Annotated in this window: 43 protein-coding genes (1 of these 43 running past the window's edge); 17 read left to right on the top strand and 26 right to left on the bottom strand. The window is 53.2% G+C overall.

The features are described from left to right. The 5 genes in view from A6X21_RS09935 to csb2 are tightly spaced (at most 46 nt apart) and all read left to right on the top strand, a layout consistent with a single transcriptional unit that may run on beyond the window. Nucleotides 1–282: the end of a helix-turn-helix transcriptional regulator gene (locus A6X21_RS09935; protein ID WP_068847615.1), read on the top strand. The gene continues 768 nt to the left of window position 1, outside the view; 282 of the gene's 1,050 nt are visible here — the last part of the coding sequence; its start codon lies off the left edge, out of view; the stop codon is at nt 280–282. A gap of 29 nt (nt 283–311) precedes the next feature. Further along, entirely contained in the window at nt 312–2,735 is a 2,424-nt protein-coding gene (cas3g, locus tag A6X21_RS09930) for a type I-G CRISPR-associated helicase/endonuclease Cas3g (RefSeq protein WP_068847686.1), read from the top strand. Further along, the gene (gene cas8g1 / locus A6X21_RS09925; RefSeq protein ID WP_068847614.1) at nt 2,725–4,881 is read left to right on the top strand and encodes a type I-G CRISPR-associated protein Cas8g1/Csx17; all 2,157 of its coding nucleotides are present in this window, start codon (nt 2,725–2,727) and stop codon (nt 4,879–4,881) included. Before cas3g ends, cas8g1 begins: the two co-directional genes overlap by 11 nt. 46 nt (nt 4,882–4,927) lie before the next feature. Beyond that, entirely contained in the window at nt 4,928–5,878 is a 951-nt protein-coding gene (cas7g, locus tag A6X21_RS09920; RefSeq protein ID WP_068847613.1) for a type I-G CRISPR-associated RAMP protein Csb1/Cas7g, read from the top strand. Between the two features lie 4 nt (nt 5,879–5,882). Then, complete coding sequence (gene csb2, locus A6X21_RS09915) at nt 5,883–7,583, top strand: type I-G CRISPR-associated protein Csb2 (RefSeq protein WP_068847612.1); 1,701 nt, start codon at nt 5,883–5,885, stop codon at nt 7,581–7,583. Nucleotides 7,584–8,020: 437 nt separating this feature from the next. On the opposite strand, the gene A6X21_RS23670 is transcribed toward csb2, so the two are convergent. From A6X21_RS23670 to A6X21_RS09900, 3 genes are all read right to left on the bottom strand, one after another. Further along, a complete protein-coding gene (locus A6X21_RS23670; RefSeq protein WP_083233516.1) occupies nt 8,021–11,254 on the bottom strand; it encodes a DUF6288 domain-containing protein in 3,234 nt (1,077 codons plus the stop codon). 737 nt (nt 11,255–11,991) lie between these two features. Next, complete coding sequence (locus tag A6X21_RS09905) at nt 11,992–12,738, bottom strand: hypothetical protein (RefSeq protein ID WP_131818273.1); 747 nt, start codon at nt 12,736–12,738, stop codon at nt 11,992–11,994. 342 nt (nt 12,739–13,080) lie between these two features. Next, complete coding sequence (locus A6X21_RS09900) at nt 13,081–13,875, bottom strand: HpcH/HpaI aldolase family protein (protein WP_068847610.1); 795 nt, start codon at nt 13,873–13,875, stop codon at nt 13,081–13,083. 26 nt (nt 13,876–13,901) lie between these two features. Between A6X21_RS09900 and A6X21_RS09895 the strand changes: the two genes are divergently transcribed. After that, nucleotides 13,902–14,432 (top strand): Rieske (2Fe-2S) protein, encoded by a 531-nt coding sequence (locus A6X21_RS09895; protein WP_240490225.1) that lies wholly within the window; start codon nt 13,902–13,904, stop codon nt 14,430–14,432. A gap of 23 nt (nt 14,433–14,455) precedes the next feature. Next, a complete protein-coding gene (locus tag A6X21_RS09890) occupies nt 14,456–14,884 on the top strand; it encodes a hypothetical protein (RefSeq protein WP_068847608.1) in 429 nt (142 codons plus the stop codon). 12 nt (nt 14,885–14,896) lie between these two features. Here A6X21_RS09890 and A6X21_RS09885 read toward each other — a convergent pair whose 3' ends face one another. The 4 genes from A6X21_RS09885 to A6X21_RS09870 form a co-directional block, all read right to left on the bottom strand. Next, the gene (locus A6X21_RS09885) at nt 14,897–16,201 is read right to left on the bottom strand and encodes a PP2C family protein-serine/threonine phosphatase (RefSeq protein WP_165603747.1); all 1,305 of its coding nucleotides are present in this window, start codon (nt 16,199–16,201) and stop codon (nt 14,897–14,899) included. 182 nt (nt 16,202–16,383) lie between these two features. After that, entirely contained in the window at nt 16,384–18,099 is a 1,716-nt protein-coding gene (locus A6X21_RS09880; protein ID WP_068847605.1) for an alkaline phosphatase, read from the bottom strand. 278 nt (nt 18,100–18,377) lie between these two features. Then, nucleotides 18,378–18,569, bottom strand: a complete 192-nt coding sequence (locus A6X21_RS09875) for a hypothetical protein (protein WP_013111406.1) — start codon at nt 18,567–18,569, stop codon at nt 18,378–18,380. Nucleotides 18,570–18,704: 135 nt separating this feature from the next. Beyond that, on the bottom strand, nt 18,705–19,676 hold the full coding sequence (locus A6X21_RS09870) for a TM2 domain-containing protein (protein ID WP_131818272.1): 972 nt from the start codon (nt 19,674–19,676) through the stop codon (nt 18,705–18,707). Nucleotides 19,677–19,986: 310 nt separating this feature from the next. Between A6X21_RS09870 and A6X21_RS09865 the strand changes: the two genes are divergently transcribed. Further along, on the top strand, nt 19,987–21,012 hold the full coding sequence (locus tag A6X21_RS09865) for a DUF6263 family protein (protein ID WP_131818271.1): 1,026 nt from the start codon (nt 19,987–19,989) through the stop codon (nt 21,010–21,012). A 564-nt stretch (nt 21,013–21,576) separates the two neighbouring features. Here the strand turns inward: A6X21_RS09865 and A6X21_RS09860 are convergent. From A6X21_RS09860 to A6X21_RS09845, 4 genes are all read right to left on the bottom strand, one after another. Beyond that, on the bottom strand, nt 21,577–21,795 hold the full coding sequence (locus tag A6X21_RS09860) for a SlyX family protein (RefSeq protein ID WP_068847600.1): 219 nt from the start codon (nt 21,793–21,795) through the stop codon (nt 21,577–21,579). Nucleotides 21,796–21,887: 92 nt separating this feature from the next. Further along, entirely contained in the window at nt 21,888–23,252 is a 1,365-nt protein-coding gene (locus A6X21_RS09855) for an ABC transporter permease (RefSeq protein ID WP_068847683.1), read from the bottom strand. 102 nt (nt 23,253–23,354) lie between these two features. Further along, nucleotides 23,355–24,623, bottom strand: coding sequence for an ABC transporter permease (locus A6X21_RS09850; RefSeq protein ID WP_068847598.1), 1,269 nt, complete (start codon nt 24,621–24,623; stop codon nt 23,355–23,357). Between the two features lie 157 nt (nt 24,624–24,780). Next, on the bottom strand, nt 24,781–25,503 hold the full coding sequence (locus A6X21_RS09845) for an ABC transporter ATP-binding protein (RefSeq protein WP_068847596.1): 723 nt from the start codon (nt 25,501–25,503) through the stop codon (nt 24,781–24,783). Between the two features lie 474 nt (nt 25,504–25,977). Here A6X21_RS09845 and A6X21_RS09840 point away from each other — a divergent pair, with 474 nt between their 5' ends. From A6X21_RS09840 to A6X21_RS09820, 5 genes are all read left to right on the top strand, one after another. After that, nucleotides 25,978–28,998, top strand: coding sequence for a 3-keto-alpha-glucoside-1,2-lyase-like domain-containing protein (locus A6X21_RS09840; RefSeq protein ID WP_068847594.1), 3,021 nt, complete (start codon nt 25,978–25,980; stop codon nt 28,996–28,998). 283 nt (nt 28,999–29,281) lie between these two features. After that, nucleotides 29,282–31,252 carry a CotH kinase family protein gene (locus tag A6X21_RS09835; RefSeq protein ID WP_083233514.1) on the top strand — a complete coding sequence of 657 codons (1,971 nt, stop codon included), beginning with the start codon at nt 29,282–29,284 and terminating at the stop codon, nt 31,250–31,252. 87 nt (nt 31,253–31,339) lie between these two features. Further along, nucleotides 31,340–32,203, top strand: coding sequence for a polyphosphate polymerase domain-containing protein (locus A6X21_RS09830; RefSeq protein ID WP_083233513.1), 864 nt, complete (start codon nt 31,340–31,342; stop codon nt 32,201–32,203). Continuing rightward, a complete protein-coding gene (locus A6X21_RS09825; RefSeq protein WP_068847589.1) occupies nt 32,188–32,877 on the top strand; it encodes a DUF4956 domain-containing protein in 690 nt (229 codons plus the stop codon). The genes A6X21_RS09830 and A6X21_RS09825 overlap by 16 nt, the downstream gene beginning before the upstream one ends. 156 nt (nt 32,878–33,033) lie before the next feature. Continuing rightward, entirely contained in the window at nt 33,034–34,113 is a 1,080-nt protein-coding gene (locus A6X21_RS09820; RefSeq protein WP_068847682.1) for an alpha/beta hydrolase, read from the top strand. A gap of 174 nt (nt 34,114–34,287) precedes the next feature. On the opposite strand, the gene A6X21_RS09815 is transcribed toward A6X21_RS09820, so the two are convergent. Continuing rightward, nucleotides 34,288–34,716, bottom strand: a complete 429-nt coding sequence (locus A6X21_RS09815; RefSeq protein WP_131818270.1) for a hypothetical protein — start codon at nt 34,714–34,716, stop codon at nt 34,288–34,290. Between the two features lie 246 nt (nt 34,717–34,962). Here A6X21_RS09815 and A6X21_RS09810 point away from each other — a divergent pair, with 246 nt between their 5' ends. Beyond that, nucleotides 34,963–35,748, top strand: a complete 786-nt coding sequence (locus tag A6X21_RS09810) for an MBL fold metallo-hydrolase (protein ID WP_068847586.1) — start codon at nt 34,963–34,965, stop codon at nt 35,746–35,748. A gap of 134 nt (nt 35,749–35,882) precedes the next feature. Here the strand turns inward: A6X21_RS09810 and A6X21_RS09805 are convergent, their stop codons facing one another. Continuing rightward, entirely contained in the window at nt 35,883–36,704 is an 822-nt protein-coding gene (locus A6X21_RS09805) for a hypothetical protein (RefSeq protein WP_068847584.1), read from the bottom strand. Between the two features lie 336 nt (nt 36,705–37,040). After that, nucleotides 37,041–40,052 (bottom strand): vitamin B12-dependent ribonucleotide reductase, encoded by a 3,012-nt coding sequence (locus A6X21_RS09800; RefSeq protein WP_369009489.1) that lies wholly within the window; start codon nt 40,050–40,052, stop codon nt 37,041–37,043. Nucleotides 40,053–41,243: 1,191 nt separating this feature from the next. On the opposite strand from A6X21_RS09800, the gene A6X21_RS09795 reads away from it, so the two are divergent. Together A6X21_RS09795 and A6X21_RS09790 are read left to right on the top strand one after the other, a co-directional pair. Next, nucleotides 41,244–42,245 carry a hypothetical protein gene (locus A6X21_RS09795; protein WP_131818269.1) on the top strand — a complete coding sequence of 334 codons (1,002 nt, stop codon included), beginning with the start codon at nt 41,244–41,246 and terminating at the stop codon, nt 42,243–42,245. A gap of 100 nt (nt 42,246–42,345) precedes the next feature. Continuing rightward, nucleotides 42,346–43,080: a DUF6655 family protein gene (locus A6X21_RS09790; protein ID WP_068847579.1), complete on the top strand. Its 735-nt coding sequence runs from the start codon at nt 42,346–42,348 to the stop codon at nt 43,078–43,080. Nucleotides 43,081–43,989: 909 nt separating this feature from the next. Here A6X21_RS09790 and A6X21_RS09780 read toward each other — a convergent pair. Beyond that, complete coding sequence (locus A6X21_RS09780) at nt 43,990–44,772, bottom strand: SDR family NAD(P)-dependent oxidoreductase (protein ID WP_068847575.1); 783 nt, start codon at nt 44,770–44,772, stop codon at nt 43,990–43,992. Nucleotides 44,773–44,905: 133 nt separating this feature from the next. Between A6X21_RS09780 and A6X21_RS09775 the strand changes: the two genes are divergently transcribed. Next, the gene (locus A6X21_RS09775) at nt 44,906–45,181 is read left to right on the top strand and encodes a hypothetical protein (protein WP_068847574.1); all 276 of its coding nucleotides are present in this window, start codon (nt 44,906–44,908) and stop codon (nt 45,179–45,181) included. Nucleotides 45,182–45,259: 78 nt separating this feature from the next. Here the strand turns inward: A6X21_RS09775 and A6X21_RS09770 are convergent, their stop codons facing one another. From A6X21_RS09770 to pyrH, 11 genes are all read right to left on the bottom strand, one after another. Continuing rightward, on the bottom strand, nt 45,260–46,321 hold the full coding sequence (locus tag A6X21_RS09770; protein ID WP_068847572.1) for a sulfate/molybdate ABC transporter ATP-binding protein: 1,062 nt from the start codon (nt 46,319–46,321) through the stop codon (nt 45,260–45,262). Between the two features lie 74 nt (nt 46,322–46,395). After that, on the bottom strand, nt 46,396–47,265 hold the full coding sequence (gene cysW / locus A6X21_RS09765) for a sulfate ABC transporter permease subunit CysW (protein WP_013111429.1): 870 nt from the start codon (nt 47,263–47,265) through the stop codon (nt 46,396–46,398). Further along, a complete protein-coding gene (gene cysT / locus A6X21_RS09760) occupies nt 47,258–48,109 on the bottom strand; it encodes a sulfate ABC transporter permease subunit CysT (protein WP_068847570.1) in 852 nt (283 codons plus the stop codon). Before cysT ends, cysW begins: the two co-directional genes overlap by 8 nt. A 130-nt stretch (nt 48,110–48,239) precedes the next feature. Continuing rightward, nucleotides 48,240–49,298 carry a sulfate ABC transporter substrate-binding protein gene (locus A6X21_RS09755; RefSeq protein WP_205847448.1) on the bottom strand — a complete coding sequence of 353 codons (1,059 nt, stop codon included), beginning with the start codon at nt 49,296–49,298 and terminating at the stop codon, nt 48,240–48,242. A gap of 66 nt (nt 49,299–49,364) precedes the next feature. Then, entirely contained in the window at nt 49,365–49,835 is a 471-nt protein-coding gene (locus tag A6X21_RS09750) for an RrF2 family transcriptional regulator (protein WP_068847567.1), read from the bottom strand. A 178-nt stretch (nt 49,836–50,013) separates the two neighbouring features. After that, on the bottom strand, nt 50,014–51,834 hold the full coding sequence (locus tag A6X21_RS24635) for an amidohydrolase family protein (protein ID WP_068847565.1): 1,821 nt from the start codon (nt 51,832–51,834) through the stop codon (nt 50,014–50,016). A 290-nt stretch (nt 51,835–52,124) separates the two neighbouring features. After that, a complete protein-coding gene (locus tag A6X21_RS09735; protein WP_083233512.1) occupies nt 52,125–52,709 on the bottom strand; it encodes a phosphatase domain-containing putative toxin in 585 nt (194 codons plus the stop codon). Nucleotides 52,710–53,253: 544 nt separating this feature from the next. Then, complete coding sequence (locus tag A6X21_RS09725; protein WP_068847560.1) at nt 53,254–53,625, bottom strand: GxxExxY protein; 372 nt, start codon at nt 53,623–53,625, stop codon at nt 53,254–53,256. 775 nt (nt 53,626–54,400) lie between these two features. Then, on the bottom strand, nt 54,401–55,216 hold the full coding sequence (gene trpA, locus A6X21_RS09715) for a tryptophan synthase subunit alpha (protein ID WP_068847556.1): 816 nt from the start codon (nt 55,214–55,216) through the stop codon (nt 54,401–54,403). A 100-nt stretch (nt 55,217–55,316) separates the two neighbouring features. After that, nucleotides 55,317–56,534 (bottom strand): tryptophan synthase subunit beta, encoded by a 1,218-nt coding sequence (gene trpB, locus A6X21_RS09710; RefSeq protein WP_068847555.1) that lies wholly within the window; start codon nt 56,532–56,534, stop codon nt 55,317–55,319. Nucleotides 56,535–56,748: 214 nt separating this feature from the next. Then, nucleotides 56,749–57,528, bottom strand: a complete 780-nt coding sequence (gene pyrH / locus A6X21_RS09705) for a UMP kinase (RefSeq protein WP_068847553.1) — start codon at nt 57,526–57,528, stop codon at nt 56,749–56,751. Between the last annotated feature and the right edge of the window lie 143 nt (nt 57,529–57,671).

The following is a 57,671-nucleotide window of genomic DNA, read 5'->3' as shown; positions in this document are numbered from 1 at the left end:
GGTGTCAGCCGCATTTTAGAGGAAAAAAACTTCCACCCCAGCCAGAAACTCACCACTCAATGGGATGGGAGCATTCTCGCGGAATATCAACTCGGCCCCCTGGAAGAATTCACCTCCTGGCTCCTCAGCTTCGGCCCCCAGGTCGAGGTATTAGAACCCGAACACCTGAAAAAGCGAATCATCGACTCCCTCAAACAGACACTCCATCACTACGAAAAACCCGATTCACCGCCACACAAACTCTCTGAAAAACGAACTCCTGCAAAACCTCGGGCAAAATAACTGATTCTCTCCGTAATATGGGCAACTTCATGAAGTTCGATTCAATCTTTCATATAGCAACTGGCCAGAAGCCATATCCTTACCAGGAACGGTTCGCTACTGCAGATTCGTTGCCAGAACTCCTCAATGTTCCTACGGGTGTTGGCAAGACCGCAACTGCGATTCTGGGATGGCTCTATCGTCGGCAAGACAAAAAACTCTCGACAAGCACCCCGCGTCGACTGATTTACTGCCTTCCGATGCGAGTCCTTGTCGAGCAGACGATCAAATGCGCGAAGGAATGGCGAGAAAAACTTGGTCTGGTAGACAGCCTGGGGATCCATGTCCTCATGGGGGGCGCCAACAGTGATGATTGGGATACCCAGCCCGACGAAGAGGCAATCATCGTTGGTACACAGGATATGCTGCTCTCTCGGGCGCTCAATCGTGGCTATGGCATGTCCCGCTACCGCTGGCCTGTCCATTTTGGCCTGCTTAACAACGATTGCCTCTGGATCATGGATGAAACCCAGCTTATGGGAGTTGGTCTGACGACAACCGCCCAGCTTCAAGGTCTGCGGAGCAAACTCAAGACTTTTGGCATCACCCACTCCGTCTGGATGTCTGCCACTCTCGACAGCTCGCCGCTCAATACCGTAGATCATCCAGAGCCCGTCGCAGGTTACAGCAGAATTCAACTTGAAGAGGACGACGTCTCTCATCCAGAGGTCAGCAAGCGCTTACAATCTGTCAAAAGCCTTAAGAAGGTCTCGCTCACGTTAAACGCAGCTTCTGAGAAAGGCTATGCAAAAGAACTCGCGGCTGTTGTCACAAAAAGCCATCAACGAAACAGCTTGACGCTCGTTGTCGTGAATCGCGTGCCACGCGCTCAAAGTCTCTTCGAGGAAATTACAAAACTGGCGGGCAAAAACAAGGATCTTCCCCAACCGGCTCTGATCCATTCCCGCTTTCGTCCGGTCGATCGAAAAGAACACGAACAGAAGTTATTTGCATCCGAAATCCCAGCGAGCGGCACCATCGTTGTCGCCACGCAGGCGGTTGAAGCCGGTGTCGATGTCTCCTCGAAAACACTGTTTACGGAGCTCGCACCCTGGCCTTCTCTGGTTCAGCGGTTTGGCCGCTGCAATCGCAAAGGGGAATATTCCGATGCTCAGGTTTTCTGGATCGGCATTGAGCCAAAATCGGAGGGAGATAAGTTCGCTCTGCCCTACCTGTTCAATGAATACGAGAAAAGTCGTGGCTACCTCAAGAGCCTGAAGGATGTCGGGCCGGAATCATTGAAAGTCATTCAGGATCAGCGGCCCCAGGTGGTAGCCCACACACTCCGCAGAAAGGATCTGCTGGATCTCTGGGATACCACGACCGATCTGGCGGGGAACGATCTCGATGTTTCCCGCTACATTCGAGAAGGGGACGACACGGATATCCAATTCTATTGGCGGGCCTTCGAGGGAAACCTGCCTGAGCCGACGCAACCAGCCCCTCTGCGAGAAGAACTCTGCTCGGTAGCAATTGATCGTGCCAAGGAGTTCTTGAAGAAGTCTGAGACGAAGGCCTTACTTTGGAACCCTCTGGACCGTGAATGGGGACAGATAGAATCGAACAGTATCAGGCCAGGACAGGTTCTGCTCTTGAAGCTTGAACAGGGTGGGTACTCTAAAGAACTCGGCTGGACGGGTAACCCGAAAGATCAGCCGACTGTCGTCCCACTTCCCGAAAATCCCATTCCGCTCGATGCCAACGACGCAGATGAATTGGGCAGCGGCCCTGTGACGCTGACCAAGCACCTCCAGGATGTCGAAGAATCGATGGTCTCGTTGGCCGGGCAACTCGCCTCCATTGACGACTCAGTTCCCTGGAACTCCCTCCAGACGGCCGCCCGCTGGCACGATGTGGGCAAGGCTCATCCTGCATTTCAATCAGCTCTAAAGCTAGACGAGAGTGAGCCAGGTTTATGGGCCAAATCTGGCCGAAAAGGATTGATCCAGTACGAGATCCCCAATGAAGGGCCGCGTCCCGGATTCCGGCATGAACTGGCCAGTGCTCTCGTTTGGCTTAAGCATCACCCCGAAGCTCTCGACACAAATCTCGTCGCCTTTCTGATTGCGGCCCATCATGGCAAAGTTCGCGGGAGTATTCGCAGCCTGCCCAACGAAAAGCCTCCGGCTGATCGAACAAAGCGATTTGCTCGCGGATTGCATGAAGGAGATGTGGTTCCTCCCGTGAACCTGGGTAACGGCGAGACAACCTCAGAAACCGCGATTGACCTCTCGTTGATGGAACTCGGAGAAAGCGAGTCACAGGGGGAAAGCTGGTTATCAAGAGTGCTTGCCCTGCGAGATGAATTCGGCCCCTTCCGCCTGAGTTATCTGGAAAGCCTGATTCGCATCGCCGACTGGCATGGCTCGGCCCTGCCTCAACCAAAGATCGGAGCACCGCACCATGAAAACTAACCTGCAAACGCATCAACTGACAGGTTGCGGCCCCACACCACTGGCCAGCTATCTCAAGGCTCTCGGCGTCCTCCGGCTGGTGGGTGAACAAATCGATCCTCAAGTCAAAGGCTGGTGGAGCGGCGATATTTTTCATCTGAAGACCAAGCTCACAAAAGAAGAACTCTGTGAGTTTTTTGTTAATGAGTATCAGCCAACCCCGATTATTGCTCCCTGGAATGGCGGAAGCGGCTTTTTTCCGAAAGACAACCGAACAGCAATTACCGCAATTCGGAATAGTCAAACCGATCGTCTTGCCAATTATCGTGAGACAATTGAATCTGCTTTTTCTGTTCTCAGAGACTGCGGACTCTCGGAGAAGCCAGATGGTGATGCGAAGGCTAAGGTCCTCATGGCCTGTCGCAATCGACTTTCAGAAGAAGCTATCGAGAGCCTCGATGCAGCTTTTGTTTTAACGGATGGTGGGCCCAAATATCCTCCATTATTAGGAACAGGATTTAACGATGGGCGGTTGGAATTCTCGAATAACTTCATGCAGCGAATGCTCGATTTGATTGATGTCGATACTGGCAGACCAACTCGGCAGGCCAGAGGCTGGTGGGAAGAAGCCTTTTTTGCTCAACCTCAAGATGGACTGCAAAAAGATTCGATCCTCGGGCAATTTGATCCAGGTGCTGTCGATCGATCAGTCAATCCGTGGGATTTTGTTCTCATGTTAGAAGGGGCGTTAACATTCTCGACGGCTGCCGTCAAAAGACTGGAATCCATCGATAAAGGACTTCTAAGTTACCCGTTTTGTGTAAGAGCAACGGGAGTTGGTTACGGCAGCGCGACGACTTCTGACGAGGATTCCTGTCGGGCTGAAATGTGGCTCCCCTTATGGACACAGCCATGTACACGCCGAGAAGTGACGGTATTGTTTTCTGAGGGGCGTGCCCAGGTCAGTCGCCGAGCAGCAAAAAATGGTGTTGATTTTGCCCGAGCTGTCTCGACTCTCGGTGTTGATCGTGGAATCACTGAATTTAGCCGTGTCGGATTTCATTCTCGAAATGGGTTAGCCTATTTCGCCGTCCCCTTGGGGCGATTTATTGCTGAACGGAATCCACAGGTTGACCTGCTGGCAGAACCACAACTGGATCGATGGCTCGATAGTTTTCGTCGTGGGGCTTCTTCAGATACAGCCCCGGGAAGTGCTGGTCGCGCATCCCGCGTCTTGGATTCAGCAATTATCGAACTCTGCAAAACTTCACGAACCACAAATTTTCAAGCGGTCCTTGTTGCTCTTGGCGAAGCTGAGGAAGTACTTGCTAAATCTTCCAAATGGCGTGAAGAAGCATTCCAGAAACCAGTCCCACTTCTTTCACCGCAATGGCTGCAAGAAGCGCACGATGGCACACCGGAGTTCCGACTCGCTGCCAGTCTTGCCGGGATCTACAGCCCGTCGATTGGGAACTTCCGTCAGTATCTCGAACCGGTGAAAGTCGAGAATGAAGGTAGTTCGATTCGAAAGCGTTGGCCAGTCTGGATGAGTGAGAGTGAAGATGAAGGGCATGTCGTCTGGAACGCTGGATCTCTTGAGATCAACCTTGTCGCAATTATGCAACGACGCATGATCCAGGCGATTCGCAGAGGAGAAACGCCGGGGTCGAACCTGCCAATCGTGCTGCCACTGGACACGACATTTCATGCCAGTCTGGATGATGTCATGGCCTTCCTTTCGAACCAACTCGATGACAACAGAATCAGCTCGCTCGTCTCGGGATTGATCCTGGTCGATTGGACGGCCGTTCGCTCACAAAATCGGCGCGACGAATACGACTCCCGTGAAGTGACCTCACCCATCAACGCTGCTTATGGTTTGTTAAAGCTTTGCCATACCCCTTATCAAGTCAACGAAACTTATGTGCGGTTAGATCCCACCATCGCGCGGTTACTGGCAGCGGACCAATTGGAATCGGCTACGGCTTTGGCGATTCGCCGCCTGCGCGGTTCTTCGCTCGAACCGGCAGTTGATGAAATCACCGAATCGACCATAAGCCCCCGCAGACTGGCGGCTGCCCTTCTGTTCCCTCTCTCTCTTTCCAGCAACCAGACGTTGGCGCAGCGTGTGTTGAAGCGACCAAAGAAAGATCTGACACCATCGTGATTCTGTAACCTTCCCCTTCCCTTTGATTTAATTGGAGCCGATTCTTATGTCTCTGGATTTTTCTGCACTCAAGAACCAGCCTCGACTTCTGCTCGATGTCGCCCTGCAACCTGTGCAAGGCAAACGTTTCCAACCAACTGGCTTCCCCGATCTCGGCGCAGCCACTTACAAGCACGACGGAGTCGATTTGCTACTGGTAGAGTCGGCTCAATCCATGGCCAATCGCCTCGAAGCCGTCTGCTGGGACGAAGCCAGCGACGAACTCGTTGAACCCCTAAAAGGTCTGCCTTACGTCAAGGTTGTTTCAGATGGCCAGATCGCAACTAACTCGATCCTTGAATCGCATCGCATCAACAGCCCATATATTCTTGAAGGGACTGACAAGAATTTTTTTAACTCGCTGAAAAGCGAACTGGGAGCGATGGAGAAAGGTCGGGTTGATCTGAAACTCCTTGCGAAAGTCCTGTTGAAATATGATGCCAACGCATTGATTCATGGCGTATTTCTAGCCAAGAGCGAACTTGCCGGAGGACGATTGCGACTTCCCCGATTACTCTCATCATTCATTGAGGCTGAAGAAACCGGAGTCGTTACCAGTGGCGGTGTCAAAAAAGATGAAGTGGATCCGAGCGGAGACACCAAAAAGGGCTTTGGACACGTTCCCTTCCACCGTGAGGAATTCGTTGCCAAGTCCATCACTGCATACTTTAATCTCGATCTCGCTCAGCTACGCGGATACGGTTTGCCTCTCGAAGCCGAATCACTGTTGATTGCCATTTCTCTCTATAAAATTCGCAAGTTCCTCCACGAAGGCCTGCGTTTGCGAACCGCCTGCGACCTCGAACCAGTCAGCGACATTCATGTCCGCCGGCCAAAAGAAGGCTTCCAGATTCCTTCGCTTGAAGAACTCGAAAAAGCTCTCCCCGGATTGATCAAGTCTGCGGCCAAGCTCTTCGTGTCTCCAGCGGTCACCGAGGTCAAGTATTCGAAGGCATAGAATCATGATCGTTGTTTCCTTGAAGTTTCCGACCCGTAAATTCCATGCCACTCCCTGGGGGCGACAAGTCAACGAAGGAGTGGTCGAATGGCCCCCTTCTCCGTGGAGATTACTGCGCGCTCTGGTGGCAGTCTGGCATCACAAGTTCCCGGATGTCCCAGAGTCTGAGATGGAAGATTTAGTCACGCTGCTCGCCTCGTCGCCGCCGCGTTTCCATCTTCCTCCCGCCTCTCAAGGACACACACGGCACTACATGCCCATCAACGAAGGCTCAAATGAGAAGCGTACAAAAGTCTTTGATACTTTTGTGGCACTCTGTGAGGACGATCCAGTGATTGTCACATGGCCTGAGTTGGAGTTGACCTCTGAACAGAAAAAACTGCTGGAGAATCTTCTATCGGCGATGTCCTACTTCGGACGAGCAGAATCCTGGGTCGAAGCAGAGCTACTCAACGAATGTTCTATCGAAACAGATATCTATCACCTTAAACTGGGTGAACCTGCACCAGAAGGTTTCGAACTGATCAAGACATTGCTTCCTACACCTGCCGAAGAACTCGCTGCGTGGCATGCGACGACCTTGAATCAGCTACGGGAAAGAAAACTGAACGACCTGATCCAGGCAGCTTACGCCAAAGGAAAACCGACGGAAGGTATCAAACTCTCGAAGAAAGACGAGCTTGTTATTCAAGAGGCGATTCCAGCTTCGGTTCTGGGAGCGTTGCACGCCGACACATCGGAATTGCGGAAAGCCGGTTGGAACCAACCACCCGGGAGCCAGTCGTTGAATTACATCAGACCATTTCACGCATTTGCTTCATTCACGAATCGTCGAAAACCAGATTCATCAAGGAAAAAACGCCCCACAGTTGCACAGTTTCTCGTAAGCAGCCCGGTCAGACCTCGTCTGACAGATACTCTCACACTCGGCAACCGCATTCGTAAAGCTCTCATGTGCTGTTCCAAGAAGATTCGACAGGATGATAACACGTCGATCGTCTTCTCAGGAAAAGGCGAGGACGGTAAGCGACTGAAAGAAAGCCACGCCCATGCCCACATCCTATGCGAAAGTAACGACAAATTTGGCCGCATCACCCACGCCACCATTTTTGCTCCAAAAGGGTTCGACCACGAAGACGAACTTGCCTTCGCACGACTCGCCAAAAGAGGTCTCATTTCCAATGAAGATCCTCACGACATTCAGATGATCCTCGTTGGCATTGGCCAGCCAACAGATTTCCAGCGAGGCTCATTACAACTGCCCAGCTCCCGCACTCTGGCCACCTCCCGCCACTGGATCAGCCGCACACCCTACGTCCCTACCAGGCATATGAAATTCAAACAGGCTGATCGGGAAAACGCTGTGACTCGTCATCGATCCCTTGTTCGGGAACTACAGAAGTTGATTCGCTGGGAACTCAAACAGCGTGATCATCTGGCCCACCTCGCAGACGAAGTCATGATCCATTTACTCATCGATCAACCTTTATCAGGTCTTAAGGAGGCAGGTACCTACCTCGGTGGGCAATGGACGCCCTGGCTCAAATTTCAGCTTTACAGAAGGTCAGGGGGCGGACAACGTTCCTCTGGAGCATGCTACGGATTCCGACTGACATTCCCTGAACCGGTAACCGGGCCCATTGCTCTTGGCTACGGCTGCCACTATGGCTTGGGATTGTTTTCTGCGGAGAGAGTGGGTGAGTGAGGTGGATCGGGTGAGATTTTGTTTGTGGGTGCTTCTCATTGGATGACAGGACGCAATGATTTAGATTCTTTCCCGCGGGAGGTCGTCATGGCTTGAGTGACGAGAGAACTGATTTGACTCTCTGCTCCATACGATAAAGATCGCAGACTTCCGGCCGAAACTCGATGGGTCATCGTCCGTTCCTGAAGTTCATTCACGAGCCGGAAGCGTCAGCGACGGGCCTATTCAAATTTATCCTTCGGTCATCACCAGTTCCCCTTCACCCCTTTGCAACCCAGATCACTTTTCTTCAATCGATTTCGCTAACGAACTGCGAAATCATCTATGTAAATGCCAGCTTGCGAATGCCCGTCGCTGACGCTTCCGGCTCGTTCCGTCGTTGACCGTTGGTGGCCATTCGACGGCATCGACCGCGGCACTCGCGGCAGGACGCGGAGTTACCGGTTCGGAGCGGATTCTTTCAGTAGTTGTTTCATCCCTTCGCCCAGTGCTTCGCCAATCAGGAAGTAGCTTTCGGCATTGCCGAACCAGTGGTGTCCGTGAGTGGTGTTGGGGGAGAGTTCGGCTGGGCGAGCGAAATCCGTGGTCTTGATGAAGAGGGCATTCTTGATTTGTCGGGTGCCCTGCTCCTGCGCTTTTCGGAATTCGAACATATCACCGCTGGTGACAGGTCCACCATTGCCCAGTTCCCCGACGACGACTGGCAGATTGGGGGAATCGAACTCCTTGCGGAGATCTTTGACAAGGTTGACGAGATTCTGTGCGTACTCGGCAATCGCTGGTTTTTCGCACATATCGTTCCATCCCTGTTGCCAGACAAATCCAGCGATTTCATATTTTTGATCGCCGAGTTCCGCAAGAGCGGCGCGGACTTCTTCAACCATCCTGGTGTAGTAGGGCCCGACCTCGCCGCCGGAACTGGGCGGCCTGAAATCAACAAAGAGACTTTTGCCTCCCCACGCCGTTTTGATCAGCAGGACGGGTTCGTCAAGGTAGTCACCCATCACAAAACCAAACCCCAACTCTGGCCCGATGTGACTGCTGCCGCCATAGCCGGTATAGCCGACTGTCAGACCCCCTTTGCGGACCTTATCGTCGACCTTGAAGGAGATCTGCACATCATCGCGGACGACCCATTCGCCCTGCTCGTCTTTGAGGCGTTTGAGTTTTTCCGCGCTCTGGGAGTGTTTCATCGACCAGACGAGATTCCCCTTGCCGCCGTTGTAGTCTCTCTTTCCATTCATGGAGACCACGCCATGCCCTTCCATGTTGGATTGACCGGCGAGGATGAAGACCTTGAGAGGCTTTGCTTCGGAGTTGGAGACAATGCGGACAAGTTGCGGGGATGACTGGGAGGCTTCAATCGCGGTGATCGTTTCGCGGACACACTTCGCCTTCATGCGCATGAGATGCCTGGGAAAGTCTTTTTCGTCCTTTTCGAAGTAGTTTGCGATTTGGGTCAGTTCGGGAATAACGGCTTTCGCATGGGAACCATAGGTAAGGAGGATCTCCATGAGTTCCGGAGTACGTTGTTCACTGGCCCAGGGATTTTGATCGCGAGTATAGGTGACAAGAGCGTGCATGCCTTCTTCGATGTGGTGCTGTGAGAGGAGACGCAGACCTTCGACTCGAATACCATCGGCGAACATTTCGCCGCTGGGTGCGGGCTGAATAATGGCCTCGTAGATAGCCGGGAGAAGAGGCTTGATTTCCTCAAACGAGAGATGGCGATAGACGGAACCAATGCTGCCGCGAGCACGACCATCTTCGTTCTTCAACCCGGCCCGCACGGCTTTGTAGAGTGCCGGACGATCGACACCTTCCAGCGAGCGACCCAACAAACCGTCATTATCAAACAGAGCAAACGAGAGATATCTCTGCTGCATGCCGCGAGGGTCATTTTTGAGATCGACCTGAGCCAGCAGTTCCAGCAGTTGAGGGATCGCCTTGGTGGCCGGTGTGCCGATCGCAGTCAAGGCTTCTGCCGCTTTGATACGCAGCCAGAGGTCTGGATGCTGCAAGGTCTGCTGGAGGGTATCGACGGCAGGTGCTCCGCGTTTGCGGAGGAAAAACAATGCCTGGCAGGCACCATAGCGACTATCAAGATTCTGAGAATCGAGCATCTCGATTAAACGCTGGACAGGAGGATTCTTGCGGCGTCCCAGAGCCATCGCAGCACGTTCACGAACGACGGGCGACCAGCTTTCCAGACGCTCTGTCAATTGTTCATTGCTCAGTGAATCGTAGAAACTTTTGCGATCTTTGTTATCCCAGCCCCGCCCATCGACAATCAACGATTGAGCGGCTGTCGCATCAAGTGGGGGCACAATGCCCGGCTTTTTGCCAGTGAGGTAAATCTTCTTGAGCGGCATCGCGTAGGCCAGTAGATAGCTGCCAGTGCTATCCCAGTCGGCGTAGCTGTCACTTGCAGGTTCCGGTGGGCCTTGATGCAAGTAGCTGTGATCCCAGCGGCGTGCGAGGTCGAAGTACCAGCTTCCATACTCCTTCATCCAGGCACCCGTCGCCTGCGGTCCGGCTTGAGCAACGCCGGGCATGGCCCAGAGAATGTTGAAGAAATTTCCGGTGTGTCCGGTATCTCGCTCCGATCCATGAGACGCAATGCTCATGTGCGAGAAGAACTCGGCCCCTTTCGATTCACCCAGAACGTTAAACAGGACTGCGGCCATCCCGCATTTGCCGTTATCCTCGTGAGTCTCAATCCAGGGATGATGGTCACCATAGGGAATCGCCCCTTTGCCAACATAAAAGCGGAGCAGTTTCATACTGCGCTCAATCGCAAGATCGAGCGCGGGATCTTTGACACCTGCCTCGCGAGCCAATACCAGAGAGATTGTCAGCGGCAGACCTGGAGAATTCATCATTCCATAGCCGCCGAGACGACCATCGGGCTTAGCGAAACCATGACCCCATGAGCCGACCGCGCTTTGGCCTTGGGCGGCTTCGAGTGCGAGTCGCTTTAAGTCAGGCATCACGGAATCATCGCCCGTGGCAATCTTGTATTCGGCAAGGAACATGATGACATAGCCATAATACCATGTCGCCATCCCTTCGTTGCGATAGCTGGCGGCCCATTGAGCCTCTCGCTGAAGGAGTGGAAGGTAGCTCGGGTCTCCGCTGGCCAATAGAGCGAGGGCATTGAGGGATCGGGGAATGGGATCGAGGTTTTCAGAGTAATCGGGAGTGGCCATTCGCCGGGCGAGTTCTCGACACCCTTGTTCGAGAATGAGCTTCGATTTCGGGCAATCGTAGGGAGCGGTGCTGCTGTAGGTGCCGAGGATGGGGAGTTGGACCACAACCTCGTCTTTGCGACCATCGCGTGAACGGGTGAGAGACAGGTGGCCCTCACCTGCCTCTGATTCGGCCAGAGTGAGTGCCTGGCCCATTTCGGTGCGTGGGTCATAGGAAAACGGCTTGCCGCCCACCCCGAGAATCACGTCGCCAACTTTAAGAACACCTTCAGCGGGAGCCCCTTTCGCCACCCTGGTGATCCTGATCTCGCGGGCATCGGAAGTGACCATTTTGTCACAACGGATCCAGCCACGCAGGCCCGTGGCACCGAGATTCCAGTCGTGTTTTTGGTCGGCAGCCACGCACGAGCCAGCCACTGCAAATAAGACTGTGAGTACGAGGAGATTGAGTCGGATTTGCATGCGTATGACTTCTCAATAAGTGGGGAAAGTCGATTCTGGCTGCCAATTCAACGAAGCCCACAGGGGCCGGGATTCAATCGATCATGCCGCAGTTTGACGATCTGACTGGCAGCACAACCTGTGATTGTACGCAACAACAGGATTGGTTACGCGAGAAATCAGGGAAATCCGCAACAGCCTGCCCTGTGGACCAATTTCAACGAGTGTTGGCAGGAGTCGTTTCCAGCGACAGGCCGACGCCTGCGTTCGCATCCAAGGCGACATGACATGGCTAGCTGGCCACGATTATTGATCAAGAGGTGGTTCAGATCCGCGATGGAAAAGCCGCCTCTTGAGAATGCCGAAAACGCCAGAGGCACAGGCGCACCTGTTGCCAATTCGTATCTTGACCCTGCAAATTGAGAGAAACCTGTATTCGACCTTACCAGTTCACAACTAAACTTTGCTTGCAATGTCAGCTGACAAATAAATGAGACCACACGCGGCAACACTTAAACACAACGAGAGAAGACACACCTTGAACCAAGAGATGCCGTTAAAGCAAACACACTTTAATATCGGCAAGAGAACCGCTATTGCTAGAAGCATAACAGCACTCATTGTTAACGTCGAAATAATGGAAAGCCAAGACATTCCTTATCATTCTCGCTAAAATTCAATAGATAGACAGTCAAGCAAATCCGCGTTAATACCATATCGCAAAGCGAAAAGAACACCTCGGCCATGTAAGTGGCCACTCATGATTCTCCTTCACGCACGTTGTTGCTTACAGGCATCTTCAGCGCATTCAATATTTCTTTTAATATTTCCTCTTCTAAGTAAGGCTCCTTCAGCAAGGCATTAGTTAGTGAGTCTGCGAGTTTCCCGGTCCACAGAACAAAACTCACTCTATTCTTACGAAAAGAGATAAAGCCGATATGCACTTCTAGACTCATTGAGTTGCCCTTGATTTCTCCAATGGGAAGAGAGCGGCTAAGCAACTGGCTATCGGAATCAAATGGTTTAGATTTAATTAATAACGTAATGTTCTTGGACATCTCTTCCGTCAAGGGGATAGAAACCATTGGGGAACCATCTGACGGCTCGAATTCAAATGAAGTAAATGTCACTTTATCAGGGTCAAAAGTGTATTCCACCAGAGGATGCAAGGACTCACCTTCAGCACGCTGATCTCTGGTCATGGGACCAGAACCTTGTTGAATCTGGAATTCAGAAACAACAGTTTCTTCATTTCCGATATCAGACGCGGTTATAGAGATTTTATCAGCCTTGTTCGGCGGTTTCTCAACATTGGGCTTTTCAGTCGAAACACCCGTACCGCATCCAAGTAATGACAAGGCTGCCACTAAACAAACAGTCACAGCGATAAGTCGTGGGCTGAAACACACGCACATAAATCTATTCAGCCCGAATTGCTGTAAATATGCGGAGTCGATAGTGCTGCAGGTTTTTGATTTTCGACTCATCAAGGGTGTGCTTTTCATTAGATGCGTATCCTTCCATGAGTCGTATTGCTCGGAAGCTGGCAGCTCCCGTATGGCGTATGCATTTCAGGCCTGTATGAAGCTGAAGCGGGATTCATTCATTTGTCTGTGGATACTTGTCATATTGTCGATGGAGCTGAACGCGGAGTTGGCAATATGACCCCGGTCGAGATTCTGATATCATCCGGTGCCGTGAACCCGCATAAGGTTTATCCCGCAGTCAACAATGGTTTCGCACCGTACGGTTTTAGGGCATGAAACTAAGCGGACAAGCTGCTTAGAAACGTGATCTCCTTTGTCCGTGTCTGCAGACAAACAACTACACTTGCCGTCATAAAAGTATTAATACCGGGCGAGGTCGCCGGCGGCTTGGAGGCCGAGGTTGGCGACGACTTCCTGCGCGCCGGTCACCATGAATTTGAGCTCGCTGCCCACAGCAATGAATTGCCAGCCAGCATCAATCCGCTTTTGAGCCTGCTCGACTGATTGAGTGTGAATGCCCACAGGCACGCCATGTTTTTGACCAGCGGCCAGTATCCGGCCGAGCATGGCTTCAAACTCTTCTTGAGTCGCTTCGGTACCATCGGGAGCACGCATCTGTGCAGCGAGGTCGTTGGGGCCGACGAAAATCGCATCGACTCCCGGCAACGAATAGATCGCGTCAGCATTGGCCACCCCTTCGGGGGATTCTGTCTGCAGGACGACGAGAATCTCATCATTGGCATGCTGGTAGTATTCGCCAGCACTGGTGCCGAAGTTCAGAGCATGCATCGAACCACCCACCGAACGATTTCCGGCAGGCGGATACTTGGCAGCAGCAATGGCAATTTTGGCTTCTTCCACCGTGTTGATCATGGGGACGACAATGCCATGTGCCCCCGCATCGAGCACCCGTTTGATGTAATCGTGATCGCCACGGGGAACTCGCGCCAGACAGACGCCACCGGCATCGGCGATCGCACCAAACAAAAGTCCGGCACTATCCCATCCGATGGGCGAATGTTCCAGATCGACCGTCAACCAGTTAAAGCCACTGCGGGCCATTAAACGAGCGGCGAAGACATTCCCTAAAGAAAGCCATGTGCCAATTTGTGGCTCGCCATTGGCCAAAGCACGTTTGACAGGGTTCTTCCACATCGGGTTACCTTCGTTACAGGGGATCAATGATGATCGTCACAGTGAGATTCGTAAGCCTGCAGGATACATTGCCGACAGGGATGATCAAAGCCGCCCGTTGGGCTATCATCACGATTGAAAGTGCGATTCTCCAGCATGATGGATGGGAAATGACGGAAGCAAGTGGTTTGCCTTTTGAAGAAACTCCACCATCTTCCACGGATTCGGAAGCGATAAGTGGCTTTGTGGCCGTTACCAAAGTGGGAACGGTTCCAGAGGGCCAGGGGCGTTCGTTTGTAGTGGCTGGCCGGCAGATTGCGATTTTTTGCCGGGCTGGCGAATACTTCGCCACTAGTGACTTTTGCCCCCACATGGGAGCACCGATTGCGGACGGCTATGTGGATGTCGATGGCGGCGTGGTTTGCCCCTGGCATGCCTGGAAGTTCCGCCTGAGCGATGGCTGCTGGCTCGATAATCCCAAGTCCAAAACCCGGCTTGAATGCTTCCCCGTGCGGATACACGAAGGAAATATTGAAATCGCCATTCCCCAGACGGCAACCACTCCTCACGATGAGTGAACCAATACTGTAAAGGATCACTTTTGATTTCAACAGAATTTGGAGAATCAGGAAGTCGATTCTGGTGCCAGATTGTGATCGATGAGATCCGCGGGCAGATGACATGCCACGAATGCTGCTATTTAAAAACATATCTCAGGTGGAAACGCCAGCCCAAGTACTGTCTCCCGGTGCAGGATATCCGTGGAACATACTGGGATGCGGGGTATTGGGGTCAAACATGGCACAAGGAACCGTTTCTGGTCATTGTCACACAACAAGGCCGAATCCATATGCCTGCTCGAGCACGCGGCTTTAGTGAGCTTAATAACTATCTACAGCAACTTCCTGTTTCAGAATCCGCTCTGCGCTGGTACGAACATCCATTCGCACAAACGATACTTCTGTTGCTGCTGATATTCCCGTTAGGGCTGATCATAGCCATACTTATTGCCAGCCGGTTGGGTCGTTGATTCCAATCGAGGCTACGTCAGTTGATCTATCACGAGCAAAGTGCGGTCATCAGAAGCCGGTGCGTGATGCGTGAACACATCGACCGCAGTCAGGATGGCATTGCGAAGTTCTTCGGGTGTCCCCTGCACCTGACGGATGAGGTCGTCCAGCCGCTCCATGCCAAAGAGTTCAAATTGCGGATCAGCGGCTTCGACAATACCGTCGGTATAGATGACGAGTCGATCTCCTTCCTGCAGTTCTAAACTGGCGTTCGGCCATGTTAAATCGGGAGCAATTCCCAAGGGTAGCGAGGTGGCATTCTCGAGAGAGATGATTTCTCCAGTTCGCGCCCGCCACAGCCGGGGCGGATTATGCCCTGCCGATGAATACTCAATGCACCTGGTGCGCGGATGATAGATGCCGAAGAAAGCGGTAATAAAGTGATTGGATTCGAGTGTGTACCGGCTCGTCAGATGGTCATTGAGATGAGCCAGAAGTTCACTGGGCTCTGTTGGAGGGCCGGCAAGCATATGGGCAATGCAATGGGTCAAGGCCATCATCACAGCCGAGGGAGTGCCGTGACCACTGACATCGGCCACAAGGATGCCCATTGAGTCATCTGGATAATTGAAGAAATCGTAGTAATCCCCCCCAGCCTGACGGGATGTCTGGTAGTGAGCGGAGACTTCGAGGCCAGCCCTGCGTGGAAGTTCTTTGGGGAGCATGGATCGTTGAATATCGGCGACAACCTGAAGTTCGCGTTCGACCTGCTGATAGGCCGCCTCAAGTTGCTCGGCCAAGACCAGATTTTGTGTCGCCTGCCCGAAGAGATTGGCCATCCAGACACGTTCGGGAAGTTCATCGGGCGAGAAGCCATGGGGCTCGCCATTCGAGAGCACCACCATATTCTGAGCGGTTCCTTTATCGAACAGGGGAATCGCCATGATGCTGCGCTGGCCACTCAGGAATTCATAAGAGGGGTCATCCGGTGAGATATGACAATCATTGAGAATTTGCGGCTCATCGGCCCAGATGAGTTCTGCCAGGAGACCGCCTTTCAAATGTGGCAGCTTTTCAGGCTCCTTCCACGGATTGACTTCATGCTGCCAACCACTGAAGCGAGTGACACGTACCTGGCCTGGCGGCAGATCTCGTCTCGAAAGAGAAATACGCCGCATGCTGGGCATGAGTTCAACCATCCGGCGACCGTAGGCGCGAACCATGGCCTGGGGATCGTGTTGCAGACTCATCTCGCGCATCATGTCGACGATCGTGCGCAAACGTTCCTGCCACTCCTGAGGAGCACCAGGAAAAATCTGATTCAAAGGAGTCGCCACAACACACCTTTCCCGCACGCTGGCCATTCATTTCTGAGTGGCCGGCAGTGATCCTTCACGAATGACTATTGCCCAATGAATAGCATGCGCAATTTTGTGGCGAGCGTCATGGGAAGACGCCAGAAATGTCTGAAATCGCAGGCACAAAGCCGTTCGGTAGGCATGGGCAACAGCCTTGAAACTCAAGGCTTGGCGACTTTATTGGGTGCAATCAGCGCCTCTGGCTGAAGCAGGTGGAAGTAATGCCCATGGTCGGCGGTGACGATGACCAGCGACTCTTCCCAGTTACTGTGTTTTTCCACCCAGTCGGTAATCACGCGGACTGCGTTATCGCCACTTTCGATGGCTCCAATCGAGTTGTCGAGATTGTTGTCGTGATTGGCCCAATCGACATCTCCCGCTTCGACCATTAACCAGAAAGGTTTCTTCTTCGCTTCGAGCACCACGAGAGCGGCTTCAGTCATCTGTGCGAGCGTGGGGTTCTCGGAGAGATCGGCCCGTGTGTACTTTTCGGCCGAGCCGGAACGTCCCGGGGCCGGTTTGAAATCTCCATTGGCTGTGGCAAAGGGGAGATGCCCTTTGTAAGCACCGACACCATAAAAACCAAACAGGCGTTCGTTCTTTTCTGCCGCCAGTCGAGCCATTTCCATCAGGTGACTGGCGCCATCGATGCCTGGCAGACGTTCGGCCACTCGGTACTTTCCACCATGAGTGACATCGATGGTTTGTTTGTCGGCATCAGTCAGATAGAGGTTTCCGGGAACAAAGTTCTTCCCCTGTGCAGAAGCTTCTTTGGCATCTGTCCCGGCTCCACCACCAATGACGACATCCATCCCGGGTAATGGTGCCTGAGGATGTGCAATCGAAGGTAAACCGACCAGATCGCGTGTGAGATCCTGATAGTCGTCGCGGTCAACGTTATGAGCGTAAGCACAGGCAGGTGTGGCATGTGGGACGGGAACGCTGGTGACGACACCGACATTCCAGCCGAGCCTCTGTTGCTGATGGGCGATCGTTTCGAACTGGCTGCCATCGGGATAGACGTTGACGGCGTTGTTATAGGTTTTTTTACCGGCAATCATACTCGATGCTGAGCTGGAAGAATCCGTGTAGGCATGTTTGACTCGTTTATCAGAAGCACTGGCAATGGGATACTTCGGGTCTGCAGCAATCGACCAGGGAAATTCGCCGCCACGGGTGACGTCGTAGCCTCCCAGCATTTTTCCGCCGGGGTTTTTGACCGTTTGCAGATCGACATCGACCTGAGTCCCCTCGTTATGAGGGCTGGTGACCATGTAGCCGAATTCGGTTGTTCCGCCGGCTGTGTAATCCTGGAAATGAAAGCCTGTTCCGCGACCCTCTTTGTAGGCCACCTTTTGATTGCGATCGATGGACGCATTCCACGTCGATTGCCAATCCATGCCATCGAAGACAACGAGAAAGATATACTTTTTCCCGGCTTGTGCAGCGGCCTTCTGGAGATCGTAAAGATTGGTCTGATCGCAATAGCTGGCCTGGGGATTCACTGTCGCTTCAGGAAGAAAACCATAGATCTTCCGCAAAGCGTCGGCTGATCGATAAAGGCTGTTCTTCCCTGTGTAGGCAGCGAGTTCTGTCGGGGCCGGCTTCTGCCCAGCCTGAGTTTGAAGTGGACGCGTGCCGAACGTGTAGATCGGGATCAACCGATTCGAGTGGCTGCCCCACTGTGTGTATTCTTCAGGATTGTAGCCCCAATGACCAAAATCGGCCTGATTGCGGCCAATCGCCATGGTTTGCAGTTCGCGAATATGATCATTTCGGGTTGGTTCTTCACCGGCTGCCCAAAGAAAGGTTCCCGTCATCAGCAGCATCAACAGGCACAGCTTGGAAAGATTATGGATCGAATACGGTCTGGTCATGAGGCTATTCCAACTTCTTCCAGAATTTTTCATCGCGAATGGTTGCCACCGCCGATTGACGCTGCTCGATGTCCCTGCATCGCAGAGGGAACCTGCAGGATCAAATACGCTGGTTTTCACCTCTGGGCAAACCATTAGTGGATTTGATCGTTTGCGACAAATCCTGAGGTGCTATTGAGAGTGACAAGGTCTCTGGCAGGCCGCAAGTGAAAGGGCCGGAACAGACCCGGCGATATCAAATTTTCGCCGAGTCAGTGTTTCATCATACAGCCCGAAAACTACAGCTTATACGACAGGATCCACAGGACAGCAAAAGCCAGGAGCATGGCTGTCAGAATGGTCACGCACAAACGAAAAGCCCGGCGGAGAATGACATCGGGGAGCTCATAACGGCTCGCGCTATAAACGAGGCTGATGACCATCGCCAGAGGGAGCAGATACCAGGTGGGAACAATTTCGGCGAGCAGCATAAGTCTACCTCGTTCAACCAACAGCACGACAAAGCGTTCAAAGATTTCCTACCAGACGAAAAATCGAAACATTCCAGAGCTTTATGTCGAGATCACATCTCGTCTGGTCGTCCTGAGAACCAGTTGTCAGGCTAGTCAGGTCTTGAGAACTGCTTGAGCTGGTTTGGCAGCTCGACTTTCGGAATTTGTTGCTGAGTTCGCACTGGTCGCCTCAGTCGCAATTGTCGCTGCTGCATTCTCTGACGATGGAGCAGTTCGTGGCTGTTCATCGCCAAATCCATAAGCGGGCCCTTCGACACAATCCCAGATTGCGAAGAGATTGAGTAAACCGGCAATCAATGTGAACACAACTGCCATATCGTATCTCGCACCCAGACGCCGATAGACATCATTCAGACTTTGCTGATCAGGTGGTGCTTCGAACGAATCCATGAACGATCTGGGAGTGCTGCCGATCAGTAGCCTCTGCAGGTCGGGATGATCGTTCGGATTGCGACCAATGCTGACTTCAATCGCTCTGCCAGAACCACCTCCAATCTGGGGAGCCAATAGAAACCGGCTGCCACCCAGAGGCAGATCGACCTCGCGATCTCCCACCGTTCCCACAAAGCGGCCACCCAGTTCATAGCTGAAGGCCGTTCGCTCGGACGTAATGGTTAAAGTTCCTTTGGCAGGGCCACCGACACCTTCTCTGCCTGGGCCAATGGCTTTCAACTCACCTTCGAAAGGAAGATTAAGTGTGCCGGAAATCGATGAAAGTTCGAGTGGTCGATTGGCCGGCTGTGCAGCACGCAGCCCCTGAAAGTATGCGGGAAGAGCCACAGCACCTGTCAGCAGTTGCGTGGCATACCAGACTGTGGGGAGACGAGTGTCGGCTTTGTGGTACACGACCATACCGTCGCCGAGCTTCATGCCACCCAGAAACGTGCCCAGAATACAGAAAAAGTAAATCGTCCCCTTGAACCACCGCCCCTGATAGAAATGACCAGCTCCGGGGATGAGAAAGGCCAGCACACCGGCAATCCACGGGTTGGCCTCTAACCAGAGCGCGCGATGCGGCTCCATGGCCAATTCGGGCGATGTGGCATTTGTTTTCGATTCGGTCATCTCTTCCCTGCCAGCAGAACAGCGGAACATGAGCACAGTTTGAACACGGGCGAGGCCCGGGCTTGTGCCAAGCGCAGTTTAAACATCCACTGACGATCTGACCAGCAGAGTCTGAAACTTGGCTCGACTGTCAGGCCAACCTCGCTTTCGTTCAAGGGCATTTCCCTGAAGGATCACCGCCGATAAGAATCATCCATCAAGGCTCAATTTCCAATTTCCCGATTGTCGGTTTCCCCTGCGTGTATTAGCTTTTTCGAGAATCGTCCCGTCACGGGACTTCGACCATTTCTGTACCCTCTGGATTCAACTGATGTGGATGGGCCACTTCGGTCTCAGGCCTTCACCCACCAGAAAGACCTTGATCATGCTCCAGCTTTTGAGAACTCTCTGCTCAGCTAACGGGTGCACCTCGACAGATCTGAGACACTCCCGACTTGTGACAGGGTGCCTGACTTCGTTACTGGCGTGCTGTCTCAGCCTTGTTTCCAGCAGTGCGGCCATCGCTCAAACAGAATTGATCCTGAAGTTCAAAGCCGGTGATGTGTATCAGCAGAAGGTGACCACGAGCACAATCACTGGCGGAGTCGTCGCCGAAAAGCCTGTGAAGACGACGCTTCAACAGGAAATGCTGATCACGACAAAAGTCGAAGCTGTTACGGAAGGCGGAGCTGGCAAGCTGACTCAGGTGATTGACCAGATCACCCTGGACATCGACCTTCCGAATGGAAAATCCGTCGCTTACGATTCGAATCAGAAAGAGTTTTCTGATCCACTTCTGACGGCATTACATAAGACACTGGGATTACTGGATGGCGCCAAGTTTCAGTTTACGGTCTCACCTCGGGGAGAATTCAGCGAGTTTGTCATCCCGCCCGAGTTAGCTCAAATTGCCAAGGCTCAACCGCAGGGGTTGATGGGCGACAGCCTGTCGGAAGCGAGTCTACGACGGATGTTTGAAGATACGAGTGTCTCCCTTCCCCAGGGGCCCATTACCAAGGGGGCCACATGGAATCGCAAAACCAATGTCAAACTTCCGATTGGCGAGATTGTCAGTCATCTCACATTCACTTACGAAGGGCCGGAAACCGAGACTTTGGAGCGAATTGGTGTGGGTGGCGATATCGAGATGACACCGGCAGAAAAGTCACCTTTGGCAGTGACGTTGAACTCGAAGAAGCTTTCGGGAGTGGTGCTGTTCGACAAAGTGGCGGGGCGGGTTGAATCGAATCAGATCAAACAAGTGCTGGAAGTGACTGTCGCCGCTGGTGGTCAGACGAATGACATTACGATCGAGAGTGAAGTGAAAACCAAGCTGCTCCCGGCCGCCAAAGAGTAGCATTCACCAAGTCGTTTTTGGGGTGACACGCTTCGATCGGGCAGCCACGAGCCAGTCAATACGCCATTCAAGGTGTTGATGTGCCGTCCCATACGAACAACTGCCACCTTAGGGTGGCCCGGCCAACTCGTGGCCGGGTTGTCGTGATTTCTCACGACAACAGGAAGCCGCGCCATGCGCATGTCCTGCCACCACTTTAGACTTTGTCTTGGGGGTAGCACGACCCTGAAGCCCCTAAAAACTAAAACAGTGCGAAAGGGCGTGATCGCAAGCCGTGTTGTATGTATCGACCATGTGGCAGGGGACGGATGTCTTTATCCGCCTCCGGATCAATCGGTTTCACCAGCACGAATACACCTGTAAACAGGCTTCATGAGAGTTGAGAAAGTTCGCCACGGACAATCAAAGTCCAATGACCTGGGGGCAAACGAGGACGTTTGACCCCAGCCACCCCGTATTAAGCCACGCAGCCTCCTGCCACACCGTAGATAAACATCGATACAAAGTTGTGTATCAAAGACAGGTGTTGATCTGCCTGGTTGATGCATCTACTGATTGAAATCTCTAATAGTGAGGCGGCTTTTCGTCGACAGGCGAGTCTGCATCGGGGAATTCCAGCGCACGAACTTTGCCTTCGAGCAGAGTGACCTGCCGATGGGCCGCTTTCAGTTCGCGTTGCATGGCAATGAGGACTTCATGCATCTGTTCGACATCATGTTGCAGATGGGCCAGTGCCATTTCGACAGCCATAAGTCGATCTTCGGGAGATGGTCCATCAGCCATAACAGTGGTCTCGCGTTGAGGGCAGGCTCAAGAGTCTCTCAGTCAGGCAGCCTCATGCATGCCGCTTTGAGAAATGAACTCTACAAAAAACTTTAGCGGAGAGCATCGAGTGCCCGCAGCCTCAGTGCTGAAATCGCGGGAAGAAACCCGCCAATAAAGCCCATCACCATGGCCAGCATCAGTCCGGAAATCAACGTGGCACCATCGACTGTCAGTTCCAGAACGACCGATTTTCCACCGCCACCACTCCCTGAGACGACACTATTGGCTGTCCAGCCATCGGCGAACAAGCCAATCAAACAACCCAGCAGCCCTCCGAACAGTGCCAGGAGCAGAGATTCAAGCACAAACGAGACAAGGATGTGTCTACGTTTGAAGCCCATGAGTTGCAGGACACCGATGTCTTTGATTCGCTGAGAGACAGCCGCATACATGGTGTTCATCACGCCAAAGCTGCCACCAATCGCCATGATGCACGCCACAATAATAATGGCATACAGAAACTGCTCATTTGTCTGCGATAGCTTCTTGTAATACTCGGATTCCACTTCGGCACTTAATTGTGCTTTGGTATATTCGGTATTAAAGAATTCCTTGAGCTTCTGAGCACTGGCGTTGTCAGCCGTCCGCGCGACCATGGTCGTGTAGCGTTCTTTACCGAACATCGGGCCGACGACACTCTGTTTACTCCAGATCTCTGAATCGAATGATGAACCAGTCCGCTTTAGAATCCCGGTGACGTACCACACACGGTTATTCAGTTCGAAACGGTCACCGACCACAAATTCTTTGCGGGAACGGCCATCAATCGCGCCTCGATCTCGCCCCATTTCCGTCGCCATACCAGCTCCCATCACCACCTCGACGAGTGGAGCCGCATTCACATCATCAGGGTCAGGACGAATCCCGGCTTCCGAAAACCATTCACCAGAATCGAGAGTCATCCCATGCACTCGACCAGCCATGACAGGATCGACAAGGCCACGGATCTGTAGAAAGCGGCGTTTCGTTTTCCCTTCAGGCTGCGGAACACTCTGAGCGGCGAGAAGATACGTTTCGCAACTGACCAAAGGCTGTTCGCCATCCTTCAAGATCCCCGGTTGGTTGGCAATATCGTTGGAATCGGCCATGGCGAGACTGCTGAAGGCTTCATCCAGGGCACCTTCAGCCAGAATCAGCACGTTGCCGGGCTGACCACTGGTCTCTGTCAGGCGGTACATGCCATTCACAAAAGCCTGCATGACCGTTAACAGGCCAATAACCATCGTAAAGGCCATGGCCGAGAGGAGCGTATTTCTCCAGCGGACGACCATATTGAGCACGTTGTACATCACCGGAACGCGATTGATTACCAGCAGAATCGCCAGGAATGAACCCATGCCCCAGACAGTAAAGGCCAGCCAGGCGGGCAGCCTCCAGGAATCGACGATTGCGAATGTCAGTCCAGTATTGATCATGATGATCTGCAGGCAATCACTTTTTTCTAGAACAGGTTCTTCAGAAGCCACGGGTTGGTGTCATAGCGTTTCATGTCAAAGGGTTTCATGTCATGGAGTTTATCAAGTGACTCGACTGAAGATCTCTGAAACTTTGACACTACAGGCCGACCAGGCCGGAATCAGGCTCCCCAACAAAGCTGTCCCGGCACCCATGAACGTACCGACAAGTATGGCACTGACAGGGACATCAAAAGTGGGTAAGAACCCGATTTTAAAAGGCAGACCACCCAGCCCGAAGTTGATAAAGGCGTAAGTTGCGGTGGCACTGAAGAAGCCTGCCACGACACCGACAAACAACGCTTCACCTAATACAAGCAGGAGAATCTGATAAGGTTGAAAACCGAGCACTTTCATGACAGCAAACTCCTGCTGCCGCTCGCGCACGCTGATGCTGATCGAGTTCGCAATCACTAACGCCAGGGTCGCCATACAGGCTGGGGCCAGGAGGAAGCGGGCACCCCATAACAGATCGCGATAACCTTCGAGAAAGTTGCCGATGCCAGAGGAGGCAGTCTCGACTTTGACTGCTGGTGCAGAAAATTCAGGAGCCTCGGCAATTTGGTTAGCGACCTCATTAAAGGCATCGCGAGTCGGGACACGCAGCCAGACGAGATTTAACGACTTATCTGCCAGAGGATGAGCCTTACCCTTATCCCGTTGATACTGATCGAGTGCCGAGTTCAGGTAATCACGCCGGAAGGTGGTGGATTCATCGTATCGACCTTGAGGGAATGTTCCCACGATCTCAAACTCGAGAGAAATGTCCTTATAGTTACGGCTATAGAGTTTAAAGCGGTCACCGACCTTTTTATTCAACTTCTTCATCCGGCTCTGGCCAAGAATGATCCCCTGCTTATTCTGCTTGAGCTTCTCGACGGCAGCCGCGAGATTCTTATAGTCACTGGAATCAGGCGAAAGCTCATCGAGTTCATCCATCATGGTAAGAACCTTTTCTGGTTCCATGACGAAGGCAAAGATGAAAGAGTTGAAATCTCGACTCGATTGATCGGCTTCGAGTGAACCAAGAAAGAAGGCCCAGGACATATAATCGGTCGGTCGAGTATCTGTCTCACTTTTGGCGGCCCCCTGGGCCAGGCCAGCGACATATCGGTACGGCAACTGGCTGGGAATCTGCCACTTTTCGGTCGCAATCAGCTTGAGATTCGCACTTTTTTCCGTCGTGATTCGATCAAGATTATCGAGGACTGTGTAAACGAGCGTGACAACCAGTACGAGGGCGACGGTCCCCAGTGCGGTTAATAGAGTGCGCAAGGGATTCCGGAACGTATTGTCCAGCACCAGCCATGCCAGCCGTAGTGTTAAACCCATATTGTTATTCGCTTGATCCGGTCATTTTCATCCGCGTCATCGGGAGCAAGTTTCAAACCCCAGCGATGAAAACACGATCCTTGTTTTCCAGTTATCTATCGAGCAGTTGCCAAAATATCTTATTCTGAAGCCTGAAGCCTGAAATGATCCACAGGGCTTAATGAACACCAGAAAAGGTGTGGGCTCCATAGACTTCATCGACGAGCTTCCCCTTTTCGAGATGTAAAGTGCGATCGGCCCGGGCAGCAGCTTTCGGGTCGTGTGTCACCATGACAATCGTTTTGTTTAATGAGCTTTTTAAGGCCACGAGTAAGGCAAGAATTTCTTCAGCAGCTTTGCTGTCGAGATCGCCCGTCGGTTCGTCCGCCACAATCAGGGCCGGATCAGTAACGAGGGCCCGGGCAATCCCCACGCGTTGTTGTTGACCGCCGGAGAGTTGACCAGGGCGGTGATGCATACGATCTGACAGATTCACAATGTTCAGCGCCATTTCGACCTGCTGGCGACGCTGGGCGGCTGTCATCGGGAGCAGCAAAAGTGGCAACTCCACATTGCGATACGCGGAGAGAACAGGGAGCAGGTGATAGAACTGGAACACGAAGCCGATGTTCCGTGTACGCCACAGGGCGAGCTTGCCTTCAGAGAGCCGGGAGATCGGTTCGCCACGTACAGTCACTTCACCCGATGTCGGTCGATCCAGACCGGCAATCAGGTTAAGAAGTGTCGTTTTGCCTGAGCCTGAGGGGCCCATTAAGGCCAGAAACTCACCTTCCGGGACGCGCAAAGAAAGTTCATCAAGCACATGAACTTCTTCACTTCCGCGACGAAACGATTTGGCGACATGATCAACGATGACACAATCTGTCGGGGAAGCCACCACGCTTATGTTCCTGCAGCAGAATCTGTTTTAATATCCGGATGATTTGAGGACGCTTTGATTCGCGACGTTCTCTGTCAGAAAGCTCCCAATGACAGGCAAAGTCCTCACTCAGCTTGTGCAAAGACAGAGTACCGATCGGACATCATGGGTTACGAGAATTCTCCGAAAATTGATACCAAATCAAAGGGAGAAGTTCTGCGGTGCCATTGAAAGTCATCACGAAGACGTTTGGGGATTTGCGACACTGATGGACATTTGTGTTGGTTTTTGGGTTTTTCTTGCGAAATTGATGACCATACGCCCAGCGCGAGGAATTCCAGGAACTTTTTCCACGAAATGGTCTTCCCTAGGGAATCAGTGGTTGAGACAGAGGGGCAGAATCAGGTTTATTCGGACAATCCAGTCCTGGCCTGCCTCAGGTTCGGGGCCTGTGTCATATCAATTATTCTCGATTTGTACCGCAAAAGGTGTTTCATGAGATTCTGGATCAGACCTCGCGGTCCGCACTATCCAGGCCCCGTGGGCCACAAGCCCCCAGTCGGCCGCAAGTCAGGCGTAGGCATCCACTGGATGATGCTGTGCTCTTTAACGCTCTCGATCCTTTCGGGATGTGGGCAAAGCCCATCCACCAGCCAGAATTCCCAACAGGTGATATCGAAGGCAAGCACTGCTGCAACTGAACCCGCCGCAAATCCCTCCACAACCACACAGCCTCAGATCGCCGCCAATTGGCTCGAAAATCCTCAGGCCATCGACTTGTCTGGGCGATATGGGCGACGACTGCAGATCGTCTGGAAAGACACCACTCGCGATCCCATGGAGGCTGATGACGACGACGACTCGATGGCAGATCGCGATGTGACTTCCCCAAGTGATCCAGCGGACGCAAACAATCCCCTGATGGCCGAGAATCTTCCTGCGGGCTCGTCACAGGTCACCGCAGGCAACGATGAGGCATTTGGGGGCGTCCTTGATCAGAAACCTGACGATGCCAGTGTGAGCCAATCGTCTCAGGCCGACTGGTATGCGCTGATTGATGGTGAGCCCGTGCGAGATGAATCCGGGATCCTGTTGTCGATCCCTTGTGAAGTGCGTGTCCCTCCTGGTCCTCATGAAGTGACTTTGGCACAGCCGGGAATGGCTGATCTATCGAAAAAAGTGGAGATCCGGCAGGATCGCAAACTCAGTTTCGAACGACCCGAAAAGCCGGAACGAGGAGCCTCGTCACTTTCGGGCCCACTCTTTGATTTGGCAAAAGGCGAGTTTCTCCCACTGGATGAACTCAACACTGCCGGGAAAGAGTACGACCCCTGGCTTTCTACTGATGGACTCACACTGGTCTTTGCCGGTGATCGAGCGGAGGGTCGAGGCGTCTATCTGGCGACACGTCCGACAAGGTACCATGAATTTTCGCCTGCCAGGTTGATTGAAATCACACGGTCGGGTGAATTCGTCTCTACGCCTGTCCTCTCACCGGATGGTTTGAGTTTGATCTATGTGCATCCTGCCCGCACGCGGATCTGGCTGCTGGAACGAAACTCTGTCGATGAACCCTTTATCAAACGTGAGGCTCTAAGAAGCATCGACCAACCGGGGTTCGAGTGGATCGGGGCCCAACTGATGTTCCCTGAGGCCATTTCACAGACACCGCAATTCAAAGCTTCGGCGAACTTCCAGTTAGCATGGATCGAACGGAACGCCGCAGGTCAACAGCAGGTCTTCGTCGCTGAAGGGCCGAGCCTGGGGAGTTTGTCCAAAGCCCAGGGGAAAGCTGTCATTTTACCCGGAGACCGACCCTGGTTTACCGCTTCGACGGATCGTCAATTCAGTCTCGATGGCCCGATTCTGCAGAGATGGATTCGTGAACAATCTCTTGGGCCGGTCGCCTCGGCGCTCTATGGAAATCCATCTCCGATCGGAGAGTTTCCCGATGGATTTCCTCCTCCACTCGCCAACGAACGATCGCTGTTTATTACCGATGATGAGCAGTGGGCTGTCGCTGCCGTCACATCCGCAGCGAGCGAAGCCACCCTACAACAACAGCCGGGCGATCTCATGCTGCTTCGCCTCTCGGATGGCCCGCAATGGGGTTGGAAATTCCAGGGGCGCAGTCTGAAGCCAACCCCCTCCACCGAGACCACACCGCCGACATTAGTCGCTGATCAGTCAGCAACGAAAGTCATGGATGGACAAGCCCCTTCTTCACCAGCCACGACGAATCCACCAACCGCCGTTCGTGAGGAAATGGATCCCTCCACGAAGACGAACGCCGATCCCGCAGCGACCGTAATGAACCAGCCTGCACAACCGGTGGAAACTCAAACGGCCTATACGACCTATGAGAAATCGCTGGCTGAGTTTCGCAAGGCTTTGGAAGCTCGCGATTACGAACAGGCAGCACAAATCCTCCAGCAGCGGCAACAAACTTCCTTCGCGACGGCATGGAACCAATTGACAGAACTCGACCTCGCCTGGCTGCAAAAACTCAATGAGTTTCAGGCCATGGTGAACGATGGTGTTCGCCAGTTGGAGCCGGGAGCCACAGTTCGCGTTGGTTCAGCCAAACTGGAGTTGATTGGTCTCAAAGAAGGTGTCCTGAGTTTGAAATCGCGACTGAAGACCATTGAAAAACCCCTGTGGGAAATGTCGACGGGCGATCTGCTGGCACTGGCTGAATCTCTGCCGGGAGGGACGAATCAGGCATCAGCCCTGAAGACGCTCGCTTTCGTCAAGGCAGATCCTCTTCTGCCAGCACGAGTCATCGAATTGTGGCTGGGTCGTGCCGGCCCTGGCGGACAGGATTTTCTGGAAGCCTTCAGCACGCGCGAACTTGAAGAGGGCCGCCTGGCACTGGCCGAAAATCGCCTCAGCAGTGCCATTGAACATTTTGGCAAGACGATTGCCGCTGGTCCGGAAAAACCCGCCGCACAAGCCGCCGAACAGGAAAAAGCCCGTCTTTACGATCGCACCCACTGGAAGATTGTCGGCAAGCGTGACTGGGCTCGCGGCCCTGAGGGTGAATGGAGTGCGGATGCGAGGCGGATCGACGGGGCTTATCTCGTTTCTGAAAGTGATTACGAGAACTTCGTGTGCGAGTTTGAATGGAAAGCCGATCAACCCGGTGCACAGGGCGGCCTTTACTTCCATTATGCGGGTGAAGGAAACCCCTTTGAATTTGGCTATAAAATCCATCTTGCTGGCGATATGGATCAGCAGGGAATGGATCAATATTCGACGGGTGCCCTCTTTGGATCGGATGCGCCAAAAAAGAAAGTCGCCAAAAAGAATGCGTGGAATCGCTTCCGCTTGACGGTCGTCGGCCCCAAGACGACTGTGCAGATCAACGATGAAGTAGTGCTCGAAACCGATGTCCCTGTTTCTAAAAGCGAACCGCGTGGTTTTCTGGCAATCGACGGGGTGGGTGGCGCCTTCCGCTACCGCAAGATTCTGGTTTATGAACCGAGTCCCACTCCAGCCACCAAGGCTCAAAACTAGTTCCGTTTTGAAGTCCGGCACTGGCCGAGGTGAACTGGCAATCTTCCGTTTAAACCCAACGCGCTGACGCGAGAAGCTCTGCTACCACGTTCCTTACACTCCAAGTACCCGCAGCGGAGATCGCTTCATCTTCCATTCAGGTTCTTGTGATACACCTTGGCGAGAAACCTGTTACCTGCCGAGCCTGAGCATCCACAGAAAAGATGCTCGGTCCCTGATCAGTAGCCGGTTCCAGCGTGAATCGAGAGCCAGTCCTCCGGGAAGATGAATAGCGGGGAATAAGATGCGGACAATGCTTGTGGGAAGCGTGCTGTTACTGGTCATTGCAGTGGCCCTCGAATCGGTCTGGCCACAGACGGGTGATGGCCCGCCACAAAATGGTCCCAGAGAAAATGGTCCAGGGGGCGGCTTTTCACCCTTCGGTCCACCCGGCGGATTCCCTGGCTTTGGCGGACCACCGGGCTTCGGCGGCCCGCCCGGTGGTGGACAGGAACGCAAGCTGCTCTCGAAATTCGATGCTGATAAAGACGGCAAGCTGAATCTCGCAGAGCGACAACTGGCTCGAAAAGAATCCGCTCAGGGAGGTGCTGGATTCGGCGGCCCCAGAGGGCCTCGCGGCGGTATGCCTGGCATGGGAGCCAATCGTACACCACAAGCCGGGAAGAAAATCCTGCCCGAGAATGTGACGCCTGCCGGTGATACTGATCTGTACGATCCGTCGATCGTCCGCACAATTTTTTTGAACTTTGAAAGCAAAGACTGGGAAACAGAACTCTCGGACTTTCACAACACGGATGTCGAGGTTCCAGCCTTAATGCAGGTTGATGGTCAAGATTACCCCGATGTCGGCGTCAGCTTCCGGGGAATGTCATCCTACGGCATGGTACCAGCCGGCTTTAAGCGGTCATTCAATGTTTCTATCGATGCCTTTAACGACCAGCAGAAGCTCGGCGGCTACAAAACGTTGAATTTACTTAACTGTAATGGCGATACTTCGTTCTTGAGAGGTTTTGTCTACTCTCAGATCGCTACGGAGATGATCCCCGTCCCTCGTGTGAACTTTGTTCGTGTCGTTGTGAATCACGAAGACTGGGGTGTCTTTGCCAACGTCGAGCAATTCAACAAAGATTTTATCAAAAGACACTTTGAGAACAGCAACGGCTATCGGTGGAAGGTTCCCGGAAGTCCTATGGGCCGCGGTGGGCTGGAATTTTTAGGGGACGATGCCAATTCCTATAAGCGAATTTACGAGATCAAAAGTAAAGACACCCCTGAGGCCTGGGAGCGATTGATTTCTTTGTGCCGCATTTTGAATGAGACACCTGCTGAGCAGTTGGTCGAAAAGCTGGAGCCAGTCCTCGATATTGATGAGACCCTGAAGTTTCTGGCGCTGGATGTCGCGCTCTGCAATAGTGATGGCTACTGGACTCGCGCGAGTGATTACAGTCTCTACTGCACACCTGAAGGAGAATTTACACTCGTTCCACACGACTTTAATGAGATTTTTCAATCGGGTGGCCCCGGCGGTCCTGGTGGCCCACCGCGTGGCGGCCCGGGTGGATTTGGACCACCACAAGCAGGTCAGCCACCATTCGGACCACCGCCAGAAGGCCAGCCGCCATTCGGGCCACCAGGTGGTGCACCCAATGGATTCGGACCACCTCCCAATGGGAATAGCAATCCTCCTCAGGGACGAGTGGCAGGTGATCCCAATGGTCCTCCTCAAGGGCCGGGTGGCGGGCAGAATCCTCGGGGTGGCCAAAGACGTGGCCCAGGTGGCGGTGGACCGGGGGGTGGTGGACCCGGTCATGGTGGGCCGACACTCGATCCACTGGTCGGGCTCAACGATTCGACAAAGCCACTGCGCAGTAAACTTCTGGCTGTTCCAGAACTCAAGGCTCGCTATCTGAAGTATGTCGGGCAGATTGCCGATCAGTACCTGGCGGCCGAATTTCTTAAGCCACGGATGCAACAGGAATTTGAACTGATTTCACCTCTGGTGGCTCAGGATCAGAAGAAGCTCTTCACGACAGCCGATTTTGTGCGCGAATCGAAGTTTATTGAGATTCAGAACTCCTCAGAAAATGCTCGCTCGACGCTGTGGGATCAGATTCAGAAACGACGGGAGTTTCTTCTCAAGCACGCGGAAGTCCGGGCCGCCCTTGGCAAGCAGAACACCGATGGGCGAACATCCGCCATCAAGATTCAGCGATCCTCCAGCCGACAACCGGCTCCCTTGTCGTCAGCCCGTTAAAAGCTCGTGGCAATCTTTGGGAATGGAGTGTGATTGGTTTCCGCTCACACTTCTTGAACCGTTTGCTGATGTAGCACATTGAAACCGATGGATAGCAAAGGACGCCCAATGTATCTTGCGACAAACTCAAGTCATGATACAGACTGCGATGCAGTCTCGTTCCCCGTATCGTCCATTGGAGAAAGATCACTGCCATCGTCTGATCTGCAGACGAAGCTCCCGTTTTCGTTTCGTGACTTGACTCAAAAGCTGTTAACGTCTCCTGTTTCAGAAACTAAGTATCTGATTTCAAGATCGGTCGCGGATCTTGTTTCCGGCTGGGCACAAGTTTATATGCAGCCCGATCAGCATGCCGACCCTGCATTAGGAGATGGCTACTGGGTGCGTACCTTGTATCTCGACACGCCGGGGGCTGATATCTATCACCGCCGAGGGGTGGGTCGCAGTCGTAAATTCCGTATTCGAGGATATGGAAGCTCTCAAGAACTCTGGCTGGAAATGAAGTGGAAGCGTAATGGTAAAGTCCGCAAACGTCGTACGTTGATTCATCAGAATCAGCTTCCGCTGGTCATCACGAATGCCTCTCAAGAACACGAGTGGTTTTCGAGTCGAGTTGATCGCTACCAGTTACAACCCGCCTGTCAGATCACCTATCGGCGTCAGGCTTATGTATGTCGTACATCGCAAGGAGTTTATCGACTTACACTGGATCGCGAGGCATTTTCACAGCCGCATGATGGCTGGAAGGTTCCTCACGAAGCTGGAAACTGTCGGATTCTCAATGCGGAGAACGCCATTCTGGAATTAAAGTATCAGGGCGACTTCCCACTCTTCTTCAGATCGCTCGTCGAATTAATTCCTCAAGTTCCCGCCTCATATTCCAAATATCGACGGGCAATTTCCACATTGATGGATCAATCGATGGGGGATCCAGCATGCCCGACTGGTTAGCCGCTTTCTCGCTGCCATCCGTACCTCCACAGGACTTTAAGAACATTGTGGCTGCGATGGTGCTATCGGTTCTTTTAGGGATGACGATTGGCCAGATCCACCGCTGGACACGTCCACTTCATTCCGGGAGCGCCTCATTCCACGCGACTTTGGTCTTGATGACAATTCTGATTACGCTGGTGACACAAGTCATCGGCGATAATGTCGCACGGGCCTTCAGTCTGGTGGGTGCCTTATCGATTGTGCGCTTTCGCACAGTGGTTCGCGATACGAAGGATACCGCGTTTGTCATCTTCGCCGTCGTGATAGGTATGTGTGCCGGTGCGGAACGCGGCTGGCTGGCGATCGGAGGGACCATCCTCGTTGGTCTCGTTGCGGCCATTTATCGAGATCGTTCCTATAACCCTTCCACTTCGCTGATCCGCTACCGGTTAATCCTGCGGATGGGGCTGGCACAAGAAGTGGAAACGCAGGTGCATGCCCTGCTCCAACGGGTCGCCCGCAGCTACGACCTCGCAAGTCTCAGTACAGTTCGTCAGGGGAGTGCTATGGAAATGACCTACTCGCTGCAATTGAACCGCGCGATCTCGCCGCGCGAATTGCATACGCAACTGAGCCGTATCGAAGGGATCCAGAGTGTCGAACTGACGGCATCCATCGAGGAAGATCGTTGATGAGTTTTTTACTTTTTCATCGCTGCCGTTACTAGCCGTTTTTCAAGTGGGAAAACCTGAAAAGTAATTTCCTGCTTGAACCATCTCCTGCCTGAGGGTTAGTCTGCGCAAGCAGTGATGAACCGCTTCGAGTACCCCACTGGCAGGAATCTTGCGATGAACTTTTCACCAGCAGCACTTCAGCGACGCGCGACGTATACCGCCCTGCTCACCCTCGCTCTGGCAGCCGGGCCCGCGGCTTTGGCCCAGGAGCCAACAGCGACTGGAAAACCCGAGCAACCAGCCACCACCAAACCAGCAGCGAAAGCGGCTCAGGCCAAGCCCGCGGCTCAGGCGGCGAACAATCCGATTGTCCCCTATAAAATCGTGCCGACGGCCAAAGACCTGCCTTACGGTACGCATCCTCGACAAGTCCTCGATTTCTGGCAGGCCAAGTCGACTACTCCCACTCCTGTCGTGTTCTTCATTCATGGCGGTGGATGGAACAATGGTGACAAATCCTCAGCAGTCCGCACTCTTGACCTTCCCAAGTTGCTCGATAGCGGAATCTCCGTGGTGACGATCAATTACCGGCTGGTTCCTCAGGCTTATGAGGCCGGTATCGAACCCCCTGTGAAATGGCCACTGACCGATGCCGCGCGAGCCCTTCAATTTGTGCGATCCAAGGCCGGTGAGTGGAATCTCGACAAAGCGAGGATTGGAGCCTGCGGTGGTGCAGCCGGTGCCTGCTCGTCACTCTGGCTGGCCATGCACGACGATATGGCACTGCCGGAGAGCAAAGATCCCATTGAACGCGAATCGACCCGCCTGTGGTGTGCCGTCGTGAGTGGGGCACAGACATCGCTCGATCCGGCGGAAACCAGTGCCTGGATTCCCAACATGGAATATGGTGGCCATGCTTATGGGTTCCGGGAAGCGGGTCAGGCCCGGCCAGCCGAGTTCAAGAAGTTTCTCGCTGGTCGCGAAAAGGTGCTACCCTGGCTGAAGGAGTATTCACCCGCCTCTCATGCCTCGAAGGATGATCCCACGATCGTCCTGTTCTATGGCCAGAAAGAGCCCGCCCAGAAGGGAGATACGCAAAAGGACCCGACTCACTCGATTCTGCTGGGTAAACTCCTGAAGGAAAAACTCGATCCACTGGGTGTAAAGTGCGTCGTCACATCACCCGGCGAACCCGACCCTTCCTTCACGTCGATCACTGATTCGCTGATCACCGAACTCAAAGCCAATAAATAGCAGTTGATCGCTATGACATAACATCGCTAATCCAGACGAGTGCCACGCCCTGAGGTCTTCTGAAGGGCGTGGTTATAATTGCCGCATCTTGTAGGGTGCATGCCAATGCACCAATTCGATGTGGTAGTTAATAGGATACATCAATGCTGGTGCATTCCGAAGACTCCATGCACCCTACTTGGCGTTGTTTTCTTTTGGTGCACTACCTTTTTTGCGGCGATTTGCAAGCTCTTCCCAAGTCATTGGAAATTTAATCGAAGAATCATCAACTCCCGCAACATCACGGACGATCAAATTGCAGGGCCAACCGTTATGAGGCTTCTCCTGGCCTTCGAATTGATTCGTATTCGAAATCTCTTCCAACTCTTTTTCTGCCAATTCCCGATAACGCCGTTCCATCCTGACCCGAAATCTTTCTGCCTTCTTCACCTCTTCGAAGGCTTGGCCCAAGGGAGAGCTTTCGAGGATTTGCTGTCTTCTGTCAACAAATGAACGCACGGAGGATGATTCTCTCTCAGGAAGCGCTGTCCTGGTTTCCTCTGCATGCGAAACAGCAATTTCAATTCGTGGAATTGGTGGCTGTTCAATGGTGGGTGGAAACACTCGCTGACTCCGTTGACAGTGATGTTGGCAAAACACATTCTATTCAGGATGCTTAAATCTCTGAAAAACGTCCAGCCGACTTCTGCCGATCATTGTCAAAATAATTGAGGTCTTCCGCAGGGCGTGGTCTTTAATACGCCGCATTTTGTAGGGTGCATGCCAATGCACCAATTTGGTTTGGGACACCAAAGGCTGGTGCATTTCGAAGACTTCATGCACCCTACATCATGACATCAATATAATCCTATGACTCGTATTCATCACATCAACTGTGGCACTTTGCTCGTCCCGGGGTATCCCACGGTCGTTTGCCATTGCCTGTTGCTGGAAGACACGCAAGGGCTGGCACTCGTCGAGAGTGGTATCGGCCTCCTCGATGTTCGGGACCCGCTGGAACGTGTGGGGCAGCCACTCATTGATCTGGCAGGCTTTCAGTTCCATGAGCACGATACCGCCATCCGCCGGATCGAGTCGCTGGGTCTCAAGCCGCAGGATGTCCGGCACATTGTCTTGACACATGCCGACCCCGATCATGCGGGGGGGCTGGCCGACTTCCCGGAAGCGAAAGTCCATCTGGCAGCCGAAGAGCGGGCCGCCTTGGAAACCGGCCACTGGCGATATCTCCCCATTCAATTCGCACATGGCCCTCGGTGGGAGACATACAGTTCATCCCCACAAACGTGGTTCGGCCTCGAAGCCCGCGAAGTCGCACTGGGCCTTGAAGCTCAGGTTCTGCTGATTCCACTTTTCGGCCATACCCCTGGCCATTGCGGCGTTGCCATCTCCCAGGGAGACCGCTGGCTGCTCCATGTCGGCGATGCCTACTACCTTAAGGCAGAACTCACCGTCGAGAATCACCCTGTGGATGCCATGGCTGCCCAGCGGGCTGATGATGATCGTCTCCGCCAGGCGAGTCTCGAACAACTCCGCCGCCTGTCCCGCGATCACGCCGACGAAATCGACCTCGTGGGCTATCACGATCTGACAGAGTTTGTGGAATTCCCTCTTCCTATTAAGGACATTCACCAATGATGATTAGTCGATATGCGATATTTGTAAGGGTTTGAGAATCGATTTCGGGCAACATGCTTGGCAATGCGCCAATTTGGCGTAAAGCATAAACGCTGATTCGCACCTAAGGCTTCCTGTACTATACTTATAATAAACTAAAGTAGATTCGCATCTGCTTTTTCAGACGCGGCAACATTATTCTTACGAGATATCACCCTTTTTGCATAGTATTCCTTATAACAAATCACAGCAGCCAGTGTAATTGCCACAACGATCAATAGTGGAGTAATGGTTGTGGCAATCCATGACTCCATAGCCTTCGAGTCTTTCGACGACAAAGTCGTCTCGACATTCGTCATTGATAAGCAATCAATTCCAGAGACTTTTCCGAGAGCAATAAACGTTGGGGACCTTTTCAGATCTCTGGCTAACAAAAAGCGAACCTCGAACCATTCGCCACCGTCGAGCATCATGGGATCAAATCGGATTTCGGAAAACCGACCCAGAGTATTAGTAGGAGAATATTCACTTGAGGCTCCTCCAAAGACGGAAAAGTCTATATCTCCAGGCTGTGTCATGTTAATTTTTTGACGTAAGCTTTCGCTGGAAGCACTGATAACCTTGGGGGACCCAATGATTACAGCGTCAACAACCTTAAATCCAAGAGTGTCTCGTGGGTCTACATCAGCAGGAGTGATATGCTTACGGCCACTATTCTTGAAGAGCACATGCCTTACCTCACATGATTGTGGTACGGTCTTGGTGCCTGTTTTTACATTTTCAATTATCAGCCCGCTGGATTCACCGAACAAATCATCGAGAGTTGCCATTTGTGCTGTTGTACAGCTGATGCTCGACGTTTCGCGGTCGATAAAAGATACGAACCATCCTGCTAAGGAGCTGATGGTAATCAGGATAGCATCGCGATAGTTTCTTACCGCAAAAGTCTTTAGTGAGCTCAGGATGCTGTGATTCATGAGGCGACTTTTGCGATGGTGGTGTTGTGAAGTTCGTAGTTAACGTTGAATCCAGGTGCATGAACCGAAGTGGTTTGATGATTCTTGTATTTTTTCTTCAATTACTTATACGTGTTGACTGGGCAAGCGGATCACTAATTGGGCGAAGAATATTGTGCGAAGATCGTTTACAGCCTTGGATAGTATCAGCTGAACAAGTTAAGTTGCTTTTGGTTTTGAATTCTGGTGCATTCCGAAGACTCCATGCACCCTACAAAATGCAGAACCGCATCGAGTTGAGTGTATCTATGAAAAAAGGCCCCGACTTTTGGTCGGGGCCTTCTCGTTAGCATCGTATTAACTACAGCCGAGGCTGGTTCCGCAGTTGTGGCAGAGGTAGCAGGCTCCGTTTCTTACGGTGATTGACCCGCAATTGCTACAGGCGGGGGCGTCGGTCTGGAAGCGGCTGAACTGCTGGCTCCGGGATTGATCCAGAACATTCAGTTCACTCTGCGTGCTTCCATTGGTTTTGCCATGGCTGGCGTGACCGTTAGACGTGTGCCCGTTGGTGGTATGACTGCCGTTTGTCCCGGAGGTTGGCAGAGGTGCGTGAATTCGCTTTTCCAATGACGCTGGCAGCTTGTCACTCCCCTTGATCTCCGGCTTCAGGCTGCCGTTCAAGCCGTGTGCTGCTTTGCCGGCCGGAGTCGCAGGTGCGGCCCCGGCCACGCGATGACTTTCGGCACTCTCGCCTTCTTCAGCAGAGGCCGCTTCGGCTCGCCGCGGGACGTTGGCCTCGCGGAAGCCTGGCATGAACTGGATTGCCATCCAGCGGAAGATGTAGTCAACCACACTCTTCGCGTTCGGGATATCCGGGTTCTGTGTCCAGCCCGAAGGTTCGAATCGGCTGTGCGAGAATTTCTCGACCAGAACTTCCAGCGGCACGCCGTACTGGAGGCACATCGAGGTTTCCGTCCCGATGACATCCATCAGGCCGCCAATGGTTGAACCTTCTTTTGCCATACTGATGAAGAGTTCGCCCGGTGTGGCATCTTCAAACAGACCGACAGTAATGTAACCTTCATGCCCGCCCACCGAGAACTTATGCGTAAGCGAGTGGCGGGTGGTGGGCAAGCGGCGGCGCACAGGCTGGCCTGGAGCCACTTCCTTACTGCCATCGGCACCCTTTTTCACGTTGAGTGGCTGGCTTTGCTTGGAACCGTCGCGATAGACAGCCAGAGCCTTGAGGCCCAGTCGCCAGCCTTCGGCATAAGCCTTTTCGATATCTTCCACTGTCGAATCGGCCGGCATGTTGACCGTCTTGGAAATCGCACCCGAGAGGAACGGCTGGGCGGCTGCCATCATCTTGATGTGAGCACGCCACTGAATGCTGCGTGTTCCACTGGCAGGCTTGAAAGCACAGTCGAAGACCGCGAGATGATCTGGTGAAAGATCGGTCGCCGCTTCGATGGTGTCGTGCTCTTCGATGGCCTTGACGATCCGCTCGACTTCGGGGGAATCGTAGCCAAGGGTCTTCAGAGCGAGTGGCACTGTGCGATTGACGATCTTCATCAAGCCGCCACCAGCCAATTGCTTGTACTTGACGAGAGCGATATCGGGCTCAATGCCTGTCGTATCGCAATCCATCATGAAGGCGATGGTTCCGGTCGGTGCAAGGACTGTGGCCTGGCTGTTGCGGAAGCCGAAGCGGCGACCACTATCAACCACATCATCCCACACTTCTTCGGCGGCCTTGCGAAGTTCTTCGGGGCAGGACGAATCGATGCGATCGACGGCATCGCGATGCATACGCATCACGCGAAGCATTGGATCGGCATTGTTGCGATAGCCCTCGAATGGTCCGGCGAAAGCGGCAATTCGCGAAGAAGTGAGGTAAGCCTGACCGGTGAGCAAAGAGGTCAATGCTCCGCAGATCCCGCGGCCAGCCGCACTGTCGTAAGGAATGCCCATCGACATGAGAAGGCTGCCCAGGTTTGCATAGCCCAAACCAAGAGGACGGTACTTGTGGCTGTTGGCAGCGATCTGTGGAGTTGGATAGCTGGCGTGATCAACCAGAATTTCCTGTGCTGTCAAGAAGATATTGATCGCGGCACGGTAGCGTTCGACATCGAAGCGACCATCTTCCCGCTGGAACTTACGCAGGTTCAGGCTGGCAAGGTTACAGGCGGTATCATCGAGGAACATGTATTCCGAGCAGGGGTTCGAGGCATTGATGCGACCATCGTTCGGGCAGGTGTGCCAGCGATTAATGATCGTATCGAACTGAACACCAGGGTCACCACAGTGCCAGGCACCTTCTGCCATTTGTCGCATGACGTAGCGAGCTTCGTAGGCAGGGCCGGGCTTGGTGGCGTCCGTCACCCAGTGAGTGACCCATTTTTTGTTTTCTTCGTAGGCCCGCATGAACTCATCACTCAGTCGCACTGAGAGATTGGCGTTCTGATACATGATCGAGCCGTAGGCTTCGCCGTTGAAGTTCGAATCGTACTCACCGGATTCGATCAGAACGCGAGCCTTCTTCTCTTCTTTGAGCTTGCACTGGATGAACTCGAGGATGTCTGGATGCCAGTCCTTGAGCGACTGCATCTTGGCTGCCCGGCGTGTCTTGCCGCCCGATTTCACAACAGCCGCAATCTGGTCGTAAACTCTCATGAACGAGAGTGGACCGGAAGGAGTACCACCGCCCGAAAGTTTTTCTTTCGCACTGCGGATGGAGGAGAGATCTGTCCCGGTACCGGAGCCGAACTTGAAGAGCATCGCTTCGCTGGTGGCGAGGCGCATGATGTCTTCCATGTTGTCATCGACCGACTGAATAAAGCAGGCGCTGGCCTGAGGATATTCATAGGAAGTCTCCGCACGGACGACCTCTTGAGTCTTGAGGTCGAAGCGGTAGTTCCCCTTAGAACCAGCCACACCATACTGATGGTAGAGCCCGACGTTAAACCACACGGGCGAGTTGAAGCTGCCGTACTGATGGAGGCAGAGCCAGGCGAGCTCGTTGTAGAAGTTCTCGCCATCTTCCCGGCTGGCGAAGTAGCCATCGGCGATACCCCAGTCGGCAATCGTGCGGGCGACGCGATTGATTACCTGCCGAACGCTGGTTTCGCGTTCGGGAGTGCCGTGCTCGCCATAAAAGTACTTGCTGACGACGACGTTGGTGGCCAATGGACTCCAGTGAGCAGGAATTTCGCAATCCTTCTGCTCGAACAGCACCTTGCCGTTTTCGTCCTTAATGAAGGCGGAACGGAGTTCCCATTCACTGGTCGAAAAAGGATCGACACCTTCGGGGCAGAACTCAGGACGAATTCGCATGGGTGCAGCTTCCGGAAGTGGTCGCGATGTTCCCATCGGAAAACCAGGCCGGGTGCTGGGGGCATTTGTCGGACGGAGGCCGACGGGGGAAAGTTCAGACGTCGCAAGTCCTTTTTGTTCGTGCATCGTGCACTCCATATCCATGGGTTAGGGGTTGGAAATCAGCCTGCCATACCAGCAGGCTATACATTATATCACTGCGCACAAACAGACACATCTATCGGCCAGTGCCTGCTTTTCAGTACAGTGGAAACTCACAAAACCGGCGTCGCATCACTGCTCGGCCGCAAAATCACGAAGTGACAACTTTTCAGGTGTCATAGAACCACTGCTACAGCCCTACTCTTGCACCACGACTTTCATAGTTCTGGGGCACTGAAGCGTAATTGGGTGAAAGTTCCATACCGGTACAGAACGCAGTCCTTGCTCCGGCATCAGGGCAGATCGCCCATAGAGATCTTTTCGACAGAAAACCACTACTACTTGTGTGAATCAATGATAGCAGCAACAAGATGTTGACTGCTGTGATGATCCCCACGATACCCCGCCAGAAAAGATTGTCAAGCTCTCTTCGCACTCAATCTTGTGGGTCAAGTGGCTCGATCAACCACAAGTGATGGTGGATTTTGGATTTACCAGCCGTGAGAGAATTTCTGGCCGTGAAGATCGCTTCACAAACACTCCCTGAGAAGGATTGCGCAGTTTTCCCAGGTTCTCGAAAGACGACTTGCAAGCAATCTCGTCAACTCGCTGCTTCGGCCCAGAACAGTCTGCCAAATCGAGGGAATATCTATCAAAAACCCTTGTTTTTCAGGTGTTTTCGATAGTTCTGAACGGACATGCGAACTTTGCGAAGACGCACATCGGCTTTTCAAAACCTTTGAACTGCCATCGTTAACGTGAGCCAGGCCGCAAAAACTGCCGCTCCTACTGGGGTGAGTTCACCTTGCTGCTCCAAGGCATTGTCTCGTAACCTGCCCAGGAGATTTCTCATCAGGCGAATGCTTGTGAGTGATCGTCACCTGCCTGCCCTGACGATGTCATCCCGCCTTTCACCGACCCTGCCGACGGCTCTTTCCGTCTGCCGCCCTTCACGTTTGCCGCTCTTTTCCTACCGCTTTCGCCCCGCTCTGCGGATAACTTTCCATGTGGTGCCCTCAGTGCCAAGCCGATGTTGCTGCTGTGTTGATGCCGGATCACCGGCATTCACGATGCACGCATTGCGGAATGACACTGGCCGCCCGGCTCTCAACACCCGCGATACCGCAGGATCAAGAAACCAATCCGATCGGGACTTTACCTGCATCAGCGAGCTTTAATCTTCTTCGCGACGAAACCTCAACGCGTAATGTGCGCGACGTACTGGCCCGCTGGTCGACACCTCAGGCACTGGAATCCCTCGATCGTCCTTTACTCCCGGATCTGTCTGCCAGCCCTTTGCGAACCAGCAAGACGCCAGCACCTCATTCCAGCACCCGCGAGCCTGCCGCTGAGTTGCCAACAAAAACTTCAACCGCGGCATCGAACTTCCCAATCAACGATGCTCCAACTCCTCCTTATGCGGCAGAGACACTTCCTGTTCATCCGCAGGCTGCTCGCCGGGTCGATCTCTCGCATGGTGATGGAGCACCACCCAAGCCGAAACATCGCCCCAAGCGGCGCACCGACGCGAAGTCAGTTCAGCGTCGCTTTGATCAACAGCAGTCGCGAATGGCCGGACGTGGTCCACATTTTGATGTGCGACTTCTGAGGGAACTTGAGCAGGAACAGTACTCTTCCCACGCTATGCACGCATCGCCCACTCAGGCTCATCTCCAGAAAGAATTGACCAGTCTGCAGCAAGCGAAAACGGAAAGGCCATTTAACTGGGGAATTGTTTCTGGTCAGGTCTGTGCCTATCTGGGTGTGGCCTTACTGACCTGTGGAACGTCGCTTGTGCTTTGGAGCCATTTTGGTGGCCCCGTCGAGCATGCACCGACTGGCTGGCTCATGACCACAGCAGGCCAGATGCTGCTCTTTCTGGGGGTTGTGACATTAGTTTCCTCTGGGATGGAACAGACGACAGACGAAGTGGCCACGCGCATTCAGACACTTGGCGAAAAGATCCTGCGACTTGAAATAGCACAGAGAGAGTCGCATCTGCAGGCTCCTCATTACGCCCGCAATCGACTGTATACGAAGTCCAGGACGACTGCCGGACGTCCTGTGCGCCGCCGCAAAGAAGAGTAAACCCCTCATTTCAAATCCTAAAACATCCCTACTTATCAATACAGACTCTGCACACGTGCGTCTGGCGTTCACCTGTGATTCAAGGTGAAACAGGAATAACATGATGAAAACACAGACGATATTGAACTGGGCTATCTGCTGTGGTCTGGTGGTAACTCCACTGGCATGTACATCGACTAAGACGACGAATACCGCCCGTACGGCACGTGAGCAGTTACTGATTTCCAACGCAATTGATCATGCTCTCGAAAAGGTCGATTTGTCGACAATTCAAGGAGCGAACCTCTATATCGAGGAAAAATATCTCGAAGGGGTCGATAAAGCCTACCTGGTGGGTTCGCTACGTCATCGCGCCATGCTGGCTGGGGCGAATATCGTCGCGAAAGCTGAAGACGCTGATATTGTCCTCGAACTGCGGTCGGGTTCTATCGGTACTGATTCGGCAGACTCATTTATCGGTTCACCCGAGATTACACTCCCTGGGATGCTGACACTTCCTGAAGTGCGACTTGTCAGCCGGTCGCGCCAAACCGCGACCGCGAAACTGGGGTTACTGGCTTACGATCCCAAAAGTAAGCAGCTTCTGGGCCAGGGAGGCGTTTCATCAGCACAATCGGATGATAACAACATCTTCGTTTTCGGTGTCGGGCCTTATCATTACGGTACCGTCAAAGAGGAAGTGGAGCGAACCGCCACACCCCCTGCCACAACCGCTCAACAACTCCCCTCACAAGTCGCTTTTCGTGGAACACGGCCTATGGGTTTGGCCATTGCCCGGGATGTTGACGCGGAAGGCTCAGTCCAACTCACCGGCGACCAGCGACCGGCCGACTAGTTGTTAAACAGCGTACCTCTCGTCGGGTGCCGGCCCAGGCACCAGTTGAGGAAAAAAACATTCTAATTGGTGCATTACGTCGGAACTCCATGCACCCTACATAGCTAACGAACCGTACTGCTCAATATGAGCTACTCAGGCTGTCTTTGAACCAGTTCTCAAAATGTGTTGGCCACATCGTTGTTGGTCGCCCTATTTGATAAAAACTGACCTTGCTATTGGGTTGGATCACCAGCGACATCCTGCGGCCCTGAATTTTTAAACTCACGATTCTGGTGCGGGGTAACCACAAGGCTGTCGGACGTTCCATCCAGCGGGTCGCGAGTTCAAGAGGTGTGATGGTTCCTGGAAGAGTCGTCGATGGCATCTTTGTAGGAGATGAGTCGAGCGTTTGTGGCTGCGAATCATTCGTGAATGATGTTTGACCTGCAGGATGAAGCGATTTCTCTGTTGATATTCGCTGTGGTAACGAACCCTGTTGCCTCCAGCAGAAACCAAGACTCCACCAGGTTCGATGCGACGCTGTTTTGAAACTGATTTTGTGCGTCTCAATCCATTCAATTTCTGGTAGCCAGGCCAAACCAATCGATGTCAGGATCATTGACCCATGGACCAACGACTGCCTGCGCTTGATGGCAATCGATGGTTGTTCGAGTAGTACAGCGCCAAATCGATCAGCAAGCTCACCGGTTGTCAGGTCAGGTTCAGCAAGATTCAAAACGCCTGCACAGAAGGGGCACCGTCCATATTGCGGTGACTCCCAGTTCAGACATTGGCGGCAAAGCATCAGCGTCACAGCCGTCTCCCGCCAGTAATTGACTCACAAGTCAAGATCCAGGAATTATCAATCAGACGATATCTACTCAACAATCGGTCGTAGTGATTGTCCCATGCGGCAGTTTGAGAGCACTATTGCTGGCCAGACTCCCGATTTGACCACCAGGGGAGGCTGACACCACCATCGATCAGAAGTGTACTACCTGTCATATAGGCGGCATCATCACTGAGTGCAAATGCCACGGCCTTTCCAATCTCTTCAGGTTGTCCCAGCCGTCCGAAAGGTAGTTTTTTGGCGCCTTCGGCTAATTGCTCTTCGGTAAAAAACTTACGTTCGCCAGGCGTATCAATCCAACCGGGGTGAATGATATTGATACGAATGCGATGGGGTGCCAGTTCGATAGCCGCAGTGCGGGCCATGTGGTCGATCGCCGCCTTTGCCATGTTATAGGCCATGGCTGTCGGGATGGCGATGACGGCATGTGGTGAACTGATGACTGCCATCGCTCCGCCTTGACCTTGAGCGACCATTTTCAGAGCCGCAGCGCGCACGCCGTAAAACGCACCCCACATGCAGACATCAATCGTGCGGCGGAACCCATCAAGATTGGCTTTGAGCATTGGCTCACGATCACTATAGACCGCATTCGAGACAAACAAATCCAGACTGCCCAGCGTTTGGGCGGTCTCGTCGATCATGCGTTCAATCACCTCCTGCTGTGAGACATCGCCCTGAAAGATCACGGCCTTCCGTCCCAGTGCTTCAATCTCACGAGCGAGCGATTCGGCTTCGTCCCGATTGCTGAAATAATTGATCGCCACGTTGGCTCCAGCCCGTGCCAACTCAATCGCACAGCCTCGACCAATCCCGCGAGACGAACCAGTGACCAATGCATTTTTGCCTAGAAGTTTCATATTGTGTCTTTTCAGTGCCAACACAAGATCGGTCTAATGAACGGGCTGTTTTGTAAAGCTCTTTTCCGAAATAACTTAACATTTCTACTGAGAGCAGGCGAGTGGCGAACTCCCTTCCCTCGAGGAACACATCATGGATTCGAAAAGTGCGGCAGTTCTGGGAATCAGTTTTGGGCTGACTTTGGGCGGGGCTGTTGTTTTGGCTTCATATGTGGCCGCCAGGGCCCAACCAATGGCTGTGCCGCGTGTCGGGACTGGTCATTCCTCTGTCGTGGGCCGGTATCAGATTGCAGGAATTCCCGGCCATGCGTATGTGCTCGACACCGCCACCGGCCAGGTTTGGGAAGATTTTGCTCCGACGAACGAGGGGGCTCGTGACAATGAGTTCAAGCGAGTCAAACTCAAATAGCACACCTGAATCGCATCGCCACGCGATCTTTGCCACCGATCATTCGATCAACGGGCCGTCATTTTCCCGGGCAGCATCTCAGATCGAGTAATCTTCCTTAGGCGAGAAGATCCGGGCATGACGTGGTGAGGCAAATAATTCCTCGCCAGCCACGGGTTTCAGTGCCAGATAGCGATCTCGGCTCAAGTCGATCTGCAGAGTGATGCCAAACTCCTCCGAATAGCAGCGGACACGGGCAACGGCTCCCGCAGGGTTAATCTGCAGAATTTTCACACGGATTGATTCGGTACTTTCAGGAATCCGCGTGAGATCGACATCATGCGGTCGGACATAGGCCGTCGCGTTGGGAGCGTTGGCTGAGTTTTCCGGAGCATTAAACTCAATTCCACCTGCCACCATTTTGCCATCGTGAACTCGTCCATGGAACACGTTCACATGGCCCAGGAAATCCATCACAAACGGATTGGCCGGGTGGTCGAACACTTCCTGCGGGGAACCGACCTGCTCGATCCTTCCTGATTTCATGACCACCACCCGGTCGGCAACTTCAAACGCCTCTTCCTGGTCGTGAGTCACGAAAATCGTGGTGATCGGGACTTCATCGTGCAATTGGCGTAGCCATTGCCGCAATTCCTGACGAACCTTGGCATCGAGAGCGCCAAAGGGTTCATCGAGTAAGAGCACCTTCGGCTGCACGGCGAGCGCTCTGGCGAGAGCCACACGTTGCCTTTGTCCGCCCGAAAGCTGTGCCGGGAAGCGATTTTCGAGCCCTTCCAGCCTCACCAGATGCAGCAGTTCGCGGACACGCTGTGTAATGACCTGCCTGGATTCTTTCCGAATCCGCATACCAAAGCCAATGTTGTCGAAGACGGTCATGTGACGGAACAGAGCGTAGTGCTGAAAGACAAAGCCCACTCCGCGCTGACGGGGATGGGTGCCAGTCACATCTTCTTCTTCGTAGCGGACCACACCTTCATCAGCATGCTCGAGACCAGCAATGATTCTCAGCAGTGTGGTTTTCCCGGAGCCACTGGGACCCAGCAATGCCAGCAGTTCGCCACCTTTGGCTTCTACGGTCAAGCGGTCGAGTGCCGTAAAAGCACCGAATCGTTTTGTGACCTGTTCAACACGAATGGACATACGCTATTCCAGATATTCAAGCTGCTGTTCGCAGTGACCGTTTGTCTGTATTCCAGTGATCCGATTCTTCGCAGTTACAACTCGTCGGCATCGGGTTTCTTGATCGAGGCCAGCACCCAGTGCTCGAGTGCTGCTTTCGCAATGAGTGTCATCAGAGCAAACAGTGTCAGAATCGAGGCGACCGCAAAGGCACCGGGTTCATCATGTTCATGAAAGAGCTTGTCAACGCGTAGTGGCATCGTCTCAGTCGAACCTGCGATCTTCCCGGAAAGAACCGAGACAGCACCGAATTCGCCCATCGCTCGGGCTGTGCAGAGAATCACACCATAGAGCAACGCCCAGCGAATATTCGGGATGGTCACCAGCCAGAACATTTGCCAGCCGGAGGCTCCCAACGTGATCGCTGCCAGTTCTTCATCCGGGCCTATGGCTTCCATCACCGGGATCAATTCCCGCGCGATAAAGGGCAGGGTCACAAACGTCGTCGCCAGAATCAGCCCTGGCGTCGAAAACACAATCTCGATGCCCCACTCTTCCAGAGTGCTGCCAAAAAAACCTTGCCGGCCAAACAAAAGCATGAACATCAGGCCCACCGCGACTGGTGAAATCGCAAATGGCAGATCGACCATCGAAATCAGGAGCGTCCGGCCAGGGAATTGAAACCTGGCCACAGCCCATGCCAACGCCACGCCAAAGAAGATGTTGATCGTTACCGAAATCGAGCTGACCACAAACGTCATCCACATCGCATGCAGCGAATCGGGATCGACCAGTGCTTTCTGCACGAAGGCATTCCACCCGGCAGAAAGGGCAATCGAGAAGACCTGCAGCAGCGGCACAATAATCAGCACCACAACAATCAGGTACACGATCCCGATCAGCAGCCATTTTAACCAGGCAGGTTCTCGTGAGCGGCTGAAGCCGCGGCGGGCGGGTTCAGTCATAGCGGCGGTTCCAGCGTTCGAGTCCGTTAATGATCACCAGCAGGATCAGTGAGATCACAATCAGCACGACGGCAACAGCCGTCGCTTCGGCATAGGCATATTCTTCCAACCGGGAAACAATCAGATACGGGGCAATTTCGGTTTTGTATTGCAGGTTACCAGAGATAAAAATCACCGAGCCGAACTCGCCAATGGCCCGGGCAAACGTCAAAGCGAAACCTGTCAGCAAAGCTGGCTGAATCGCCGGGAAGATCACCATCGAAAGTGTCTGCCAGCGCGTGGCGCCCAATAACTCGGCAGCGTCTTCGAGATCGTCATCGAGAGTCTCCAGCAAAGGCTGAACTGTTCTCACGACGAAAGGCAGGCCCACGAAGACCAGCACGAGAATGATCCCGAGCTTGGTAAACGCCACATGGATGCCCCACGGGACCAGCCACTTTCCGAACCAGCCGTGCTCGGCATACATATTCGCATAGACCAGCCCGGCAACGGCGGTCGGTAAGGCAAACGGCAGGTCGATCAGCGAATCAATAAACCGTTTCCCGAAAAACTGATACCGCACCAGCACCCAGGCCAGAATGACACCAATAATCGAATCGATGATCGCGGCAATCAGCGAACAGAAAAACGTCACGAAGTATGCTGACTGGGCTCGTTCGCTCCAGGCGGCAGCCCAGAACTGCGATGGTGTGAGTGTGGCGGCTTTCGCAAAACAGGCCGCCAGTGGAATGAAGAGCAGCAGAGTCAAAACCGTGATGGAATAACCCAGGCTCAGGCCCAGTCCGGGAAGGACACGGCGTTTCTTGAGACTCCCTGACGGAGGAGATGATATGGCAGAAGACATCAACTTATTGGCCTCAAGTCCACCGGTTGCATTCAACCGCTTTTTCGTTGTCAAACCCCGGATGATTCTCTATTCCAACTCGCAAGTTGGCTGATCGTCTTCGACAGATCCATAGCACTCCCATCGAGATCTATCGTTTCGCTGCCAGTTTCGAGATCTGATCAAATAAGGCCCCTTCACTGAAGAACCTCGTTTGTGCGTCATCCCAGCCCTTCGAAATATCCGTCACGCGAAACATGGTCAGTGGTGGGAACTTCTCCTGGAACTCTTCGGCTACCTGGGGATCACTGGGCCGGAAGAAATTCTCGGCAATCAGTTTCTGCACCTCAGGTTCAAAGTAGAACTTCAGATAGGCTTCAGCCGTCTCTGTAGTTCCTTTCCTTTTAGCGTTGGATGTCACGACGGCTGTTACAGGTTCAGCTCGAATACTTACCGGCGGATAGACAATTTCAACCTCGCCTTTGCTCTCTTTGACTGCCAGATATCCTTCGTTTTCCCAGGCCAGTTGCACATCGCCAATGCGCTTATTTAAGAAAGTCGTCGTCGCACCGCGACCTCCCGATTCCAGGACAGGGACATGCCGATACAGATCGGTCAGATACTTCATGGCCTCTTCGTCGCTCCCACCACGTGTGGTGACACTTCCCCACGCCGCCAGGAAACTCAGTTTGCCATTCCCTGAAGACTTGGGATTGGGAGTAATCACTTCCACCCCTTCACGAACCAGGTCGGGCCAATCCTTGATGTTCTTCGGGTTTCCTTTTCGCACCACAAACACGACGGTCGAAAAATAAGGAATCGACTCGTTGGGCAATCGATTTTCCCAGCCGGGTTCAATAAGTCCCGATTTGGCGATAGCGTTAATGTCGATCCATAATGCCAGCGAAACGACATCGGCCTTCAAGCCGTCGATCACGGAACGTGCCTGGCTCGAAGATCCACCATGCGATTGTTTAATTGTCAGCTTCTTGCCCGTCTCTGTTTCGTAACGTTTGATGAATTTCTCATTCACCGCCGTGCAGATTTCGCGAGTCACGTCGTACGAAACGTGGAGCAGTTCCTGACTGTTCGCAGGTTTTCCTGTGCACCCGGTCGTGGCCAGGCTCATACCAATCGCAGTCAACGTCATCAGCGCTGCCAACCAGTGGAGACTTCTCGCAGAGACTGTCTTGAACGAGTGGATTGTCATCTCTTCTATGGCCTCTTGTTGATCGCAGTTCGTAGCTCGTTCTCAGTGAAAAATCAGACAAAAACGTCAGATTCCATCGCCACCGGAAAACCCGACTGCGAAGATCTCTTCCCTCATCACGGGTTGTGAATCGACGACCGCCTGGAGTGTGGCCTGATCCATCCGCCGGGCGGTGTAATTGCGAATATCCAGGAGCACGCGACGAAATCGACAGGATGTTTCCTGTGAACAAACCTCGTGATGTGTCACTGAAACACAAGGCAAAGGTGCCAGAGTGCCATCAAACAAGCGCACCACCTGCCCCATCGACAATTTCTCTGGCGGAACCGCCAGATGAAACCCGCCGATCCGGCCAGCCACACTTGTCACCCAACCAGCCGCTTTCAGCTCGAGCATGATCATTTCGAGAAACCGCCGCGGAATGTCATTAATCTTGGCAAGCTCTCGCACAGGCGTGGGTGGCCCGCCTTCCCGCTGACGGATCGCCAGCGTCACCAGTGCCCGTAAGGCATAATCAGATTTCCGCGAAAGCTTCATCGCGTATCTCTTCTCCTACCACGCACTTCGAAACGAAGGCATGCCCGCCAACAGGAATCATCACCTATGTAGTAGGAATTTATCGCCGCCAGGGCAAAAATGTCAATGTTCAGTGACGATTTGGCCTGACGGGAGATCGCTGTCTCTCAGCCTGTGACCCACGTACGTTCGGCAGGAGCTATCGCCCCTCAGAGATGATCTGCGTTTTGTGCAGTGCCTGCTGACTCAGTGGAGAAGATTGTTCCCCATGAATCAAAGTCCAGGCCGGACGGCTACCCACCGGAGCAGGATTGAGACATTCCAAAGAGGTCTCCAGATCGTATCCGAGAGCCGTAAATCCATTCACAGTTGCAATTTCCAGCAATTGCAGATTCGACATCTCCGGGAAAACCCTGCCGATGAACTGCATCTCTTTCCACAGGCTCAAATCAGGATTAGACGCTCTGCTATCGGTTCCGAGAGCCACATTGATGCCGCGACTCATTAATTCCTGAAGTGGATACGGGGCATGTCCAAAAGCCGCATGGGTTCGCGGGCACCACACCACCGAAAGCTGAGGCTGATTCTGGAGCCGATCCATCTGGGCCGAAGTCAGATAGTTTCCATGAATGATCAATCCGCAAGTGGCTGACTGCAGTCGATCGAGATAATCATCGATCGAGCGGCCACCAAAGAGTCCAGATGGCCACAGTCCGAAGTCTTGCAGCATGGTGGCCAAGGGGCCAGACCCATGTTCCAGAAGTTCAATCTCCTCAAGACTTTCGGCCAAATGCATTGCCACAGGGACATTTCCCATCGACCGACTCAAATCGACTATCCGCTCCAGCAGATCCAAAGGGACGGTGTAAGGGGCATGAGGACTTAAAGCGAATCTGAATGTCTTTTCGTCGGCTGGCTTTAATCCCGCAGCCAGCATTCGTGCACGATCCAAGGTCTGCTCTTGCCTTTCTCGGGAAAAACCCAACACTTCGGCAAACAGCACAAACTGGAGATCCCTGGCATTTGTGACTCGCTGCGGAGAAGTCGCACCATTTCCGAAGTCATTCCGCGATGCACGATTTGTCTCCCTCAGAATTTCCAGCCAGCCATCGGTCGCAATCTCTCCAATGACTCCCACGCCAGCTTGTCGCGATTCTTCGATCCCCCGCCGAATCGATTCAGCGGGCAGAACGCTCTGCTGCTGCCGACTTGCCACCACCCGACGGATCCAGTCCGCAAACTCTCCCTGGGCAGGAAATGGCTCTTCCAGCGAGGAAAACTCCAGATGCGTATGGGCATTAACCAACCGGGGGAACATAGCTCGACCATTTTTAGGTGCCCCTTTTGGCTGAGTGGTCACCTCCACCACCAGACCATCTTCGACAATCACCCGGCACCCTTCGACCACCTTCCAATCACGAATGCGAAAGCGACCAGTCGCATCTCGGCTCCCTGTGCTCACATCAGGTTCAAAGAGCCAGTCGACATCGATGATCTGCCGCCCCTGTCGAGGTTGGGGCGTCAGGCTGGCAGTCTCTGCTTCTACACGATCTGGTACGTTTCCAGTCTCAGATCGAACTGGCCCAGTCACTGGTCGAATTGATGTCTCACCCAGGACACCAGGTATACGCCCGGGTAACCTCACGGGTAATTTCACCGGGGGCGGTGCCTGAGGCCCGACCGGGCACGCCTTCAGAATCGACTCAAGGTCACTCGTGACCACTTCAATCGACTGCACTGCCATCTTGAAGTTTGTATGGTCACTGATCCGGGTGGCGTCCTCCCGGAATTGCCGGACACTCGCCTTGAGCTTCGACAGCTTGCGGCGCAGCATCAGCAGATATTTTTCCGGGTTCTCAACTTGAGTCTCGAGGGCGCGAGACAGATCAAACACACTGCGGACAATCCCCATCAGTTCTGGAAAGTCTTCGCACTCGGGCGAGTGCTTGATGAATGTGCGCACCATCCAGGCGTGCGACATCAGTTGCTGACAGCGGTTCATGGCTTCGTGTGGCGTCATACCCCCATCATAACAACCGCCTCACCCCCTCCGCGACCCGGCACTGCTCGACTTGACCGCCGGGATCCAACCCGAAACCCATGTTCCGCCCGCTCATGGTCGCGACGCTCACAAAGTATGAAAACTCCGACGATGCAGCACTCAGAGCGATGACTCCCGGGAGCCAGGGTTGGCCTATCCGATAAATCTGCTCACTTATATAGTGCTGTTTATTTATCATCTTTCAATGCGTACAGAACTGCGATTTGCTGATGATTCAATCGCACCATGGGGCGTCTGGACATAACGTATCATAGAGCATCATCTGGCGACTTTGAATGCCCATTCTCTAGAAGGAGCGCGGCAGAAAACAGCCCCGTTCGGCCACGCCCCTCGGCGCAATGAATGTAAATATTTCCAGACATCTTGGCCACCGCCCTCGCCCAATCTCCCAATTGATCAACTGCTGGAACAGAACCGTCAAGGATCGGGAATGCGTGATAAGCAGCCGAACGCAAGACAATCGGCTCATTGAATTCACATGTAAGATCTATGACATGATTGATATTGTTGGGATACTCGTGCGAGAGCAGGCGTCGCCCAATCAATACCCCCTCAGTGAGTTTGTGATAAGCCGGCTCTCTTTTTACAAGGCGCAGTGTATACCATAATAACCAGACTGGCACGAGATAGGGAAGAAGTAACAAATGGGCGGCCGGAGAGAGAACTCCTCGCGAGGATTTGCCGAAGACCGCTGGGCCAACATGGAGATATCCTGCGGCAACGATACCGAAGCTGATTGCTGGCCACAACAAAAGCCATCGCCAGCCTCCGTGAAGCACGGCAGACGCGACGAGCAATGTGGCGACAATCGCAAACAGAACTCCGTATTTCATTGATCGTCCAACTCTTCCCTTTAGATTCTGCAGTATCAATCAAGTTGCAGTCGCAAGGATTATTATTGTTGAAGAGCGATTTCCGAAAGATTGGTACGGCTGGATTATGTTCTATTCATTATCTATACATAAAAAATCACACATACCTGATCATCCGTAACAAGAGTTTCTACCACGAAGGACAAGAAGAGCACGAAGGAGAGTGGAGGAAAATGCAGCAGGACGAGGTGGTTTACGTTTCACTGACGGTTGAAAATGAAGCCGGTCCAACCAGGGGCATTCACAATGCCTGTTGACCGGCAGAAAACCACTGAATTCCGCCATTCATCATTATGTTAATGTAAGGCTCCATTCAGCTCTTGAAAATCTTCTTCAAGACCTATCTTCGTGCTCTTCGTGTCCTTCGTGGTGACTAACACATTCCTATCCGTCGATAATGACTCCTATGGTGAACACAATACATTCATAAAGAGCGTTTTTGTCAAAAGTCATTCGCAGCTTCCGATTGTTTCTACCACGAAGGACACGAAGAGCACGAAGAAATTCAGAGGACAAACCGTCTTACGCCCTCTTTGAGTACAGCCACATTGAAGTTCATCAGCAGCCCAATCTTGATTTCCGCCAATCTCATATACGTCAACAACTGAGCTTCATGAATGCCTAACAGCTTATCAACGCTCTTCAACTCGACAATAATCCGATTCTCAACAAGTATATCAATGCGATACCCACAGTCGAGCATCATGTCTTTATATCTCACCGGCTGTGGTGCCTGAAGCTGAAAGGCAATTCTACTGCGACTGAGTTCATAGGCCAGACATTGTTCGTAAGCCGACTCAAGCAGGCCTGGCCCGAGATGTCGATGAACTTCAATAGCACAACCGATCACTCGATGAGAAAGTTCGTCAAATTCCACATTTGCACCCTTTGCGGTGTAGGCCTGAACTCCGTCCGTAGACCTTCGCTCCTATGCTGTCCATCTCATTGTATGCGCGAGAGGGGGCTGATTGATTTTATCCATAAAGAGCACGACGAAAATCAGAGGCCAAAGCGACGATCGGACGAAAATAAAATCAGGTCACGGTGTAGGAGTTTCAACTTGGTGGCAGGTTGTTTACGAATCTTCCTCTGGTGCATTCGTTCTATAACTCTTGTTTCATCGAATCCTATCTTCGTGCTCTTCGTGTCCTTCGTGGTGACCGTCCGGAACCAATCCATCGATGGTGACTCTTGTAGTGAATCCAAGACCTTCACAAAAGGTGATTCATAGAATTGTCGTTCGCAAATATTAGTTGTCTCCACCACGAAGGACACGAAGAGCACGAAGGAAATTAGAGAAAAGCACCGCAAGACAAAGTAGTTGAGGTTTTGTGGAGAATTGTGAAGAAATGTCAGGCCAACTGCAGCGCATACTCAAAACCTGTTAATTTGCCGAACAATCCTTGGAACTCGGTGGCTAGTCATCAGCTCGAGATCAGTATCACTCAGGTCTTGAGAATCTTCTGAGTTCTTACCTTCGTGCTCTTCGTGTCCTTCGTGGTGACCGTCCGGAACCAGTCCGTCGATGGTGACTCTTGTAATGAATCCAACACCTTCACAAAAAGTGATTCAAAGAATAGTGCAGCGGCAGGCGGGAGCCTGCCCTACTTTAGAATCGGTAGAGAGAGTAGCTGGCAATTGATCAACACGCTTCACGAGTGATGAGCGGCGGCGGCGAGTTGCTCGGCGAACTGTTGGATCGAGGTCAGCGATTTTTCAAACCCGGCGGGTGTTTCAGCACCATCGAGATGCCTCACAATGGCAGAACCGACAATCGCGCCGTCGGCCTTCCCGCGGAGAGCTTCAATCTGGGCTGCCTGACTGACACCAAAGCCGACGCACAAGGGAAGCTGCGTCTTTTCACGCAGGAGCTTCAGTCCAGCCTCGATCTCGTGGGCAGCGGCATCGCGAACACCCGTCGTTCCTGCCACAGCAATGCAGTAGATGAATCCGGAGGCTGTGGCCAGAATCTTGTCCATCCGGGCAGCGGGTGTCGTGGGGGCGACCAGTTGAATCAGATCGATGCCAAATTCTTTTGTGAGTGCCGCAAACTCTGTGGCTTCATCCCCAGGGAGATCGGGGACAATCAAACCGGCAAAGCCAGCCTTCTTCGCGGATTCCAGAAAGGAACCTGTTCCTGCGCGGAAGATGATGGCAAACGACACCATCCCCACGAGTGGTGTCGAGATCGTTTTTGAGACCTGCTCGATGGTCGCGAAGAGATCGGTCAGCTTGAGATGCTTCCCTAATGCTCGAGTATAGGACGATTGAATCACCGGGCCGTCGGCAATCGGGTCGCTATAGGGAAACCCGATTTCAATGAGATCGGCTCCGGCAGTTGAGAGTGTCTGAATCAGCCGGATGGTCGAGGGGAGATCGGGATCCCCAGCGGCAATAAACGGAATAAACGACATCTCTCCCGCAAGACGCCGGGCGGAAAGAGCTTTAGTGATTGGTGATTCGGACATGAAACAGCTTCTCGAAGGAGGTTCTCTCGCCAGTGAGTTTGCCAGCAAGAAGAGCGAGGGCTGGCCAACCAGAATCGCTCTCTATTATGCAATGGCTTTGTTAAATCTGCTGGCCGGTCAGCCGTGCGACTTCATTGAGGTCTTTATCGCCCCGGCCCGAAAGGCAGACGACGATGGATTCATCCGGCGACATTTCACTGGCACGCTTGAGTGTGTACGAGATGGCGTGCGATGTTTCGAGTGCAGGAAGAATGCCCTCCGTTCGTGCCATCAGTTGCATGGCTGCCAGAGCCTCGTCATCGCTGCAACTGGTGTACTGCACGCGGCCGGAATCTTTCCAGTAGGCATGTTCGGGGCCGACACCGGGATAATCGAGCCCGGCAGAGACCGAATGGACATCCGATGTCTGGCCATCTTCATCCTGCAAGACGTAACTGTAGCTGCCATGCAGAATCCCTTTGTTTCCAAACGAGAGGGCACTGGCATGATCACCAGGCTTAGGGCTGCGACCGCCCGCTTCAACGCCGGTAATCCGCACTGATTCATCGTCCACAAAGGGATAGAACATGCCGGCCGCATTCGAGCCACCACCCACACAGGCCACGATCTCTGTCGGTAATCCACCGATCATCTCGAAGCATTGAGCACGGGCTTCCCGGCCAATCACCGATTGGAAATCGCGAACAATCATCGGAAAGGGGTGCGGCCCAACGACCGATCCAATGATGTAATGCGTATTCTTGACTGAAGACATCCAGTCACGCATGGCTTCGTTAATCGCATCGCGTAAAGTTCGGGAACCCGATGTCACAGGTCGAACTTCGGCTCCCATCGTCCGCATGATGAAGACATTCAGTTTCTGTCGGCGCACATCTTCTTCTCCCATAAAAACTGTGCAGGGAATGCCAAAGTGAGCACAGGCAGTGGCCGTGGCGACACCGTGCTGGCCGGCACCTGTTTCGGCAATGATGCGGGTCTTGCCCATCCGCATCGTCAGGAGAGCCTGCCCGAGAGCATTGTTGATCTTATGAGCACCCGTATGGTTAAGGTCTTCCCGCTTGAAATAAATCCTGGCACCACCACTCATGCGGGTGAGTCGTTCAGCGAAGTAGAGCGGGTTAGGCCGGCCCACAAAGTGCTTGAGTAAGCCTTCGAGTGTGGCAGCAAACTCGGGGTCTTTTTTCGCACTCTCGTACGCCTGAGCCAGTTCTTCGAGGGCGTACATCAAGGTCTCAGGGACAAATCGTCTCCCGAACTCCCCAAAACGACCCTGGGCATCGGGGACCTGAGAGATCGGATGAGTGATGGCTGCCGACATGTTGACGTCGCTCTCTTCCTCTAAAACTGCTTCTTCACCCGCTGATGACTGATCGTACTACGAAGTATTCCGAGCATTCGCACGATTTCCACCCGGAACAGGCTCTCTTCTGTCAAAACTCACTCTGGCTAGCGATTGATGACTTCAGACCACCTGATCCTGCTGATCAACTCACTGTCTGATCAACTCAGTGTCTGATCAACTCAGTGTCTGATCAACTCAGTGTCTGATTCCCAGAGTTCAACTCGGAAACTGTCGAAACGCGAGTTCCCAGTCGTTCACCGGCAATGGCTCGCTCAATCGTGCCCGATTTCTGATAGTTGAGAACCACAATCGGAATGTTCTGCTCCATGCAGTGATGAATCGCCTGAGCATCCATCACCCCCAGATTCTGACGCAGCACATCCTGATAGGAAATCTCACTGTATTTGACGGCATGCGGATTCTTGAGGGGATCGGACGAATAAACACCATCAACACGGGTGGCCTTGATCAGCAGTGTGGCATCAATCTCGCGGGAACGCAGGGCGGCTGCGGTATCCGTCGTCACAAAAGGGCTCCCTGTGCCGGCAGCGAGAATCACGACTCGACCCTTTTCCAGATGGCGAATGCAGCGCCGCCGGATAAATGGCTCAGCCACGCCTTCCATACGAATGGCCGATTGCAACCGTGCAGGGACACCCAGACTTTCCAGAGTATCCAGCAGTGCCAGCCCGTTAATCACTGTCGCCAGCATCCCCATGTAATGTGCTGTGGCAGGTAAAATCGTCTGCTTGAAGCCATCGAGATCGCGGCCGCGCAGAATGTTCCCACCGCCACAAACGACGGCCAGTTGCACTCCGGAAGCGACAACTCGCTTAATCTGCTCGGCAATCAGCACAATTTCGGGAACACTGAGTCCTGACTGGCCCGACTGACAAAAACTCTCACCACTCAGCTTCAGGAGCACGCGCTGGATGGGTGGCTTGGATGTGCTGCTGAGCGATGTGGGCATAGTAGCTTCCGTAGTTGTTAGCAGAATGTAGGGCAGGCTCCCGCCTGCCAGAATGTCTTATACGGTTCTCAGGGAATAATAGCGCGTTGTGGGTTGGGAAAGCATGCTTGCCCAGAGCCGCAAGCATGGCACACAAAGCGCTG

Origin of the sequence: Planctopirus hydrillae (assembly GCF_001707835.1) — a bacterium.
Taxonomy (GTDB): domain Bacteria; phylum Planctomycetota; class Planctomycetia; order Planctomycetales; family Planctomycetaceae; genus Planctopirus; species Planctopirus hydrillae.
This window is presented reverse-complemented; position numbering and strand designations above follow the sequence as displayed.

Bases quoted from the DNA above. Each gene is read 5' to 3' on its own strand.
- cas3g (WP_068847686.1), top strand. From the start codon at position 312: ATGAAGTTCGATTCAATCTTTCATATAGCAACTGGCCAGAAGCCATAT.
- cas8g1 (WP_068847614.1), top strand. From the start codon at position 2,725: ATGAAAACTAACCTGCAAACGCATCAACTGACAGGTTGCGGCCCCACA.
- cas7g (WP_068847613.1), top strand. From the start codon at position 4,928: ATGTCTCTGGATTTTTCTGCACTCAAGAACCAGCCTCGACTTCTGCTC.
- csb2 (WP_068847612.1), top strand. From the start codon at position 5,883: ATGATCGTTGTTTCCTTGAAGTTTCCGACCCGTAAATTCCATGCCACT.
- A6X21_RS23670 (WP_083233516.1), bottom strand. From the start codon at position 11,254: ATGCAAATCCGACTCAATCTCCTCGTACTCACAGTCTTATTTGCAGTG.
- A6X21_RS09905 (WP_131818273.1), bottom strand. From the start codon at position 12,738: ATGAAAAGCACACCCTTGATGAGTCGAAAATCAAAAACCTGCAGCACT.
- A6X21_RS09900 (WP_068847610.1), bottom strand. From the start codon at position 13,875: ATGTGGAAGAACCCTGTCAAACGTGCTTTGGCCAATGGCGAGCCACAA.
- A6X21_RS09895 (WP_240490225.1), top strand. From the start codon at position 13,902: ATGATGATCGTCACAGTGAGATTCGTAAGCCTGCAGGATACATTGCCG.
- A6X21_RS09880 (WP_068847605.1), bottom strand. From the start codon at position 18,099: ATGACCAGACCGTATTCGATCCATAATCTTTCCAAGCTGTGCCTGTTG.
- A6X21_RS09875 (WP_013111406.1), bottom strand. From the start codon at position 18,569: ATGCTGCTCGCCGAAATTGTTCCCACCTGGTATCTGCTCCCTCTGGCG.
- A6X21_RS09870 (WP_131818272.1), bottom strand. From the start codon at position 19,676: ATGACCGAATCGAAAACAAATGCCACATCGCCCGAATTGGCCATGGAG.
- A6X21_RS09865 (WP_131818271.1), top strand. From the start codon at position 19,987: ATGTGGATGGGCCACTTCGGTCTCAGGCCTTCACCCACCAGAAAGACC.
- A6X21_RS09860 (WP_068847600.1), bottom strand. From the start codon at position 21,795: ATGGCTGATGGACCATCTCCCGAAGATCGACTTATGGCTGTCGAAATG.
- A6X21_RS09855 (WP_068847683.1), bottom strand. From the start codon at position 23,252: ATGATCAATACTGGACTGACATTCGCAATCGTCGATTCCTGGAGGCTG.
- A6X21_RS09850 (WP_068847598.1), bottom strand. From the start codon at position 24,623: ATGGGTTTAACACTACGGCTGGCATGGCTGGTGCTGGACAATACGTTC.
- A6X21_RS09840 (WP_068847594.1), top strand. From the start codon at position 25,978: ATGAGATTCTGGATCAGACCTCGCGGTCCGCACTATCCAGGCCCCGTG.
- A6X21_RS09835 (WP_083233514.1), top strand. From the start codon at position 29,282: ATGCGGACAATGCTTGTGGGAAGCGTGCTGTTACTGGTCATTGCAGTG.
- A6X21_RS09830 (WP_083233513.1), top strand. From the start codon at position 31,340: ATGGATAGCAAAGGACGCCCAATGTATCTTGCGACAAACTCAAGTCAT.
- A6X21_RS09825 (WP_068847589.1), top strand. From the start codon at position 32,188: ATGCCCGACTGGTTAGCCGCTTTCTCGCTGCCATCCGTACCTCCACAG.
- A6X21_RS09820 (WP_068847682.1), top strand. From the start codon at position 33,034: ATGAACTTTTCACCAGCAGCACTTCAGCGACGCGCGACGTATACCGCC.
- A6X21_RS09810 (WP_068847586.1), top strand. From the start codon at position 34,963: ATGACTCGTATTCATCACATCAACTGTGGCACTTTGCTCGTCCCGGGG.
- A6X21_RS09805 (WP_068847584.1), bottom strand. From the start codon at position 36,704: ATGAATCACAGCATCCTGAGCTCACTAAAGACTTTTGCGGTAAGAAAC.
- A6X21_RS09800 (WP_369009489.1), bottom strand. From the start codon at position 40,052: ATGGGAACATCGCGACCACTTCCGGAAGCTGCACCCATGCGAATTCGT.
- A6X21_RS09795 (WP_131818269.1), top strand. From the start codon at position 41,244: ATGACACTGGCCGCCCGGCTCTCAACACCCGCGATACCGCAGGATCAA.
- A6X21_RS09790 (WP_068847579.1), top strand. From the start codon at position 42,346: ATGATGAAAACACAGACGATATTGAACTGGGCTATCTGCTGTGGTCTG.
- A6X21_RS09780 (WP_068847575.1), bottom strand. From the start codon at position 44,772: ATGAAACTTCTAGGCAAAAATGCATTGGTCACTGGTTCGTCTCGCGGG.
- A6X21_RS09775 (WP_068847574.1), top strand. From the start codon at position 44,906: ATGGATTCGAAAAGTGCGGCAGTTCTGGGAATCAGTTTTGGGCTGACT.
- A6X21_RS09770 (WP_068847572.1), bottom strand. From the start codon at position 46,321: ATGTCCATTCGTGTTGAACAGGTCACAAAACGATTCGGTGCTTTTACG.
- cysW (WP_013111429.1), bottom strand. From the start codon at position 47,265: ATGACTGAACCCGCCCGCCGCGGCTTCAGCCGCTCACGAGAACCTGCC.
- cysT (WP_068847570.1), bottom strand. From the start codon at position 48,109: ATGTCTTCTGCCATATCATCTCCTCCGTCAGGGAGTCTCAAGAAACGC.
- A6X21_RS09755 (WP_205847448.1), bottom strand. From the start codon at position 49,298: ATGACAATCCACTCGTTCAAGACAGTCTCTGCGAGAAGTCTCCACTGG.
- A6X21_RS09750 (WP_068847567.1), bottom strand. From the start codon at position 49,835: ATGAAGCTTTCGCGGAAATCTGATTATGCCTTACGGGCACTGGTGACG.
- A6X21_RS24635 (WP_068847565.1), bottom strand. From the start codon at position 51,834: ATGACGCCACACGAAGCCATGAACCGCTGTCAGCAACTGATGTCGCAC.
- A6X21_RS09735 (WP_083233512.1), bottom strand. From the start codon at position 52,709: ATGAAATACGGAGTTCTGTTTGCGATTGTCGCCACATTGCTCGTCGCG.
- trpA (WP_068847556.1), bottom strand. From the start codon at position 55,216: ATGTCCGAATCACCAATCACTAAAGCTCTTTCCGCCCGGCGTCTTGCG.
- trpB (WP_068847555.1), bottom strand. From the start codon at position 56,534: ATGTCGGCAGCCATCACTCATCCGATCTCTCAGGTCCCCGATGCCCAG.
- pyrH (WP_068847553.1), bottom strand. From the start codon at position 57,528: ATGCCCACATCGCTCAGCAGCACATCCAAGCCACCCATCCAGCGCGTG.